37 protein-coding genes and 2 pseudogenes are annotated in these 43,740 nt (G+C 67.2%); 16 read left to right on the top strand and 23 right to left on the bottom strand.

The features are described 5' to 3' along the window. Together J0I42_RS21970 and rsmD are read left to right on the top strand one after the other, a co-directional pair. Nucleotides 1-910: pseudogene (locus J0I42_RS21970) on the top strand (hypothetical protein); the annotation flags it as partial. 3 nt (nucleotides 911-913) lie between these two features. Next, complete coding sequence (rsmD, locus tag J0I42_RS21975; RefSeq protein WP_291658069.1) at nucleotides 914-1,477, top strand: 16S rRNA (guanine(966)-N(2))-methyltransferase RsmD; 564 nt, start codon at nucleotides 914-916, stop codon at nucleotides 1,475-1,477. A 30-nt stretch (nucleotides 1,478-1,507) separates the two neighbouring features. Here the strand turns inward: rsmD and J0I42_RS21980 are convergent, their stop codons facing one another. From J0I42_RS21980 to J0I42_RS22025, 10 genes are all read right to left on the bottom strand, one after another. After that, nucleotides 1,508-1,933, bottom strand: a complete 426-nt coding sequence (locus J0I42_RS21980; protein WP_291658071.1) for a GFA family protein — start codon at nucleotides 1,931-1,933, stop codon at nucleotides 1,508-1,510. 40 nt (nucleotides 1,934-1,973) lie between these two features. Further along, entirely contained in the window at nucleotides 1,974-3,779 is a 1,806-nt protein-coding gene (mutL, locus tag J0I42_RS21985; RefSeq protein ID WP_291658072.1) for a DNA mismatch repair endonuclease MutL, read from the bottom strand. Between the two features lie 157 nt (nucleotides 3,780-3,936). After that, nucleotides 3,937-5,262: a glucose-6-phosphate isomerase gene (locus J0I42_RS21990; protein ID WP_291658074.1), complete on the bottom strand. Its 1,326-nt coding sequence runs from the start codon at nucleotides 5,260-5,262 to the stop codon at nucleotides 3,937-3,939. A gap of 37 nt (nucleotides 5,263-5,299) precedes the next feature. Then, the gene (locus J0I42_RS21995; protein WP_291658077.1) at nucleotides 5,300-6,595 is read right to left on the bottom strand and encodes a M16 family metallopeptidase; all 1,296 of its coding nucleotides are present in this window, start codon (nucleotides 6,593-6,595) and stop codon (nucleotides 5,300-5,302) included. 57 nt (nucleotides 6,596-6,652) lie between these two features. Further along, nucleotides 6,653-7,942, bottom strand: a complete 1,290-nt coding sequence (locus J0I42_RS22000; RefSeq protein ID WP_291658079.1) for a M16 family metallopeptidase — start codon at nucleotides 7,940-7,942, stop codon at nucleotides 6,653-6,655. Nucleotides 7,943-8,075: 133 nt separating this feature from the next. Further along, entirely contained in the window at nucleotides 8,076-8,720 is a 645-nt protein-coding gene (locus J0I42_RS22005) for a hypothetical protein (RefSeq protein ID WP_291658081.1), read from the bottom strand. Between the two features lie 73 nt (nucleotides 8,721-8,793). After that, nucleotides 8,794-9,276 (bottom strand): signal peptidase II, encoded by a 483-nt coding sequence (gene lspA, locus J0I42_RS22010; protein ID WP_291658083.1) that lies wholly within the window; start codon nucleotides 9,274-9,276, stop codon nucleotides 8,794-8,796. Beyond that, nucleotides 9,276-12,563, bottom strand: a complete 3,288-nt coding sequence (gene ileS, locus J0I42_RS22015) for an isoleucine--tRNA ligase (protein ID WP_291658085.1) — start codon at nucleotides 12,561-12,563, stop codon at nucleotides 9,276-9,278. The genes lspA and ileS overlap by 1 nt, the downstream gene beginning before the upstream one ends. Before the next feature lie 204 nt (nucleotides 12,564-12,767). Then, the gene (locus tag J0I42_RS22020; RefSeq protein ID WP_291658088.1) at nucleotides 12,768-13,751 is read right to left on the bottom strand and encodes a bifunctional riboflavin kinase/FAD synthetase; all 984 of its coding nucleotides are present in this window, start codon (nucleotides 13,749-13,751) and stop codon (nucleotides 12,768-12,770) included. 96 nt (nucleotides 13,752-13,847) lie between these two features. Then, nucleotides 13,848-14,303: a MaoC family dehydratase gene (locus tag J0I42_RS22025; protein ID WP_291658089.1), complete on the bottom strand. Its 456-nt coding sequence runs from the start codon at nucleotides 14,301-14,303 to the stop codon at nucleotides 13,848-13,850. A 228-nt stretch (nucleotides 14,304-14,531) separates the two neighbouring features. On the opposite strand from J0I42_RS22025, the gene J0I42_RS22030 reads away from it, so the two are divergent. After that, nucleotides 14,532-14,918 carry a response regulator gene (locus J0I42_RS22030; protein ID WP_291658091.1) on the top strand — a complete coding sequence of 129 codons (387 nt, stop codon included), beginning with the start codon at nucleotides 14,532-14,534 and terminating at the stop codon, nucleotides 14,916-14,918. 113 nt (nucleotides 14,919-15,031) lie between these two features. On the opposite strand, the gene J0I42_RS22035 is transcribed toward J0I42_RS22030, so the two are convergent. From J0I42_RS22035 to J0I42_RS22045, 3 genes are all read right to left on the bottom strand, one after another. Then, a complete protein-coding gene (locus tag J0I42_RS22035; protein ID WP_291658093.1) occupies nucleotides 15,032-15,901 on the bottom strand; it encodes a TIGR01459 family HAD-type hydrolase in 870 nt (289 codons plus the stop codon). Between the two features lie 176 nt (nucleotides 15,902-16,077). After that, nucleotides 16,078-17,559 carry an EAL domain-containing protein gene (locus J0I42_RS22040; protein ID WP_291658095.1) on the bottom strand — a complete coding sequence of 494 codons (1,482 nt, stop codon included), beginning with the start codon at nucleotides 17,557-17,559 and terminating at the stop codon, nucleotides 16,078-16,080. Between the two features lie 149 nt (nucleotides 17,560-17,708). After that, nucleotides 17,709-19,469 carry a tetratricopeptide repeat protein gene (locus tag J0I42_RS22045; protein WP_291658097.1) on the bottom strand — a complete coding sequence of 587 codons (1,761 nt, stop codon included), beginning with the start codon at nucleotides 19,467-19,469 and terminating at the stop codon, nucleotides 17,709-17,711. A 181-nt stretch (nucleotides 19,470-19,650) separates the two neighbouring features. On the opposite strand from J0I42_RS22045, the gene aptA reads away from it, so the two are divergent. Beyond that, the gene (gene aptA / locus J0I42_RS22050; RefSeq protein WP_291658099.1) at nucleotides 19,651-20,991 is read left to right on the top strand and encodes an omega-aminotransferase AptA; all 1,341 of its coding nucleotides are present in this window, start codon (nucleotides 19,651-19,653) and stop codon (nucleotides 20,989-20,991) included. A 135-nt stretch (nucleotides 20,992-21,126) separates the two neighbouring features. On the opposite strand, the gene J0I42_RS22055 is transcribed toward aptA, so the two are convergent. Together J0I42_RS22055 and J0I42_RS22060 are read right to left on the bottom strand one after the other, a co-directional pair. Continuing rightward, nucleotides 21,127-21,621, bottom strand: coding sequence for a peptide deformylase (locus J0I42_RS22055; protein ID WP_291658101.1), 495 nt, complete (start codon nucleotides 21,619-21,621; stop codon nucleotides 21,127-21,129). Nucleotides 21,622-21,700: 79 nt separating this feature from the next. Then, nucleotides 21,701-22,474, bottom strand: a complete 774-nt coding sequence (locus tag J0I42_RS22060) for an SDR family oxidoreductase (protein WP_291658102.1) — start codon at nucleotides 22,472-22,474, stop codon at nucleotides 21,701-21,703. 117 nt (nucleotides 22,475-22,591) lie between these two features. On the opposite strand from J0I42_RS22060, the gene J0I42_RS22065 reads away from it, so the two are divergent. Then, complete coding sequence (locus tag J0I42_RS22065) at nucleotides 22,592-23,494, top strand: LysR family transcriptional regulator (protein WP_291658104.1); 903 nt, start codon at nucleotides 22,592-22,594, stop codon at nucleotides 23,492-23,494. A gap of 10 nt (nucleotides 23,495-23,504) precedes the next feature. Here the strand turns inward: J0I42_RS22065 and J0I42_RS22070 are convergent, their stop codons facing one another. The 4 genes from J0I42_RS22070 to J0I42_RS22085 form a co-directional block, all read right to left on the bottom strand. Then, the gene (locus J0I42_RS22070) at nucleotides 23,505-25,706 is read right to left on the bottom strand and encodes an FAD-dependent oxidoreductase (protein ID WP_291658105.1); all 2,202 of its coding nucleotides are present in this window, start codon (nucleotides 25,704-25,706) and stop codon (nucleotides 23,505-23,507) included. A 23-nt stretch (nucleotides 25,707-25,729) separates the two neighbouring features. After that, a complete protein-coding gene (locus J0I42_RS22075; RefSeq protein WP_291658106.1) occupies nucleotides 25,730-26,938 on the bottom strand; it encodes an acetyl-CoA C-acetyltransferase in 1,209 nt (402 codons plus the stop codon). A gap of 140 nt (nucleotides 26,939-27,078) precedes the next feature. Beyond that, nucleotides 27,079-28,866, bottom strand: coding sequence for an acyl-CoA dehydrogenase C-terminal domain-containing protein (locus J0I42_RS22080; protein WP_291658108.1), 1,788 nt, complete (start codon nucleotides 28,864-28,866; stop codon nucleotides 27,079-27,081). Between the two features lie 224 nt (nucleotides 28,867-29,090). Beyond that, complete coding sequence (locus J0I42_RS22085; protein WP_291658109.1) at nucleotides 29,091-29,549, bottom strand: MerR family transcriptional regulator; 459 nt, start codon at nucleotides 29,547-29,549, stop codon at nucleotides 29,091-29,093. A 354-nt stretch (nucleotides 29,550-29,903) separates the two neighbouring features. On the opposite strand from J0I42_RS22085, the gene J0I42_RS22090 reads away from it, so the two are divergent. The 3 genes from J0I42_RS22090 to J0I42_RS22100 all read left to right on the top strand — a co-directional run bounded on the left by J0I42_RS22090 (nucleotide 29,904) and on the right by J0I42_RS22100 (nucleotide 35,176). Beyond that, nucleotides 29,904-33,245 (top strand): hypothetical protein, encoded by a 3,342-nt coding sequence (locus J0I42_RS22090; RefSeq protein WP_291658110.1) that lies wholly within the window; start codon nucleotides 29,904-29,906, stop codon nucleotides 33,243-33,245. Nucleotides 33,246-33,479: 234 nt separating this feature from the next. Continuing rightward, nucleotides 33,480-34,409 carry a sulfite exporter TauE/SafE family protein gene (locus J0I42_RS22095; protein WP_291658112.1) on the top strand — a complete coding sequence of 310 codons (930 nt, stop codon included), beginning with the start codon at nucleotides 33,480-33,482 and terminating at the stop codon, nucleotides 34,407-34,409. Beyond that, nucleotides 34,406-35,176 (top strand): TIGR02186 family protein, encoded by a 771-nt coding sequence (locus J0I42_RS22100; RefSeq protein WP_291658113.1) that lies wholly within the window; start codon nucleotides 34,406-34,408, stop codon nucleotides 35,174-35,176. The genes J0I42_RS22095 and J0I42_RS22100 overlap by 4 nt, the downstream gene beginning before the upstream one ends. Here the strand turns inward: J0I42_RS22100 and J0I42_RS22105 are convergent. Then, nucleotides 35,173-36,315, bottom strand: a complete 1,143-nt coding sequence (locus J0I42_RS22105) for a molybdopterin molybdotransferase MoeA (RefSeq protein ID WP_291658114.1) — start codon at nucleotides 36,313-36,315, stop codon at nucleotides 35,173-35,175. The genes J0I42_RS22100 and J0I42_RS22105 overlap by 4 nt on opposite strands. Here J0I42_RS22105 and J0I42_RS22110 point away from each other — a divergent pair. The 4 genes from J0I42_RS22110 (at nucleotide 36,283) to J0I42_RS22125 (ending at nucleotide 38,454) form a co-directional block, all read left to right on the top strand. Continuing rightward, nucleotides 36,283-36,570 (top strand): hypothetical protein, encoded by a 288-nt coding sequence (locus tag J0I42_RS22110; RefSeq protein ID WP_291658116.1) that lies wholly within the window; start codon nucleotides 36,283-36,285, stop codon nucleotides 36,568-36,570. The two genes, J0I42_RS22105 and J0I42_RS22110, sit on opposite strands and share 33 nt — an antisense overlap. Further along, the gene (locus tag J0I42_RS22115; RefSeq protein ID WP_291658118.1) at nucleotides 36,567-36,824 is read left to right on the top strand and encodes a sulfurtransferase TusA family protein; all 258 of its coding nucleotides are present in this window, start codon (nucleotides 36,567-36,569) and stop codon (nucleotides 36,822-36,824) included. Before J0I42_RS22110 ends, J0I42_RS22115 begins: the two co-directional genes overlap by 4 nt. Before the next feature lie 31 nt (nucleotides 36,825-36,855). Continuing rightward, on the top strand, nucleotides 36,856-37,971 hold the full coding sequence (locus tag J0I42_RS22120; RefSeq protein WP_291658120.1) for an Mrp/NBP35 family ATP-binding protein: 1,116 nt from the start codon (nucleotides 36,856-36,858) through the stop codon (nucleotides 37,969-37,971). Nucleotides 37,972-38,052: 81 nt separating this feature from the next. Continuing rightward, a complete protein-coding gene (locus tag J0I42_RS22125; RefSeq protein ID WP_291658121.1) occupies nucleotides 38,053-38,454 on the top strand; it encodes an SRPBCC family protein in 402 nt (133 codons plus the stop codon). A gap of 7 nt (nucleotides 38,455-38,461) precedes the next feature. On the opposite strand, the gene mobA is transcribed toward J0I42_RS22125, so the two are convergent. Together mobA and J0I42_RS22135 are read right to left on the bottom strand one after the other, a co-directional pair. Next, complete coding sequence (mobA, locus tag J0I42_RS22130; protein WP_291658123.1) at nucleotides 38,462-39,079, bottom strand: molybdenum cofactor guanylyltransferase MobA; 618 nt, start codon at nucleotides 39,077-39,079, stop codon at nucleotides 38,462-38,464. A gap of 9 nt (nucleotides 39,080-39,088) precedes the next feature. Then, nucleotides 39,089-39,604 (bottom strand): DUF2478 domain-containing protein, encoded by a 516-nt coding sequence (locus J0I42_RS22135; protein ID WP_291658125.1) that lies wholly within the window; start codon nucleotides 39,602-39,604, stop codon nucleotides 39,089-39,091. A 161-nt stretch (nucleotides 39,605-39,765) separates the two neighbouring features. Between J0I42_RS22135 and J0I42_RS22140 the strand changes: the two genes are divergently transcribed. The 3 genes from J0I42_RS22140 (at nucleotide 39,766) to J0I42_RS22150 (ending at nucleotide 42,650) form a co-directional block, all read left to right on the top strand. Further along, nucleotides 39,766-41,022, top strand: a complete 1,257-nt coding sequence (locus tag J0I42_RS22140) for a peptide ABC transporter permease (RefSeq protein WP_291658126.1) — start codon at nucleotides 39,766-39,768, stop codon at nucleotides 41,020-41,022. 92 nt (nucleotides 41,023-41,114) lie between these two features. Further along, a complete protein-coding gene (locus J0I42_RS22145; protein WP_291658127.1) occupies nucleotides 41,115-42,098 on the top strand; it encodes a threonine ammonia-lyase in 984 nt (327 codons plus the stop codon). Between the two features lie 30 nt (nucleotides 42,099-42,128). After that, complete coding sequence (locus tag J0I42_RS22150) at nucleotides 42,129-42,650, top strand: GNAT family N-acetyltransferase (RefSeq protein ID WP_291658128.1); 522 nt, start codon at nucleotides 42,129-42,131, stop codon at nucleotides 42,648-42,650. A gap of 17 nt (nucleotides 42,651-42,667) precedes the next feature. Here the strand turns inward: J0I42_RS22150 and J0I42_RS22155 are convergent, their stop codons facing one another. Then, on the bottom strand, nucleotides 42,668-42,979 hold the full coding sequence (locus J0I42_RS22155; protein WP_291658129.1) for a DUF882 domain-containing protein: 312 nt from the start codon (nucleotides 42,977-42,979) through the stop codon (nucleotides 42,668-42,670). Nucleotides 42,980-43,431: 452 nt separating this feature from the next. Between J0I42_RS22155 and J0I42_RS22160 the strand changes: the two are divergent. Next, nucleotides 43,432-43,740: pseudogene (locus tag J0I42_RS22160) on the top strand (amidohydrolase); the annotation flags it as partial.

A 43,740-nucleotide genomic window follows, 5' to 3' on the forward strand; every position in this document is an offset into this window, starting at 1 on the left:
CGAACTGGCCGCCAAGGCCGGCGCCGATTTCGAATCGCCGCGCCGCGATGCCATGCCCGCGGCGCCGCGCCCGGCGCCTGCCGGCGAGGATCGCCCGCGCCGCCGCCGCGACGAGGCGGCTCGTGATGGCGATCCGGCCCACGCACCGCTGCGTGGCGACAAGCCCTGGACCCGCACCGTCTGGCGCGATGCCGAAACCGAGCCACAGCGCGAGCGCAAGGCTCCGCCGCGTCGCGGCGCCGATCCGAAGCTGGAGCGGCAGGAGCGCGAGGCCACCGGCGACATCAAGCGCCGCCGCGACACGCCGATCGCCGACCCGAAGGGCCGGCGCGTACTGGTCGAGCGCGTCAGCGCCCCGGTGGCGGAAGAGCGCGACGCGCCCGCCCGCGAGGGCAAGCGCAGGCCTGACCGCATGCCGCGCCAGCAGCGCGGCGGCCAGGAGCGTGGCGGCGACGAGATGCGCACGTCACGTCCCCTTTCGCGCACCGGCGGCGACGAGCGGCCGGCGCGGCGCCCGCGCAGCGACGCCGGCGAACGCGACCGCGGCGGCGATCGCCCCTGGGAGGATCGCGCGCCACGCGACGGCGCCGAGCGCCCTGCCCGCGCCTTCCGCGAGCGTTCGCCCGAGGATCGGCCGCGTGGTCGCAGCTTCGGCGACAAGCCGGGCGGCCGGGATTTCGGGGCCAAGAGCTTCGGGCCACGCTCTTCGGAGCGCTCGGGCGACGATCGGCCGCGCGGCCGCAGCTTTGGTGACAAGCCCGGCGGCAAGGGCTTCGGCTCACGCTCCTCGGAGCGCCCGGTCGGCGGCGGCCGCCCCTTCGGCGGTAAGCCGGGTGGCGGGCGCCCGGGCGGAGGCGGCAAGGGTCCGCGCCCCGGCGGCGGCGGACCGCGCGGCGGCAAGCGCGACTAAGCGATGCGGATCGTCGGCGGACGCCTGGGCGGCCGGCCTCTGGCCGGCCCGAAACCGGGGATCGGCAGCATCCGGCCGACCTCGGACCGCCTGCGCGAATCCCTGTTCAACGTGCTCGTCCATGCCTATGGCGACGCAGTCGAGGACGCGCGCGTGCTCGATCTCTTCGCCGGCACGGGTGCGCTCGGCTTCGAGGCACTTTCGCGCGGGGCCGGCTTCGCGCTGCTTGTCGATGACGGCACGGAGGCGCGCGGCATCATCCGCGAGAACCAGATGGCGCTGGGTCTAGCCGGCTTCAGCCGCATCTTCCGCCGCGACGCGACCAAGCTCGGCCCGATCACCGGCATGGCGCCGTTCGGACTCGTCTTCTGCGACCCGCCCTATCGCAAGGGGCTGGGCGAGAAGGCGCTGGTCTCGGCGCGCGAAGGCGGCTGGCTCGCGCCGGACGCGCTGATCGTGCTGGAAGAGGCGGCGGATGCCGAGATCAGCCTGCCCGAGGGCTTCGAAGAGCTGGAGCGGCGGGGTTATGGCGAAGCGCAGGTGTTCGTGCTGCGGGTGACGTCCTAGGCACCCGGCGCTGCACCCGCCTTGCAGACCTCAGCCTTGGGTCGGCTCGTAGCGGAGGATGCCGGCTATCCCCGCTTTCGACCCAGCGGGCCTATCGCTGGGGTGGTTGATGCCATCATTGACCTGCAGCTCCCGAAAATCGAAGGGGCTGGCGCCAGCGATGCAGGCCACGTTCACCCCGAGCTGACCAGGATTCGAGCGGCGCTGGTGATGGGTGTAGATGCCGCACCCCAGGCAGAAATAGTGCTTCGCCGTCCGGGTGTTGAACTGGTACTCGCCGAGCTTGTCCTCGCCCGAGACGATGCGGACATCCCTTGCCGAAACGACGACCGCTCCCCGCATGCGGCAGAACGAGCAATCGCAGCGGCGCGCGGTGTTCATACCGTCGGTCAATGTCGCTTCGAAGCGGACGCCTTTGCAGTGACAGGCGGCCTGAACAATCGTGTCACCCGCCATCACCGTCTCCTCGCTCGCTATTCCGGCGCCGTATAGGCGCTTATCGCCGCCCGAACAGCTTCTCGATATCCGACAGCTTCAATTCGACATAGGTCGGCCGGCCGTGGTTGCACTGGCCTGAATTGGGCGTGATCTCCATCTCGCGCAGCAGCGCATCCATCTCCTCGGGACGCATGCGACGGCCGGCGCGGACCGAGTTGTGGCAAGCCATCGTCGCCAGAACATGATCGAGCCGGCGTTCCAGCGAGCCGGCCGTACCGTGCTCGGCGAGTGCATCGGCGACGTCGCGGACGAGGCGCTGGAGATTGCCGCCGGCGAGCTGGCCCGGCGCCTCGCGCACCAGCACCGCGCCGGGGCCGAAGGATTCGAGCACAAGCCCGAGGCTTTCGAGCTCGCTGCCTGCCGTGATCAGGCGGTCGGCATCGACCGGGTCGAGCTCGACCACTTCCGGGAGCAGCAGCGGCTGGCGGGCGATGCCGTTGCGGGCACGTTCGGCCTTAAGTCGCTCGTAGACCAGCCGCTCATGGGCGGCGTGCTGGTCGACGATGACGACGCCCTCGCGGGTCTGGGCGACGATATAGGTCTCGTGGACCTGAGCGCGGGCGGCGCCGAGCGGCCGGTCGAGCGCATCGGCCGAGGGCTCGGCGAGATGTGCGCGGGCGTCTGCGGAGGGCGCCGCGAAATCAGAGAAGCCGGCTTGCGGGGCGCTCATCGGGGCCGGAGCCGGCGCGGCCCAGCTCGGCGCTTGCGCGAAAGACGGACGCGGGATCGCGTTGCCGCTGCCCCCCATCGAGAGCACGGCGCGGAAAGCGTCGAGAGTGCGAGCGCCGCCCGCCGTGGTCGCGCGGTGACCGGCTGCGGCAAGCGCGGCCTTCAGGCCGGAGACGACGAGGCCGCGCACCAGAGCGGGATCACGGAAACGGACCTCGCTCTTGGCAGGGTGGACGTTGACGTCGACCGAGCGCGGATCGCAGCCGATATCGAGGAAGAGCACCGGATGCCGGTCGGAGGGCACCACATCGGCATAGGCGCCACGCACAGCCGATAAGAGCAATTTATCGCGCACCGGGCGGCCGTTGACGGCAAGATGCACGCCCGCCGAAGTGCCGCGATGGAAGGTCGGCAGGCCGGCGAAACCGGAGATGCGGAACCCCTCGCGCTCGGCCTCGATACGCAGCGCATTCTCCGGAAAATCACGGCCGAGCGCGCGGCCGAGGCGGCGCAACAGCCCCTCCTCGCCGATCGGCTCGGCTGGCCAGTCGAAGGCGCTGATATGCTCGCCTTCCAGTGAAAAGCGCACCTCGGGATGGGCGATGGCGAGACGCCGGAGCATCTCGGAGACGGCCTGCGCCTCGGCACGGTCGCTCTTCAGGAATTTGAGGCGGGCCGGGGTGAAGATGAAGAGGTCGCTGACCTCGATGCGCGTGCCAGGCGCGGCGGCAACGGGGCGGACCACACCCTTGTCGCCAGCTTCGACAACGAGACCCGAGCCCTGCGCGGCATCGCGCCGGCGCGTCGCGATCGAGAGCCGGGCGACCGAGCCGATCGAAGGCAAGGCCTCGCCGCGGAAGCCGAGCGTGTCGATGGCGAAGAGATCGCCGTCGGGGAGCTTCGAGGTGGCATGACGGTCGACGGCAAGTTCGAGGTCATCGGGCGTCATCCCGCCGCCGTCATCGACAACGCGGATCAGTTCGCGTCCGCCGCCCTGGATGGTGACGGCGATCGACCGCGCCCCGGCATCGATTGCGTTCTCGACGAGCTCCTTCACGGCCGCAGCCGGCCGCTCGATCACCTCGCCGGCGGCGATGCGGTCGACCAGGACGGGATCGAGACGGCGGACGGTCATGGGACTCTGATGGTCATCTGAAAGCGGAACAGATCATTCTGGAGCGTGGCGCACCGCAGACCCGGAAAGCTCTCTCCGAAAGAGGCTCCCGAGCCTTCGTGTCATACGAGATCGGGGCGGGTCCGAGCGTGACGCGCCTCTACCGGAAAACCGCGACTCAGGCCCGCCCTTCGGCAAGATAGCGCTTGGCGAGGAGCTTCGCCTCCTCCACCGCCGGCTGGTCGAACGGATCCACGCCCATGGCGTAACCGGTCAGGATCGTCTCCAGCATGAAATGCATCAGCATCTCGCCATGGCTGGTCTCGTCGATGCGCTCGACATGGAAGCGACGGACCGCGCAGCCGTTCTTGGCGAAGGTGTCGATCATGGCGATACCCTGCGCGGCCACCATGTCGCCGATCGTCTTGCCGGCGAAATCGGCCTGGCCGATCTTCTCGGCGAGAGAGGCATCGATATGTGGGCCCCTGCCCTTCACGCTGGTGGTGATGACCGTGAAGAACTTGTCCTTGGGACCGGCGAGATAGAGCTGCTGCTGCGAATGCTGGTCGACGGGGCCGAGCGCGCCGACGGGCTGCGTGCCCTGCCCGTCCTTGCCGAGGCTCTCGGCCCAGAGCTGCATCCACCAGCGGGTGAGCAGCGCGAGCTTGTCGGCATAGGGCATGAGCACGGCGATGTTCTTGCCCGAACGCATCGCGGCGAGATGAAGGGCCGCTCCAACCGCAGCAGGAGTCTCGCGGACATCCTTGCCGGCGAAGAGCGGCGCAACCGCCCGGCCGGCACCGAGCCGGAGCGCCTCGATATCGAGGCCGAGCACGGCAGCCGGCAGCAGGCCGCAATTGGTCAGGACGGAATAGCGGCCGCCGACATCGGTGTGGTGCTCGAGGAAGGGCGTGCCGAAAGGCTCGAGCAGCGCACGCAAAGGATGGAGCTTGCCGGATTTCGCAGGCTCGGACAGGCCCTCGAAATGCGTGCCGATCTGCTGATCGGTGAGATGCGCGCCACGCAAAGCCTCGATCGCCGCGATCGACTGCAGCAGGGTCTCGCCGGTGCCGCCCGATTTCGAGATGGCGACAAATTTGGTCGTCTTGAGCGGGAGCTTCGTGAGCAGCGCCGCATAGGTCGCGGGGTCGAGATTATCGATGAAATGGACGCGCGGGCCGGGTGTGAACTGCGACAGGCCGGCGATGCCGTACCCGGTGAGTTGCGCCAACGTCTGGCCCCCGAGGCTGGAGCCGCCGGTGCCGAGCACCAGAACGTCGGTGGTCCCGCCAGCCTTGAGACGCTCGGCAGCGGCCTTCACAGGGCCGAGATCGGCGGTATCGCTCGGCAGCTTCAGCAGCGGCAGCGAGCCGTCCTTCGCCTGCCCCTGCAATTTCGCCAGCGCGGGCTTGATATCGGCCAGCGCCGTCTCGAAGGCCGCGTCGGGAATGCCCCCCTTGCCGGCCTTGGATTCGAGCGCGAGATCGAAGCTTTGCTGGAGCATTAGACCTATCCGTATCGACGAGAAAACGAAGGCTATTTCAGACCAGCCCGACCGGCTTGCCAACCGCCTGCACGAGCAGGTCAGGGTTGCCGAAGAGACGCCGTGCGACGCGCTTGACGTCATCGAGCGTCACCGCAGCGAAGAGGCTATTGCGGCGAGCTAGGAAATCCGGCGTGTCGCCGCGCAGGGCCAGCGCCAGCAACTCGCCGGCGATCTTCGGCGAGGTGTCGAAGCGCAGCGGGTAGGAGCCGATGATATAGCGCTTGGCCTCCTCGACCTCGTGCTCGGTCGGGCCTTCTTCCGCGAGCTTCAGCATCTCCTCGCGGATGACCTTCATCGATTCGGCGGCGCGGTCGTTGCGGGTCGCGGTGCCGCCGACCAGCATGGCGCTCTCGCGCAGCGGCATCAGGCTGGAGGAGACGCCATAGGCGAGGCCGCGCTTCTCGCGCACCTCCATGAAGAGGCGCGAGGTGAAGGCAGAGCCGCCGAGAATATGGTTCAGCACGCTGGCAGTGATGAAATCCGGATCGTCCCACATCAGGCCCGGCCCGACGAAGCGCAACACGGTTTGCGGCACGTCGAGATCGATGACATGGGTCTGGCCGAGGCCCTGGATCGGCAGGGGCTCGGCCGGGCGCGGCCGAGCCCCGCCCTTCGGCAGAGCACCGAACAATGTATCCAGCCGCCCTGCGAGCTCGGCCGCGGTGATGTCACCAACGACGACGATGCTGAGGCCGGCGCGATCGAGCAGCGCAGGCCGCAACGCCTTCAGCACCGGGGCTTCCAGCTTGGAGACGCTGTCGATGTCGCCCTTCTCGGGCCGCCCATAGGCATGGCCGGCGAAGGCCGCGGCATAAAGAGCGTTACGGCACATCACCTCCGGGTTCTTCGCCTGGCGCTGCAAACCGGCGATAACCTGGGCGCGGACGCGGGCGACCGCATCAGCATCGAAGCGCGGTTTGTTGAGTGCCAGCTCCAGCAAGTCGAAAGCCGTCTCGCGATGCGTCGAGAGCGTCTGGAGATAGCCGTGGAAATCGTCGCGGCGGGCATCGAAGCCGAGGCTGATCGCGTGGTCGGCCATGCGGCCCTGAAAGGCTTCTGCGTCGAGATCGCCGGCGCCCTCGTCGAGCAGGCCGGAGATCAGATAGGCGCTGCCGGCGGCATTGTCCGGGTCGCGGCTGGCACCTCCATCGAAGGCGAAGTCCATTGCGATCAGCGGCAGGCTGTGTTCCTCGACCAGCCAGGCTTCCACGCCGCCGGGCGAGCGGACGGTCTGGACGGCGATGGCGGGGCCGGCCGTGTTGAGCTTGGGCGTCGGAATGGGGGCGTTCATGTCGCTTCCTGTCGGCGGAACGCGAAGGCCCGCCCGTTCGAACGAGAGACGGCGGCGTCAGGCCGGCAGCAGCAGGCCGGTGACACTGCGATCAGGCTTGAGATAGCGGCGGGCCGCCTCGACGACGGCATCGCGGCTGACGGTCTCGATGCGCTCGGGCCAAGCCAGCACGTCCTCGACCGTCTCGCCCACCGCCAGGGCCGAGCCGAAGATACGGGCGAGCGAGGACTGGTTGTCGCGGGCGAAGACGGTCTCCGCCACCAGCCGGGTGCGGGCACGGGCAAGTTCGAGCTCGCTCGGACCATCGGCCAGGAAGGCGGCGAGTGCAGCGTCGAGCCCGGCCTCCATCGCCGCCATCTCGACACCTGGGCGCGGGCTGGCGGAGATCTGGAAAGCGGCCCGATCGACCATCGAGCCCATGAAATAGGCACTGGCGCCGGCAGCCAGCTCGTCCTCGACGCAGAGCCGACGATAGAGCCGCGAGGTGGTGCCGCCGCCGAGGATCTCAGCGACGAGTTCGAGCGCCAGAACCTCGTCACGCTCGCCGGTCGTATAGGTCGGCGTCAGCCAGCCGCGACGCAGCGAGGGCTGCTGCACGCGCGGGTCGTTGAGCTGCACCCGGCGCGAGGCGCGCGGTTCAGGCTCGATCGGGCGCGAGCGGACGGGCGCCGCGCCGCGGGCCGCGATCCTGCCGTAAGTCTCTTCGGCGAGGCGGCGGACCTCGGCGGCGTCGGTGTCGCCGGCGACGACGAGGATCGCATTCTCGGGCGTGTAGAAACGCTGGTAATAGGCAAAGGCATCGTCCCGGCTCAGGCGCTCGATCTCATGCTCCCAGCCGATGATCGGCGTGCCGTAGGGGTGGTGGAAGAACAGCGTCGCGGAGAATTCTTCGCCGAGCTGGGCGGCGGGGTCGGAATCGACCCGCATGCGCCGCTCCTCCAGCACGACGTCGCGCTCGGGCGCGACCACGGCCTCGTCGAAGGAGAGGCCCGTCATCCGGTCGGCCTCGTAATCCATCATCGCGCGCAGATGCTCCTTCGGCACACGCTGGAAATAGGCAGTGTAGTCGAAGGAGGTGAAAGCGTTCTCCTGGCCACCGTAGCCGGCGACGATCTTGGAGAACTCGCCGGCCGGCCAGCGCTCGGTGCCCTTGAACATCAGGTGCTCGAGGAAATGCGCTATGCCGGACTTGGCCGCCGGATCGTCGGCAGAACCGTTGCGATACCAGACCATATGGGTAACGACCGGCGCACGCCGATCCTTCACCACGACGACGTCGAGGCCGTTGGTCAACCGGAAGGATTCGACCGGCTCCGCCTGATCGGTCCGGTGCGCATGGATGTTCACCTGTTACCGTCTCCTCGATCGAAAAAAGGGCGGGCGCGACGCGCCCGCCCTTCATGACAACTTGGTCGGGCGACCCTGCTTCGGCAAGGGGCGATCAGAGCGGGCGATCGCGCTCCAGCCGAAACCAGCCAGCTTACTGACGCATCACCGGTCCCTGGCCAGCCGCGAATTCGCGGATGCCCGGAGCCTGGGTATCTTCGACCGGGCCACGCGCGCCGGGGCCGACGGCCGCCGTCGCAGCCGGGCGGCGATAGCCGGCCGGCGGCTCGGTAAGCGTGCGGCGCGGCGGCTCGGAACCATAAGCTGCAGCATTCTCGTCGATCTGAGCCTGACGCGCGGCCATCTCACGCCCGACCACGATCGGCTTGATGATGTTGCTGTAGTTGTTGTCCTCTTCCGGGAGCTGGGGGCCCCTCGGGGCACGCGTCGTCCGGCCGCGGCGAATCTCCTCGGCCGACAGGCGGGCGTTGTTGCGCAGGCCGTGAGGCTCCTCGTAAGGAGCCGGATTGGCCGCATCCCTGCGGCGCTGGACATCCGGATCATTCGGCCAGGCGGCATTGCGCTCGCTGGCCGCCTGCTGCGGGCGCGGCAGCGTCGAATTCGGCGGCACCACCAGCGGCGCGCGCGCGCGATAGTCGATATCCGACCCCTCGCCCTTGCCGAAGACGCCCTGCATCATGTTGTAGATGAACGAGCCTTCCTGCGCGAAGGCCGGCGACGCCCCGAGCACAAGCCCGCCGGCGATGAGCAGATGAGCCACGCGGATGCGTTTGGCCATGTCAAATCTCCCTTCGGACAATCTCGCCCCGTCTGAAACCCAGACGAACGGCAAAACAATGGCGAAACCGTCGTTAAGCTGTTTTTTCCGTGCTCGGGCGGAAGGACTCATATAGCAGGCCGAGCACCCCGACAACGATCGCGACGTCGGCGATGTTGAAGATATACCAGCTAAAGCTGCCCCAGTGGAAATGGACGAAGTCGACGACCGCGCCATAGACGGCGCGATCGACCCCGTTGCCGAGCGCTCCGCCGATGATCAGCGCAAGGCTCAACACGGAAAAGCGCCGCGGCTCTCGCCACATCCAGCGCCAGAGCCAGACGGCCGCTACGAAGGAGATGACGACGAGGAACCAACGCCCCAGATCGGTGCCCTGCTGGAACAACCCATAGGAGATGCCGCGATTCCAGGCGAGGACGATCGTCAGGAAGGAGGCGAGATCGTATGGCCCGTTCTCGGCCAGCCCGACGCCGTAGAGCAGCCACGACTTCAGCACCTGATCGGCGATGAAGACGACCAGCACCGTTACCACGCCGAGGCGGGGAGCGGACGTCATCAGGCGCGCACTCCCAACTCCTTCAGGGCCTTTGCGTCACGCGGCGTCACCTGCGGATAGGCCTTGTCGGCCGTCGCCGGATCGAAATACTTCCAGGACCTGGCGCATTTGATGCCGGCGGCCCGGTGCGGCACGACGGCGACGCCGGGCACGTCGGCCAAGCGGAAGGCATCAACCGGCCCTTCCCCGCTCTCGACGCTGATGCCGGAGGTGATGCTGATCTCGGCGAGATCGGCCCCGGACAGCGCCGCATAGAGATCGCTATCGGAGACGAAGACCTGCGGCGCAGCCTCCAGCGAGGAGCCGAGGCGCTTGGCGGCGCGCTCCAGTTCCAGCGCGCCGGTGACGACGCGGCGCACGCGGCGGATCTTGGCCCAACGCTCTGCCAGCTCCGGATCGAGCCAATTCGCCTTCGCCTCCACGAAGCGTTCGAGATGGACTGAGCCCTCGCCCGCCTTCTGGTCGGGATAGCGGTCGAGCCAGGCCTCCTCCGCGGTGAAGACCAGGATCGGCGCGAGCCATGTCGTCAGGCAGCGGAAGAGATGGTCGACGACGGTCAGCGCGCTCTTGCGGACATGGCTGGAGAGCGGATCGCAATAGAGCGCGTCCTTGCGCACGTCGAAATAGAACGCCGACAGCTCGGTGTTCATGAACTGCGAGAGCAGGAACACGACCTTCTTGTAGTCGTAGCTGCGATAGGCTTCCTCGACCTGCGGTCCAAGCTCGGCCAGCCGGTGCAGCATCAACCGCTCCAGCTCGGGCATGGTCTGCGGATCGGTGACGCGGACATCCTCGCTGAAATGGGCGAGCGTGCCGAGCATCCAGCGCATGGTGTTGCGCAGCTTGCGATAGGTCTCGACGAAGGTCTTGAGGATCTCCTTGCCGATGCGCAGGTCGTCCGAATAGTCGGCCGCAGCGACCCAGAGGCGCAGGATGTCGGCGCCCGAGTCCTTGATGATGCCTTGCGGGGCGGTGACGTTGCCCTTCGACTTCGACATCTTCTCGCCCTTCTCGTCCAGGCAGAAGCCGTGGGTCAGGACGATATCGTAGGGCGCCCGGCCGCGCGTGCCGCAGCTTTCCAGCAGGCTCGAATGGAACCAGCCGCGATGCTGGTCCGAGCCTTCGAGATACATCACGCGATCGTTGCCGCCATCGCCGCGGCGGCGGGCGCGCAGATCGGCGCGCTTCTCCAGCGTGAAGGCATGGGTCGAGCCGGAATCGAACCAGACGTCGAGCACGTCGGTGACGCGCTCGTACTGCGCCGGGTCATAGCCGAAGGGCTTGAGGAAGCGGGCGCCGTCGAGATCGGTGAACCAGGCATCCGCGCCCTCTGCCTCGAAGGCCTCGGCAATCGCGGCGTTCACGCGGCCGTCGACGAGGATGTCCTTGGTCTCCTTCTCGACGAAGACGGTGATCGGCACGCCCCAGGCGCGCTGGCGCGAGACGACCCAGTCCGGCCGGTTGGCGATCATGCCGGTGATGCGGTTCTCGCCGGCGGCGGGCACCCACTCGGTTTCCTTGATCGCCTTCAGCGCGCGGTTGCGCAGCGTATCGGCATTGCCGCCCGCGACCGGCTGCGGATCGGCCGCATCCGGCGCGCCGGCCTCGCCGATCGGCTTGTCCATGGCGATGAACCATTGCGGCGTGTTGCGGAAGATCACCGGCTTCTTCGAGCGCCAGCTATGCGGATATTGATGCTTCAGGCGGCCGCGCGCGATGATGTTGCCGGCCTCGACCAGCGCCTTGATGACGACGTCGTTGGCGTTGCCCTTGTCGCCCTTGTCGGTGATGACCTGCGCACCCTCGAAGCCCGGTGCCTCCTTGGTGAAGCGGCCATCGGCATCGACGGTATAGGGGATGCGGGTCTCAATGCCGCGCTCGGTGAGCTGGCGGCCGTTGGCCATCCAGACGTCGAAGTCCTCGCGGCCATGGCTTGGCGCGGTGTGGACGAAGCCAGTACCGGCATCGTCCGTGACATGATCGCCATCGAGGAGGGGGACGTCGAATCCGTAAGCATCGACGTCAGCTCCCGCAAGCTGGAAACCTTCGGTCAGCTCTCCCGGATCGAAATCGCTTACCCGTTCGACGCGCTCATAACCTGCCTGCGCAAGGTCAACCTTTGCCTCTTCATCAGACATCGGCAATTCGAAGCTGTGGGGCCCTTGCGTGACGCGATACACCCCGTAGGAGCGGCCCTTGGCATACTTGGCCGGCCGGGCTCGGAGTGGATGCGCGCAGACCATCGTCGCCAGCTCACTGCTGGTGACAGACCTGATGCGGTGAAAGCGGGTGGCCTTGGCCGCCTTTAATACCGATTCAGCGAGCTTGTCGGCCAAAACGTACTTGGCTCCGGGCTTGGCCCAATTTCCATCGGGTGCCTCGTCAACGCGATAGACGCCATAGGACAGCTTGGAGGAGTAGGCGATCGCCCGGTTACCGGGAATGGTCCAGGGCGTCGTCGTCCAGATGACGACCGAGCAATCGATCAGCGCATTCACATCCTCAAGCTGCGCTTCTAGCACACTTGGGTCTTCCGGCGGCTCGCCGAACTCGTAAATCACGGGAGCCTGCTCGACATCGATGATCGGAAACGCCACGAAGATCGTGTCGCTCGCATGTTCCTCGTACTCGACCTCGGCCTCGGCCAGGGCGGTCTTCTCGACCACCGACCACATCACCGGCTTGGAGCCGCGATAGAGCTGGCCGGTCTCGGCGAATTTCATGATCTCGCGGGCGATCTGCGCCTCGGCCGGATAGGCCATGGTCAGGTAGGGATTGGCCCAGTCGCCCTCGACGCCGAGGCGCTTGAACTCCTCGCGCTGGACATCGACCCAGTGCTCGGCGAAGGCGCGGCATTCCCTACGGAACTCGACGACCGGGACGTCGTCCTTGTTCAGTCCCTTGGCGCGGTACTGCTCCTCGATCTTCCATTCGATCGGCAGGCCATGGCAGTCCCAGCCCGGCACGTAGTTGGAATCGTAGCCGAGCATCTGCTGCGAGCGCGTGACGAGGTCCTTGAGGACCTTGTTCAGCGCGTGGCCGATATGGATGTTGCCGTTGGCATAGGGAGGGCCGTCATGCAGGACGAACCTGTCCCGCCCCTGCCCGGCCTCGCGCAGCTTGCGGTAGAGATCCATCTTCGCCCAGCGCGCGAGCAGTTCCGGCTCGCGCTGCGGCAGGCCGGCGCGCATCGGGAATTCGGTCTGGGGCAGGAAGAGCGTCTGCGAATAATCGACGCCATCGGCAGCGGTTTCGGAAGCTTTGGCGGTATTGGTCTTGTCGGTCATCATCCGGCTCGGACAGTCGGGACGGCGGGCCGGTCAGGGGTCCCGGGCGTCCACGCGTAAAACGGGAAAAGCGGTCTTCAACCCGGACTGCGCAAGCGCCCGCGCTTGTCTAGCGCGAGGCGGCAGCCGGGCCCGTAATTCGCCGGGAAAGATCGATCAGCATGGCGCGTTCTGCGGGCATGAGGGGCTTCTAGCAGGCGCGGCTTACGGAAGGAAGGGCGGCGTTTCCGCCAGAATGTCGCGCGCACGGGCGCTGTCGGCATCCATCTGGACGATCAGGGCCTCCAGCGAGTCGAATTTTTCCTCGCCGCGCAGCCAGTCGACGAAGGCGACATCGACGCGCTGGCCATACAGATCGCCGGAGAAATCGAAGACGAAGGTTTCCAGGCGTGGCGCGCCGTCGTCGAAGGTCGGGCGGCGGCCGAAGCTCGCGACGCCGTCATGCCATGCGCCGTCGATCCGCATGCGGACCGCATAGATGCCATGACGCAGCCTGCAATCGCGGGCGAGCTGCATGTTGGCCGTCGGGTAACCGAGATCGCGTCCGCGCTTGTCGCCATGGGTGACCAGCCCGCGCACCAGCCAGGGACGGCCGAGGAAGATGGCGGCACGAGCCGCATCGCCGGCCTCCAGAGCGGTACGGATCAGCGTCGAGGAAACCGGCTCGCCCTGCCATGAATAGGGCGGCACAACCGCGACCGGAATGCCCGCTGCGAGACCGTGGGCCTGCAGCATCTCCGGAGATCCCGTCCGCCCTTTGCCGAAATGGAAATCGTAGCCGCAGACAAGACCAGCCGCACCGAGCCTGCCGATAAGCAGATCATCGACGAAGCTTGCGGCAGGGAGCGAAGCGATCTCGCGATCGAAGGGCAGAACGAGAACCTGAGCGAAGCCCGCCTCCGTCAATCCTTCGAGCTTGAGCTGCGGCGAGGTCAGCCGGAAGACCGGCTCTTCGGGGCGGAAGACGCTGCGCGGGTGCGGTTCGAAGGTGAAGGCCGCGGGGCGTGCACCACGCTCACTGGCGAGGGCGGCGGCGCGGCGCGCAAGTTCGAGATGGCCACGATGCACGCCGTCGAAATTGCCTAACGCCAGGACGGCACCACGCAAGGCATCGGGGGTCGGCTTGTCGAGGTCGAGGACCACGGCCGTCGGCTCGGGGCGCAGCGGCTCATCGGCTTGGGATGGCATGAATCGGAAACGTCCACCTGCCCCTGACAATGGAGCGATGTCCGTCTTTGCGGCGAAGGCCGGCGGGGCGTCAAGGCCGCGAGCGGCCCGAGAGCCTCAGGCTTGCGGATTCGGCGGCATGGCCACCCAGGCTTCGCCCTCCATCACCGCCTTGCCGTCAACAAGGCATTCGCAGAAGAAGCGCACGCGGCGGCGCTCCGCCACCAGCTCGACGATCTCGACGCGGGCCGTGACCACGTCGCCGATCTTGACCGGGGCAAGGAAGGTCAAGGTCTGGGATAGATAGACCGCGCCCGGCCCCGGCAGGCGCGTGCCGAGCAGGGCGGAGACGAGGCTCGCCGTCAGCATGCCATGGGCGATTCGCTGGCCGAACTTGGTATTGGCTGCGAAATGATCGCAAAGATGGATCGGGTTGGCATCGCCTGACAATTCGGCGAAGAGCGCGACATCCCGCTCCATCACCGTCCGCATCAGGCTTTCGCTCCGGCCGACGGCCAGATCCTCGAAGGCGTGGACGGTGTAGAGCCCGCCGGGCATCGGCTGAACGGTCATGGCTTCCGCATGGCCCGCAGGGACCCTGCCCTCCTGTCTGCGATCCGGTTAATCATCTCGCAACCGCAACATGAACGCAATTGGACTTTGGTGCGGCGCACCGCACTGCCCTAACGTCAGTCGACAATCGGATTAACCGGTTCGCAAGGCCGCGCGGCTATCAACTCAGACAAGCGGCACGGCGCTGGCATCTCCCAGCACCGCGACCGTCATGCCTGGAGCATCAGAATGGCTCTCGATCCGTCCATGCCGATCCTCGTCGTCGACGATTACCAGACGATGGTCCGCATCATCCGTAACCTGCTGAAGCAGCTCGGCTTCGAGAATGTCGACGACGCTTCGGACGGCACGACCGCCATCTCGAAGATGCGCGACAAGAAATACGGCCTCGTGATCTCCGACTGGAACATGGAACCGATGAGTGGCTTCGAACTGCTCCAGAAGGTCCGCGAGGAAACGGCGCTGTCGGAAACGCCGTTCATCATCGTCACCGCCGAATCGAAGACCGAGAACGTCGTCGCCGCCAAGAAAGCGGGCGTCAGCAACTATATCGTCAAGCCGTTCAACGCGCAGACGCTGAAGACGAAGATCGAATCGGTCTGCGCGGCAGCGTGACAGACCGCCTTGCCGAGGCGCGCCAAGCGCGGGCTAACCCCGAGCATCTCGTGAAGGCCTGAGATTCCCCGAGTCTGCGCTTCGCTTCGCCCGAAAATGACGGCGGCTTTTTCTCACCAGACCAGATGCGGCATGGCATAGGACGGGCGATGCGTCTGCCGGCCGAACCAGCCGTGACGCTCGTCCCATGACGCTTCCATCAGATCCTGGGCGTGGATGCCGGCCAGCACCATGATGCCGGCCGCGCCGAAGGCGTCGGCTCCGGCAATGTCGGTGCGGATCGCGTCGCCGACCGCGCAGATCCTGTCGCGGGCGACCGACGTGCCCCGGGCCTTTTCGGCGGCCGCCACCGCCGCCTCATAGATCGGCCGGTGCGGCTTGCCGGCATAGATCGTCCGGCCTCCGATCTCCTCATAAGCCAGCGCGACCGAACCGGCGCAGGGAATGATGCGCCCGCCGCGCTCGACCACGAGATCGGGATTGGCACAGATCAGTGGCAGCCCGCGCGTAGCGAAACCGGCGAGCAGGTCGGCATAGGTGGCGGCCGTGTCCTTCTCGTCGTCGAACAGGCCAGTGCAGAGCACATAGGCCGCCTCGTCGGGCGAGACCTCGCGCACGTCGAGCCCGGCGATCAGCGGCAGGTCGCGATCGGGACCGAGGCGGAACATTGGCTCGCCCGCCCGCTCGCGGATCAGCGACCGGCAGACATCGCCGGAGGTGACGATCGCATCCCAGGCCTCGCACGGCACAGCGAAGCCGTCGAGCTGGCCGACGATGACTTCGGCCGGGCGCGGCGCGTTGGTGACGAGGACGACGCTGATGCCGTGCTGGCGCATCCGCATCAGCGCCGCGACCGCGTCGCGATAGGCGGCGACGCCGTTATGGACGACGCCCCAGACGTCACACAGGCAGAGATCGAAGCGGTCCGCGACCTCCGAAAAACCCGAAAGCGGAAGGGTGGAAGCGATCCCCGATGGCGACACTGTTTCGATCTCCGGCGATTGGGTCGTTGTCTCGTTGCATTTTCCTGCGCGCCCCGAAGGTCGGTTCACTTGAAAACGCTCTCTGGCGCGAAAGGCGGACGCCACCCTTCGACCAGGCCTGATCTAGACGGGATTCGCCGGAAGCGGAACCGGAGCGCGCAGGAAGCAGCCGCGCGTCAGGCGCTGGCGCGGCGCAGAACGGCCCGGAAGGGCAGACGCTCCGGAGGCGCGTCCTGAACGGCCGGGGCGGGAATCGCGGCAGGAGGCCGCGCGACCCGTTCCTGGCCGATCAATCGATCGACGATGCTCTCAGCCGGCCGGGCGGCCGCGGCGGCGGGTTCCGGCTGAGCCGCGGGCATAGGCGTCGGCTCGGCGAAGACTTCGGGCTTGACCGGGCGCGGCGGCGAGAAGGCCTGCCCCTGCCCCATCGTGGCGCCGAGATCGATCATGTCGGCGGCAGCGGGATTATCCTCGACCTGGTCGGCCACCAGGGTGATCGAGACGCGCGCCAACAGGGTAGCGAGATCGCCGGCATCGATATCGCTCTGGATCCGGCCATCGAGATGAGCCTGCAACAGCGCGGCCGACGCCTTCACATAGCGGACACCACGATCGAAAAGAGCGCGCGGATCGAGGCGCAGATCGACAAGCTGATCGAGCGCGAAACGCACGCCGTTGGCCGACATCGCACCCAGGAGGCCGAGGCTGGTCGGGTCGAGCACGCGAAAGATCGTCTGCGGCATCTCGATGACCAGATGACCGGTGTGCTCCTGATACTTGTCGAGAATACGGGTCAAGGCGGCGAGCGCGCGCGACGACGTCCAGGTCGCATTGCTGAAATTGCAGGAGACGAAGATGCCGCCGTCCTTCGAGCCGAGATGGCGCGCGATCGCCAGCGCCCGCGTCAGCACGAGCGCATCCAGCGTCGGCCCGAAGCCACGGGCCTCGACGGTCTCGATGAACTCGTGCGGCAGCAGCAGCGTGTTCTCGTCCAGCCGCAGGCGCGCCAGCGCCTCGTAGCCGCAGGTCCGGCGCTGCGGCAGCGAGACGATCGGCTGGAGATGGACCTCGAGTCCGCCTTCACTGAGCGCCCTGCCGATCAGGGCCGCACGTGCGGCCTCGGCCTCCTCCTGCGCCGCCGCGGCGGCAGCGGCGCGTTCGGCCGCGAGCTTCCCGGCCCGTTCCCGGCGCACGGTTTCCGGATCGAGCACCACCTCCGGCGCGGGAAGCGTGGCCGCGGGCTCCGGCAAGCGGGCCAGGACCGTCTCGTGATCGGCGAGCGTCGTCGCGACCTGATGGATCAGGTCGCCGAGCAGGCCGACTTCGGCCGTCAGCTCATGGATTGCGGCGCGCGCGGGTGCGGCATCGGCATCGCGCATCGGCATCTGCTGAACGCGCTGCGACAGCGCGTCGAGGCGGATGGCGTTGGTCGCGAGACGGACCTTGACCTCGCCGAGCCCCGCCATGGCCTGTTCGTGCCGGGCAAGACCGCGGCGCTCGAAGGCCCGCAGCGCCAGCATCAGGCCGGCCCCGGATGCGAGAAGGCCGAGCCCTGCACCAAGCCCCCCCGGAAGCAGGATCGCCACCGCGGCGCCGGCCGACAGGCCGGTGACGGCGCCGGCGAGAGGGTGCAGGGCTTTCAGGCGGGCAGGTGCCACGGCAGCGCTCGCGCTACGTCAGGGAATCGGAATGGGGAACGAATCACGGTCCTAGGGCGCAGAGTACCCTTGCCGGCGCGGTTATGCGAGCGACACGCCCCAATTTCGCCACAGCCGGCCTGCGCGCCAGCCCCGTCATGCCGCTGGCACTATGGCTTGTTCAGCTCGAGCGCGGTGAGGACCTTGTCGATCACCGACGCGGAAAACGCTCTTCGCTGAAGGAAGGCACGGGGATCCTGCCGGAAGAGCGCGGATTTCTCGACGAGTTGCGCAATCGCCTGAGCCCGCTTCTCCCGGTCGTTATCGGTTGCGGCCTTCAGCGCCTGACCAAGCAGGCCGAACTCGCTCGTATCCGCGGCCAGCATTCCGGCATGGCTGTCCGACGCTTTTCCCGCCCCCACCAGATAGGCGCCGAGGAACGCATAGAAATCATAGCGTGGCGGGCGGGCAACGCTCAGCGAGATCGCCCGCTCGAGCAGTGGCAGCCCCTCGAGCGGGCGATCGAGCCGGACATAGAGCGCCCCGACATCCGCCATAATCTCTGGATCATAGGGATTACGGGTCTGGGCCTCGCGGCCCATCTGGATCGCCTCCTCGGTCGCACCGCGCAACAGCAGCACTTTCATCAGGGCCTGGTAGGCCCGCGCACCGGAGGGCGCGAGCCGGATCGCCGTCAAGGCCGCGGCGAGAGAACGGTCGAGGGGAGTCCGCACGGGGTCCGTGTCACCCTGCGGGCTATCGCCCTGAGAGGTCGCCGCCGCGCCGTGCTTGCCAAGCGTCATGATCGCGAGATGAGCCCAGGCCGGATAAAAGCCCGGATCCTGTTCGACCAGGTCCGCAAGGCAAAACCGCGCAGCCTGGTGCAGCTCCGGCAGCATCGCGCGGCGCGCATCGAAGGCCTTCAGGATGCAGCGGATCGCCGGGGAGGACGCGAACTGGCGCGCATCGGCGGGGATGATGCCAAAAGGCTCGGTCAGGCGCGTCGCCAGCCGTCGCGCCATCTCGGCGAGATCGCTTTCCTGGAGTGCGGCGAGCGAGGAGCGGCTCGACGAGGTCGTCCAGACGATACGGCCGTCCTTGACGGAGCGCAGGCGGGCAAGCCCCACCGCGCCGCTGTCCAGTCCTTGAGCGTCGATCTCGATGGCATAGTCGACATCATCTTCCAGGGTGGCGCCCGGGAGCGGCGTCTTGATCGTGACGAGATCGTCGAACCGCGCCATGGCATCGACGAGCAGTGCCGAAAAGCGACGCAGGACCGCGGCGAGCGCGGGGTCTGAGGGCGGGTTGGGAGTCGTGATCGCGACACGCACGAGGAGAGAGGCTGCCGAGGCCTCGGGCCGCATGCCGGCAGCCTGCTCGGTCGCGGCAGGCTTCACCGCGACAGATGGCGGCGGTTCGCGCAACGGCCTCAGATACCACCAACAGAGTGTGAGCAGCCCCAGTGCCAGCGCTGCGAGAGTCAGGCCGGCCCAGCGGCGGGCCGTACGCCGATCCGGCTCCGGCGCATCGTAGGCGGCGTCTTCCGGAATCCGGCTCCCCTCACTGCCGAACCAGGTGAAGACCGGGACGTAGCCGCCGACCGGCATCGAAATCTGCACGGGATCGCCGCGGCCGTCACCAGCATAGTATTGCGCCAGCGCCCGCCGCAGCCGGCCTGCCTCGACGCGAACGATGGGATCGAGCTGGGGATTGAAGTCAGCAGGGCGACCGAGGCCTTCCACCGCGATCGTATAGCCTTTCAGTTCGGCCGCACGCCCCTCGATCGTGCGTTCGACGACGAAGCTCAGGAAGGCCGAGAGCTGCGGAGCGGCCCGAAAGGCGTCCGAGACGAGGACGCGATCGAGGCCCGCGCGAATGATCGCCGCGGCTCGGACATCCAGCCGTCCAGGATCATCTGCGTCTTCCGTCATCGGGGTCCGTTCAGTTCGCCGCCCCCATCAATGGGGACGTTAAGCCATTGACGACCTAACGTCATCCACAGGCGGGTTCGAGCCGCCATCCGCCGGACGCAGCCTTGAGCCGCCATGATGGCGATTTACAGGCCGCTGGCTCCTGCTAGCTTTAACCAAGGTTAATCCACAGGGGTTTCGAATGACGTCCGCATCCTCCGCCATCGCCACGCCGAATGATCTCGAAGCCTACTGGATGCCGTTCACGGCCAACCGCTCCTTCAAGAAGGACCCGCGCATGGTCTCCCGCGCGGAGGGCATGTTCTACTATACGCCGGACAACAAGCCCGTCATGGACGGTACCGCGGGTCTGTGGTGCTGCAATGCCGGCCATGCCCGCGAGCCGATCATCCAGGCGATCCAGGCGCAGGCGCGTGACCTCGACTACGCCCCCTCCTTCCAGTACGGCCACCCGAAGGTCTTCGCAGCAGCGGCGCGGATCGCGGCGCTGGCGCCGGGGGATCTCGACCATGTCTTCTTCGCCGGCTCGGGCTCCGAGGCAGGCGACTCAGCACTCAAGATCGCACTGGCCTACTGGAACGTCACCGGCAAGGCCGCCAAGACCCGCCTGATCGGCCGTGAGCGCGGCTATCACGGTGTCGGCTTCGGCGGCATCTCGGTCGGCGGCATGTCGAACAACCGCAAGTTCTTCGGATCGCTCCTCACCGGCGTCGACCATCTCGCCCATACCTACGATCGGGAGAAGCAGGCCTTCAGCAAGGGCGAGCCGGACTACGGCGCCCATTTCGCCGACGATCTCGAACGCATCGTCGCGCTGCACGACGCTTCGACCATCGCGGCGGTCATCGTCGAGCCGATGGCCGGCTCGACCGGCGCCCTGCCACCGCCGAAGGGCTATCTCAAGCGCCTGCGCGAGATCTGCGACAAGCATAACATCCTGCTGATCTTCGACGAGGTGATCACCGGCTTCGGGCGTCTCGGCTTCGCCTTCGCGGCCGAGCGCTATGGCGTGATCCCCGACATGATCACCTTCGCCAAGGGCGTGACCTCCGGCACCGTGCCGATGGGTGGCGTGATCGTGCGCAAGCACATCTACGACGCCTTCATGGGCGGGCCCGACAACGTCATCGAGCTGTTCCACGGCTACACCTATTCGGGCCATCCGCTGGCCGCGGCCGCCTGCCTGGCGTCGCTCGACATCTACCGCGACGAAGGCCTGTTCGAGCGGGCCCGCGCCATGGAAGGCGCCTGGGCCGACGCGGTGATGAGCCTGAAGGGCGAGCCGAACGTCGTCGACATCCGCACGCTGGGGATCGTCGGGGCCGTCGATCTCGCCCCCCGTGCCGACGGTATCGGCAAGCGCGGGTTCGAGGCGATGGACCGCCTTTTCCGCGAGGAAGGCCTGATGGTGCGGACGGCCGCCGACACCATCGCCTTCTCGCCGCCGCTGATCATCACGGAGTCGCAGATCGACGAACTGATCGGCAAGCTGCGCCGGGGGATCCGTTCGGTCGCGAACTGATCGACGATCTGCCAGCGTCATTCTCGGGCACCGCGCAGCGGTGACCCGAGAATCTCTTCCCGGAAGGCGCTCTTTTCTGCATGAGATGCTCGGGTCAAGCCCGGGCATGACGCCCTACGCCCGAAGGGCGTCTCCCTATCCCCGCCGCAGCTTATTGTATCGCGCGATCAGCCGGTCGCGCTTGAGACGCGACAAGCGGTCGATCCAGAAGATGCCGTCGAGCTGGTCGATCTCATGCTGATGGCAGACGGCGAGCAAGCCATCCGCCTCTTCGATCTGCTCCGTCCCGTCGAGATCATGATAGCGCACGCGGATTTTGGCGTGGCGCTCCAGCTCGTCCGTCACACCCGGCATCGAGACGCTACCTTCCAGATGACGGATGGTCTCACGCGAGACGCCGTCCAGCACCGGATTGGCATAGGTCCGGACATCGCCGGGCGTCAGCTCCAGAACGACCAGCCGCAGCGACACGCCGATATGCAGCGCGGTGATGCCGATGCCGGGCGCCGCCCGCATCGTATCCAGCAGATCGGCCGCAAGCTCGCGCAGATCGGCATCGAAGCGCGTGACGGGCGCTGCCGCCACGCGCAGACGCGGATCGGGAAAGCTCAGGATTGGACGTGGAGGCATGCGTAGGCTCGGTCTTCGCTATCCCTGTTCGGTTCCCGCTTCCTAACGGATCGCGGGTCCCGCCCCCAGTGGGGCATTCTCACTTCGTCGTGTAGCCGCCATTCACAAGGATCGTCTGGCCGGTCATCCACCAGCCATCCGAGACGAGGAAGCGGATCCAGGGCACGATATCCTCGATATCGGTCAGGCCTGTCTTGGAGAAAGGCGAGAGAGCGGCGGCCGTCTTGTGATAGGCGACCGCGTCGGCGCCTTCGGCGGGATAGAAGAACGGCGTGTCCATCGGCCCCGGCCCGATCGCCGTCACCGAGATGCCTCGGGTGCCGAACTCCTTGGAGGCGGCACGGGTGTAGTGCTCGACCGGCGCCTTGGTGCCGGCATAGCTCGCATAAAAGGGCGTGAAGGCGCCGAGCAGCGAGGTCACCAGCGTGCAGACCTTGCCATTGTCGCTGACATGCTTGCCGGCCTCCTTGAGGAAGAAGAATGCTGTCTTCGAATTGACCGCGCTCATGTCGTCGAACTCGGCTTCGCTGATCTCGACCATCGGCTTCTTCAACACTTTGCCGACCGTGTTCACGGCGATATCGATCGAGCCCATCGCCGCTCTGGCATCGGCGAAAAGCTTCTCCATCGCAGCCGCGGAGGTCAGGTCGGCCCGGAAGGCATAGGCGTCCGCGCCGGCCGCCTTGATCTCGGCAAGTGTCTTCTCGGCTTCGGCCTTGGCCGGCGCGCTGTTGTAGTGGATGGCGACGGCCTTCGCGCCCTGCGCGGCCAGGTCTTTCGCCAGCAGGCCTCCCAGATTCTTGGCGCCCCCGGCGATCAGAACCGTCTTACCCTTGATGCCGTGATCGGCCATCGCATGCTCCCGTCAGCCCGCAATCGATGACCACAAGATATCGTTCCGAAATCGGCTATAAAGATTTTGATCAGGACATCACTGATCAGACAATCCGAACAATCAGGGAGCGCCGATTTGGATCGCATCGACCTCTTCCGCATCTTTGCCCGCGTGGTCGAATGCGAAAGCTTCACCCAGGCCGCCAAGGCGCTCGGCCTGCCGCGTTCCTCGGTCTCGGCCGCGGTGGCGGCACTTGAACAGAGGATCGGCACCAGGCTGCTCCAGCGTACGACGCGGCGCGTATCGGCGACGCAGGACGGCTCAGCCTTCTACGAGCACTGCGCCCGGCTCGTCGCCGATGTCGAGGAAACCGAGGCGCTGTTCCGCCACAGCACCTCAAGCCCTGTCGGGCGGCTCAGGATCGACGTACCGGGCCGGATCGGGCGCCTGATCATCGCGCCGGCCCTGCCGGACTTCCTCGCCCGCTATCCCGAGATCGACATTGATCTCAGCGTCACCGACCGGGCAAGCAACCTGATCGAGGACGGTATCGACTGCGTGTTGCGCGTCGGTCCCTTGAACGATTCCGGGCTGATCGCGCGCTCCGTCGGAGAATTGCCACTGATCAATGTTGCGAGCCCCGGCTATCTCGCCTCGCATGGAACGCCGACTGACCCCGACGAACTCGATGGGCACAGGGCCGTCAACTACGCCTCGCCGACGACGGGGCGGATCGAGCCCTGGGAATGGCTGGAGGGTGGCGCGCTGCATACCCGCGCCCTGCCCGGGCGTGTCACCGTCAACAGCGCGGAAGCCTATATCGCCTGCTGCCTCTCCGGGCTCGGCCTGATCCAGATCCCCGCCTATGACGTGGCTGAGCATCTCGCCGCTGGCGAACTCGTCGAGGTGATGCCCCGGCACCGGGCCGCGCCGATGCCGATGACATTGCTCTATCCCCACCGCCGGCACCTGTCGCGCCGGCTGCAGGTCTTCGCGGACTGGCTCGTGGCGCTGCTGCGCACGCGGCTGGCGACATGAGCCGGAAGGCTCAGGCCGCCTTCTTCTCGACCGTGCCGTAGAAGCTCTCGCCGGTCTTGGCCATGCGCTTCAGGAGGCGGTTCGGCTTGAACCGCTCGCCGTGGCTCTTGGCCAGCTTCTCGCAGAGCCTCACGAAGGCAGCCGCGCCCATATTGTCGATATAGGAGAGCGTGCCGCCCGAGTACGGCGCGAAGCCGAAACCGATGATCGAGCCGACATCGGCCTCGCGAGGGTCGGTGACGACGCCTTCCTCATAGGTCTTCGCGGCTTCCAGCGCCTGCGTGACCAGAAGACGATGCTTCAGTTCCTCCATGTCGACGCTTTCGGGATCGAGCCGCTTGCCGACGAGTTCGGCGAGGCCCGGCCAGAGCCGCTTCGGCCCGGCTTCCGGATAATCGTAGAAGCCCTTGCGGTTCTTGCGGCCAAGGCGGCCGTGCTTCTCGACCATGTCGGCGAGCAGCTTCTCCTGCGCCGGATCGACCGCGCCGTCGCCGAGCTGGGCCTTGGTCGCCTTCAGCACCTTGTAGGCGAGATCGACGGCGACCTCGTCATTGAGCGAGAGCGGACCGACCGGCATGCCGGCCTGCTTGCCGGCAGCCTCGATCATCGCCGGCGGCACGCCTTCCATCAGCATGAGATGGCCTTCGCGGATGTAGTTGCCGACGCAGCGATTGGCATAGAAGCCGCGGGTGTCGTTGACGACGATCGGCGTCTTCTTGATGGCGCGGACGAAGTCCAGCGCCATGGCGAGCGCCTTCTTGCCGGTCTTCTTGGCCATGATGACCTCGACCAGCAGCATCTTCTCGACCGGCGAGAAGAAATGGATGCCGATGAAGTTCTTCGGCCGCTGGCTGGTCTCGGCGAGGCCGGTGATCGGCAGCGTCGAGGTGTTGGAGCCGAAGATCGTTCGCGGGCCGACCACGGCCTCGACCTTGGCGATGACCTCGGCCTTGACCCTCGGGTCCTCGAACACGGCTTCGACGATCAGGTCGCAGCCCTTGAGATCGGCATAGTCGGCAGAGGCCTTGATACGGCCCAGCAGCGCGTCGCGATCGGCGGTCTTGGCGCGGCCCTTCATGATCTGGTCGGAGACCAGCTTGTGCGAATGAGCCTTGCCCTTCTCGGCTGCCTCGATGTCCTTGTCGACCAGCACGACCTCGAGGCCGGCATTGGCTGTGACATAGGCGATGCCGGCGCCCATGAAGCCCGCGCCGATGACGCCGACCTTCTTGAGCTTGGACGGCGGCACGTCGGCCGGGCGGCGGGCGCCCTTGTTCAGCTCCTGCATCGAGACGAAGAGCGAGCGGATCATCGAAGCCGCCTCCTTCGTCCGCAGGATCTTGGCGAAGTAGCGGCTCTCGACCTTGAGGCCGAGGTCGATCGGGAGCTGCAGGCCCTCATAGACCGCGCAGAGGATCGCGCGGGCGGCCGGATAGTTGTCGTTGGTCTCGCGGCGATAGATTGCGTTGGCCGGCGGCCAGATCTGCATACCGGCCGGCGAATGCACCTTGTTGGAGGGCAGCTTGAAGCCCTTCTGATCCCAGGGTTGCGTCGCCTGCGGGTTGGCCTTGAGCCAGTCCTTGGCGTTCTGGATGATGTCGGCGCGCGGGGTGACCGCATGGACGAGGCCGGAATTGCGGGCCGGCAGCGCCTTCACCTGCTCGCCCTTGAACATCATCTGGAGCGCGTCGCCGGTCTGCATCAGGCGGGCGACACGCTGGGTGCCGCCGGCGCCCGGAAACAGCCCGACCTTGATCTCGGGCAGGCCGACGCGGGTCGAGGCATCGTCCGAGACGACCCGGTACTGGCAGGAGAGCGAGAGTTCGAAAGCGCCACCGAGGCAGACGCCGTGAATGGCCGCGGCAAAGGGCTTCCCGCAGGTTTCGAGCTTGCGATAGAGCAGCGAGAGCTTGCGGCTCTCGTCGAAGAAGCTCTGCATCGCGACTGCCTCGCCCTTCTCCCTGACGAGCTTCACATAGAGGTCGCGCAAGCCCTGGAGCATGGTGAGGTCGGCGCCGCCGGAGAAGCTCTCCTTGCCGGAGGTGATGACGCAGCCCTTGATGGCCTCATCGCCCGCGACCTTGTCGACGATCTGGTTCAGCTCTTCCATCACCTCGGGGGTGATGACGTTCATCGAGCGGCCCGGCATGTCCCAGGTCGCGACAGCGATGCCGTCGGCGTCGGTCTCGAAGCGGAAATTGGTGAGGTTCATGATCTCTCTCCCTGCCCTTCCGCTCAGACGCGCTCGATGATGGTGGCGACGCCCATGCCGACGGCGACGCAGAGCGTCACCAACGCGGTCTGCTTGTCCTGCCGCTCCAGCTCGTCGAGCACGGTGCCGAGCACCATCGCGCCGGTCGCGCCGAGCGGATGGCCCATGGCGATGGCGCCGCCGTTGACGTTCAGGATGGCGTCGTCGATGTCGAGCGCCTGCTGGTAGCGCAGCACGACCGAGGAGAAGGCCTCGTTCAACTCGAAGAGGTCGATGTCCTTGATGGACATGCCCGCCTTCTTCAGCACGCGCTCGGTGACGTCGATCGGGCCGGTGAGCATCAGCGCGAGATCGGAGCCGACCGTGGCGAAGGCCTTGATGCGGGCACGCGGCTTCAGGCCCGCAGCCTTGCCGGCCTTCTTCGAGCCGACGAGCACGGCAGCCGCGCCATCGACGATGCCCGAGGAATTGCCGGCATGGTGGACGTGGTTGACGAACTCGACATCCGGGTGCGCCGAGGTCGCGACCGCGTCGAAGCCACCCATCTCGCCCATCTGGACGAAGGAGGCCTTGAGCGCGGCCAGCGCCTGCATGTCGGTGCCCGGCCGGATCGTCTCGTCGCGGTCGAGGATGATGAGGCCGTTGACGTCGGTGACGGGGATCACCGAGTTCTTGAAGCGGCCTTCGGCCCAGGCCTTTGCAGCGCGCTGGTGCGAGCGCACGGCGAAGGCGTCGACATCGTCGCGCGAGAAGCCGTATTTGGTCGCGATCAGGTCGGCCGCGACGCCCTGCGGCATGAAATAGGTGTCGATGGCGACTGATGGATCGACCGCAATGCCGAAGCCGGAAGCGCCCATGCCGACGCGCGACATCGACTCGACGCCGCCGCCGATCGCCATCTCCTTCTGGCCGGACATGACCTGCGCCGCGGCGAGGTTTACCGCATCGAGGCCCGAGGCGCAGAAGCGGTTAATCTGCACGCCCGGCACTTCCTTGCCGTAGCCGGCCTTGAGCGCGACGGTGCGGGCGATATCGGCGCCGGCCTCGCCGACCGGGTCGACGCAACCCATCACCACGTCCTCGACGAGGAGCGGATCGAGATCGTTGCGGTCCTTGATCGCGCGCAGAGCCTGGGTGCCGAGCTCGATCGCGGTAACTTCATGAAGCGAGCCGTCGGCCTTGCCCTTGCCGCGCGGCGTCCGGACGTGATCGTAAATGAATGCGTCTGCCATCGAGGGATCTCCCTGGGCTGCCGCGACCCGGCGGCTTGTTTTCCTGCCGGACGTCGTGGTCGGCTTGAGCCGACCATCTTCCTATCCGGCGAACTCATCAAGATATGCCCGGGTCGAGCCCGAGCATGATCGCAGTTCGATCAGAACTGCTCGACGCTCAGCGCCATCGTCGTATCCGCACCGGAGGTGATGCGCGCCAGATGGGCGGCGGTTTCCGGCAAGGTGCGCTCCATGAAGAAGCGGGCCGTGACCAGCTTGGCGCTCATGCGCTCATCGGCACCGGCCTTGAGCTTTTCCTGCGCGGCCTTGGCCATCTTCACCCACATGTAGCCGAGCGAGACCAGACCAAGCAGATGCATGAAGTCGCTGGCGCCGGCACCGGCATTGTCCGGCTTGGCGAGGGCGTTGTTCATGAACCACATCGCCGCTTGCTGCAGATGGCCCAAGGAGACCTGGAGCGGCCCGAGCAACGGCTTCAGCGCCTCGTCCTCGGCATTCTCCTTCAGGAAAGTCCCGACCTCGTTGAAGAAGGCCATGATGCCGCGGCCGCCGTCGCGGCCGAGCTTGCGGCCGACGAGGTCCATCGCCTGCACGCCGTTGGCGCCCTCGTAGATCATGGCGATGCGGGCATCGCGGACGAACTGCTCGACGCCGGTCTCGGCGATATAGCCATGGCCGCCGAACATCTGCTGTGCCTTCACCGCGTTGTCGAAGCCGATATCGGTTAGCACGCCCTTGAGAACCGGAGTCATCAGGCCGAGCTGGTCGTCGGCCGCCTGGCGCTCGGCCGCATCGCCGGAGCGATGGGCAATGTCCGACTTCAGCGCGTTCCAGAGCACGAAGGCGCGGGCCGCTTCATTGAAGGCCTTGATCGACATCAGCGTGCGGCGCACGTCCGGGTGGACGATGATCGGGTCGGCCGGCTTGGCCGGCTCCTTGGCGCCGGTCAGCGCGCGGCCCTGCAAGCGCTCCTTGGCATAGGCGACGGCATTCTGGTAGGCGACCTCGGACTGGGCGAGGCCCTGGATCGCGACGCCGAGGCGGGCCTCATTCATCATCACGAACATGGCGTTGAGGCCCTTGTTCTCGGCCCCGACCAACCAGCCCTGCGCGCCGTCATAGTTCATGACGCAGGTCGCGTTGCCGTGGATGCCCATCTTGTGCTCGATCGAACCGCAGGACACGCCGTTATTGGCGCCGACCGAGCCGTCGCTATCCAGCTTGTTGCGCGGCACGACGAAGAGCGAGATGCCCTTCACGCCGGCCGGCGCACCCTCGATGCGGGCGAGCACGAGGTGGACGATGTTCTCGGTGATATCCTGCTCGCCGGCCGAGATGAAGATCTTGGTGCCGGAGATGGCATAGGAGCCGTCGCCGTTCGGCACGGCCTTGGTCTTGAGCAGGCCGAGATCGGTGCCGCAATGCGGCTCGGTCAGGTTCATGGTGCCCGACCAGGTGCCGTCGATCATCTTCGGCAGATAGGTCCGCTTGATCTCGTCGGAGCCATGGACGTAGAGCGCCGCGATCGCGCCCATGGTCAGACCCGGATACATGGCGAAGGCCATGTTCGCGGCGGAGGCGTATTCGTTCATCACGGCGCCGAGCGTATAGGGCAGGCCCTGGCCGCCATATTCCGGATCCATGGCGAGGCCGATCCAGCCGCCGCCGGCATAGGCCTGATAGGCCTCCTTGAAGCCCTTCGGCGTGGTGACGCGGCCGTCGGGATGGCGCGTGCAGCCTTCCTGGTCGCCGGAATAATTGATCGGCTGGAGGACTTCCTCGCAGAGCTTGGCGCCCTCGCCGAGCACGGCCTCGATCACGTCGGAGGACGCGTCGGCGAAGCCCGGCAGGTTGTTGTAGCGCTCGATGTTGAAGACGTCGTTGAGCAGGAAAAGCGTGTCCTCGACGGGCGCCTTGTAGACCGGCATCGAATCCTCCCTCTCGTCGCAAGGCGGCGCCTGATCGCTGTCGCCGCATCAATATAGTTCATATATAAACAATATCGGCCAAATTGCAACTCCGACGATGCGATGTTGTGATCCTCGGAATGGCGTAAGCGTGACGCGACAATAAAAAAACCCCGGCGAAGCCGGGGTTTTGGGGAGGCCGATGTCAACCCGAACGCGCTGGAACCCGCGCCGGGAAGCGCCGTTCAGGCCTTGCCGAAACGGGAGAGGGACGCCTCAAGTTCGGCGATCGCGCCTTCGATCTCGGCGCGCTGGCTGCGGAGCAGGTCGAGTTGCTCCACGATCTGCTCGCGGCTGAGCTGAAGGCCCCCGACGGAAGCCGCCGCTTCGCCAGCTCCACCCTTCTTGTCTTCGTTGGCGAGCATGGCGCGGATCTCGACGAGCGTGAAGCCGAGCTGCTTGCCCTTGAGGATCAGGGCGAGGCGCGCCCGGTCGCGCGCCGAATAGATGCGCGTCATGCCGGAACGGCTCGGTGAGATCAGGCCGCGTGCTTCATAGAAGCGTAGCGTGCGCAACGTCACCCCGAAATCGCGGGCGAGGTCGCTGATGGTGAAATCGCCGGCTTGTTCGGCGTCGGCAGAGGCGGCGGCGGAGCGGGTTTCATGAATCGGAGAACCCGCCATAGCCAAGCTTTGGCGTGACATGAAAGCTGCAATCCTTGCGATTGGATCGAATCGCCGACCTTCTGGCGGCATCGATCGATGGCTCAGTGATACGGAACACGCTCTCGCTGCGTCAGGTAATACGTCGCCGGCACGGGGTAAGTTACCGTTACATGCTCGTGAAAGACGCCTTCCCATGGGGCATTCGTAGAAAATTAACGATCGAGCCCCCGGCTATTAACCCGCTGTTTACCATACCGGCCAAATGTCGGGAACGCGCATCGGCGTCGTGGCTTCGGCAACGGCCCTTCACGATCAGCCCAGATTCGCGCGGAAGGCGACGGCACCAGGGGGCCTCGCCCGCTGCAGACAACGTCCCCTTAGGCGAGCGAGATCATGGCCAACAGCTTGCCCTGGAGCGTGAAGGGCGTCGACCCCCGGACACGCGATGCGGCAAAGGCGGCAGCCCGCCGGGCGGGCATGACGCTGGGCGAATGGCTCGACCACAAGATTCGCGACGAGAGCGAAGAGGCACCTGCCTCGGCCGCCCCGGAACAACTCGACATCGCCGCCCTGTCGGAGCGGCTGGCGAGCCTGTCGCAGGGTCGGACGGACACGGCGCCGCGACAGCCCGTTTCCAACCCGTCACGCGGCGCGATCGAGAGCCTCGTCGGCCAGGCGGCTGCCCTCGAAAGCATGACCCGCGAAGCCAATGCCCGGACTGCCGGCGCGCTGGATTCCATCACCCGCTGGATCGAAAAGACCGAAGACCGCCTGTCGTCGAGCGAGCGCGGCGCCGCCGAGCGGCAGGAACGCGCCACCAACGTCATCGCCGACGCGATCAAGACGATGGGCGAGCGCATCGCTGAGATCGAGCGCCGCGGCATCGAGGCACAGCAGACGCGCGCGGAACAGACTCCCCGCCTCGCCTTCAGCCGCGAAGGTCTTGCCGCCGCCGTCACCGACATCCGCACGCGCCAGCGTTTTCTCGACACCGACGCGACCGTGACCGCCCGGCCGGCGGCCGTCGCGCCCGAGCGCGTTTCGGCGCTGAGAGAAGACCTGCGCGAGATCGGCTCGCGGCTCTCCTGCGAAGGCCGTCCGGCACAGCCGCAACGGCCTGCTGCCCCCGCCCGCGTGGACACCGGCGCGATCGAGGCCAGGATCGGCCTGCTGGCCGAGCGCCTCGACAGGCTCGACCGGCGCGACCAGTTCGAGCCCCTTCTTAAGCCGCTTACCCGCATCGAGGCGGAGGTCTCGCGACTGTCGCAGGACCGGGCCGGCGAAAGTTATCAGCGCTTCCAGCTCGAGATCGCGCATCTGGCCGCGAAGGTCGATGCGCTCGCCACCCGCGGCGGCCAGATCGCCAATCTCGACCCCGTGCGGCGCGACATCGCGGAACTCCGGGATCTCCTCGGCGCCGGCGGGCAGGACCGCAAGCTGGAAGACCTGTCCCAGCAGGTCGCAACGCTCGGCTTCGAGATCGGCCGGCTGCGCGACGCCCGCCCCGACATGGGCGAGCTGCGCAGCCTGGCCAGCGCCATCGACGACGTGCGCAGCGTGGTATTGTCGCAGCGCGACGAGATTCCCGGTACGAGCCTGCTGAGTTCCCTGGCGACGCAAGTCGACGCCCTCTCGTGCAAGTTCGACGAGATCGCCACCCAGAAGCTGAGCGAGAGCGGCTCCTCGCAGCAGAGCGACTACCTCGCCAGCCGCATCGACTCGCTGCAGCAGCGGATCGAGTTCCTGGTCGAGCACGGGCCATCCAACGTGACCCGGCAGATCGAAGCCCTTTCGGGCCGGATCGAAAGCCTCGCCGCCTCGACCCAACTGACGCAGATGATCGGCGACGGCGTGGCTTCTGTCGACCTCAACCCGATCGAGCAGATGTTGCGCCATCTCGCCGAGAAGATCGACGAGGCCGGCGCGCCCGGCGCGAACGCCGAAGCCTTCGATGCGCTCGAGCGGCAGATTTCCGGCATCGCCAGCCGCCTCGACGAGGCATCCGCGACCCGCTCGGCCGAGAACGGCATGGAGCGCACGCTACAGGACCTCGTCGTTCACCTGCGTTCGATGCGCGAGGAAACGGCCGCCGAACGGGCCGCGCTCGCCCAAGCAGCCAGTACAGCGGCCTCAGGCCCGGGCATCGCCGAACTCTCGAACCTTGTGACGGGTCTGCGCGACACCCACGTCTCCTCCGACAGCCAGACGCGGGACGCGCTCGGCGCCGTCCATGGCTCGCTCGAGACGATCATGTCGCGGCTCGCCAGCCTCGAAGCCGAGCTGCAGGGCGAACGCCGTCCGCCCGAGAACGGGCTGGCAGCAGCGATGCGGGCCGGGGATGCCGCTGTGCGGAGCAGTGCCGCACCCGCCCGCGACAATCCCGGCCTTTCGGTCGGCGTAGCCGCGCAGGATCGCTTCGCCATGCCGGTCGGCGACCCCGCCCGCAGCGAACCCACCCTGCCGGGGAGTGCCGCCTTCGACATTCCGCTGGAGCCCGGCTCCGGACGTCCGCGTCCCGAGGCTACGATCGGTACCGGCCAGGACCCGCAATCGGTCCGTCAGAGCCTGATCGCCGCCGCACGGCGCTCAGCCAAGGCCGCGAGCGAAGCGGCCGCCACCGCCCCTGCGCCGGCCGCGGAGCCGTCGGCCAAGAGCTCGGGCCGGCTCAAGGACATCCTGGAAAAGCGCAAGCGCCCGCTGCTGCTCGGCCTCGCCGCGCTGATCCTCGCCATGGGGACGGCGCATCTCGTCACGTCGTCACTGCGCGGCAACGGCGGCAAGACCGTCAATACCGAAGCGCGCAGTCTGATCGCGCCGCCGTCCGCCCAGCCCGAGGCTACTCCCGCTGCGCCGGCACAGGCCGCTCCCACCAAGGACCAATCCTCGGCTCTGCCCTCCACTCCGCAGGGAGTGCAGGACCAGCCCGCCGCCAGCAACGCCGTGCCAGAGCGCTCCGTCACCGCCTCGGCCGTGCCGGCCTCGGCTGAAACCGTACCGGCGGCACCTGCCGCATCGACCGAACCGGCACAGCTCGTGACCGGAATCGGCGAGCTGCCGGCCGGGTTCGGCAGTGCCGGCCTGCGGAAGGCGGCCCAGGAGGGCGATGCGCGCGCGGTCTACGAGCTGGCAACCAGGGCCGCCGACGGGCCGGCCCACCAGCGGGACACCAAGCTGGCGCTGCGGCTGTTCGAGCGCGCGGCCGTCGCAGGCCTCGCCCCGGCCCAGTTCCGTGTCGGCAACATGTTCGAGAAGGGCATCGGAACCCAGCGCGACCTGTCGCTTGCCCGGATCTGGTATCAGCGCGCCGCTGAGCGCGGCAACGCCAAGGCGATGCACAACCTCGCCGTGCTCCATGCCGAAGGCGTCGCCGGCAAGCCGGATTACGCCATGGCGACGGAGTGGTTCCGCCGCGCCGCCGAGCTTGGCGTCCGCGACAGCCAGTACAATCTTGCCGTGCTGCTCGGACGCGGCCTCGGCGCGCCGACAGACCTCGCCCAGTCCTTCATCTGGTTCTCGGTCGCGGCCAGCCAGGGCGACGAGGATGCCGGGCGCAAGCGCGACGAGGTAGCACAGCGCCTGAAGCCTGAAGACCTCGCTACGGCCAAAGCGACAGCGGCGAGCTGGAAGCCCAGGACGCTCGATGCCGCCTCGAACGAAGTGACTCCGCCCGCCAAGGGCTGGGATCCCCAGCCGACCGCGGCGGCACCCAAGCCGGCCAAGCAATCCCGGACCTGAGTCTCATTGCGGAACGTCATGCTTTCGACGTGTTGACGCGCGAGGAAGAACAATCGTTTCCTAGGGCGGGCCGGAAGCGGCCCGCCTTTTTCCTTTTCGAACCCAGCCCAAAAACTCCGGCAAGGCCCGCAAGGTTGGCCGTGAGCTTTGTCAGGGGCTCTTAACCCAGACCGTCTAGTCTGGGGCTCATCAGGCGCATGCAGACGTCCATGCGCCGCCTTGCGAGGGGTAAGCGTGCAGATCTACCTGCCGATCGCCGAGCTGCCGATCAGCGTCCTGATGGTTCTCGGCCTGAGTGGTGCGGTGGGTTTCATCTCCGGCCTGTTCGGCGTCGGCGGCGGCTTCCTGTTGACGCCGCTCCTGATCTTCCTAGACATCCCGCCGGCTGTGGCGGTCGCGACCGTCGCGGCGCAAGTCGCGGGGTCCTCGATGACCGGCGTCCTCACCTATCTCCGGCGCAAGGCGCTCGACCTCAAGCTCGGCGGCGTGCTGGTCAGCGGCGGCATCCTCGGCACCGTCCTCGGCGTGCTGTTCTTCAATGCCATGCGCCGGCTCGGCCAGCTCGAACTCGTCATCACGCTGTCCTATGTCACGCTGTTTTCGATCATCGGCGGTCTGATGCTCTACGACGCGCTGCGTGCGATGCTGCGCGTCCGGGCCGGCAGGCCGGCGCGGCTGAAACGGCGCGGCGGGATGCATCCCTGGTGGATGGGCCTGCCCTTCCGCCAGCGCTTCTATCGCTCCGGCCTCTATTGCAGCGTGCTGCCGATCGCCTTGCTCGCCATCGTCATCGGCTTCATCGGCGCCGTGCTCGGCGTCGGCGGCGGCTTCATCCTCGTCCCCGGCCTGATCTATTTCTTCCGGATTCCACCGGCCGTGGTGGTGGGCACCTCGCTGTTCCAGATCCTAGTAACGATGACCGGCGCGACAGTGCTGCATGCGGTCACCAATCAATCGGTCGACATCGTACTCGCCGTGCTGCTGCTGGTCGGCGGCGTGATCGGCGCGCAGTTCGGCGGACGGGCGGCGCGCAATCTCAACGTCGAATCCTTCCGCCTTCTGCTGGCCTTGCTGATCCTGTCGGTAGGCTTGCGCTTCGCGATCGAGCTCTTCATTCCACCGAGCGAGCCCTTCTCCGTCGTCGTGCCGGAGAGCGGACGATGAGGTGGCTCGCTGCAATCCTCGCCGCTTTCACGATCGGGGTTACGGCCGGGACAGCCCATGCCGAGACGCTGATCGCGGCAATGTCGAGTCACCAGATCCAGATCACCTCCAACTATACCGGCAGCCAACTCACAGTGTTCGGGCTGGTCGAGCGCGACGGCCGGACGGTCGCGCGCGGTGACCCTTACGATATCATCGTCACGGTGCGCGGCCCCCGGCGCATGCTGCTGGTGCGCGAGAAGGAGCGGCTCGGCCCGATCTGGATCAACCGGACGCAGCGGCGCTTCCCGGACAATCCGGTCTTCCTGCATGTCGCCAGCAATCGGCCGATCATGGAAATGATGAGCAGCGAAACCGCGCAGCGCGACCGCATCGGCCTCATCAATGCCGAACGCCCCTCCGGCAGTTGGGTCGATCTCGACCCCGGCTCGCGGCGCTTCCGCGAAAGCCTTGTCCGGATCATGCAGGGCAAGGACCTCTACAGCTACGTGGAGCGGGGCGTCACCTTCCTGTCGAGCGCGCTGTTCAGTGCGCCGGTCGATATCCCCGCGACGGCGCCGACCGGATCTTATACCGTCGACATCGTGCTTTATTCCGGCGGTGTGCCGCTGGCGCGGCAACAGACACATTTCGAGGTGATCAAGACCGGCATCGAGCAACGTCTGGCACTCGGCGCCTATGACTGGGCGCCACTTTACGGGCTCGCCACTGTACTACTGGCGCTCTTTCTCGGCTGGGGCGCGAGCGTGATCTTCCGGCGCGACTAGAACAGTTCCGCGTAGGGCAGGAAGGACGCGGCCTCTCCCGCCTCGACCTGCGCCACATCCTCCGCCAGCACCACGAGCCCGTCAGACTGCGCGAGCGAGGCGAGCGAACCTGCCCCCTCGCCCCGGTGCTTGCGCGCGATGACATCACCATCGGCCCCGTATTCCAGCGACACGCGCAGAAACTCTCGCCGGCCCGGCTTCCTGGCATGCGCGAAGCCCAACCTGACGGGCCGGGCGATGGGGGGGGCATAGCTCTCCCCGGCCAGCCGGGCGATCAGTGGGCGGGCAACGAAGGCGAAACCGACGAAGACCGCGACCGGATTGCCGGGCAGGCCGATGAAGGGCGTGCCGGCGACACTGCCGATCGCGATGGGCTTGCCCGGCTTGATCGCAACACGCCAGAGATCAAGCGTACCGCAAGTCAGAACCGCATCCCTGACATGATCGGCCTCGCCGACCGAAACCCCGCCGGAGGTGAGGACAAGATCGCAATCGCACGCCGCCTCGCGCAGCCGCTGCCCAAGGCCTTTTGCCTCGTCCCGTAGGATGCCGAGATCGACGACCTCGGCACCGGCCCGCACCAGCATGGCCAGCAACATCGCCCGGTTGGCGTCGTAGATCGCCGCCGGACCGAGGAGCCCTCCCGGTTCCGTCAGTTCATCGCCGGTCGAGAACAGCGCGACACGCGGACACCGGCGCACAGTGACATGGGCCAGCCCAAGCGCCGCGAGCAGCCCTAGATCCGGCGGGCGCAGACGCCGGCCGGCTGACAGAACCTCCTGCCCGCATGCGACATCTTCGCCGGCCCGACGCAGATTGGCGCCGAGGACGATGCCCGCCGGCAAAACGACCGCGCCGTCGCTCGCGACGACATCTTCCTGCATCACGATGGTATCGGCGCCCTCGGGAACCGGAGCGCCGGTGAAGATGCGCCAGGCACCATACTCCAGCGCCGCTCGCGCCTCGCCGGCCATCGTCCGGCCGCGGACAGGCAAGCTCGTCGCCGCACCGGCCGCGAGATCGGCGAAGCGGATGGCATAGCCATCGACGGCGGAATTCGCGAAAGGGGGCAGGTCGCGCGGCGCGATCAGCGCTCGCGCCAGCACATGACCGTCGGCTTCGGCGAGCGGAAGTTCCACCGTGCCGGCGACCGGATGTACACGCGACACCGCATCGGCCGCCGCTTCATCGAGTGTGACGAGTCCGGAATCGGTCCGGCCGCCGCCCAATCGCGCCATCACGGCCCCCGTCTGCTTCGGCCGTTCGACCGCATCGTCACCCGGTTTCTCCTGATCGATCGCCTCTTCATCGGCGGCGCCGCCGCCGGGGTCAAGCGCCCTGCGGCAAGGCGACGGTTGCTGCCGCCCGCCCGGCCGTCCTATGAAGCAGCATGACGACAACGGCCCCGGCGGGCGCGACCATCGATACCATTCCGCTCGACCTGCGCGGCCTGAAATGCCCGCTCCCGGTGCTGCGCGTCCGCAAGGCGCTCATCGCCGCGCGGGCCGGCAGCATCATCATCGTGCACTGCACCGATCCGATGGCGGCGATCGACCTACCGAACCTCGCGCGCGAGACCGGGAGTGCCATCGAGCGCCAGGGAGATATGGATGGGGCGCTCGTCTTCCATATCCGCAAGGCAGCCTAGCCGCCCGGACCAGCCAACGGAGTGCAACGAAGTGACCGTCTCCCAAGCCGATGTCCTGCGGGCACTTGAACTGGTGAAGCTACCGGCAAGCGGGCAGTCGCTCGCCGCCTCCGGTCGCATCGGCGACATCCTCGTCGATGGTGGCAAGGTGATCTTCGCGATCGGCATCGACGCGACGGAAGCCGCAGCGATGGAGCCGGTACGCAAGGCGGCCGAAAGCGCCGTCGGCGGCCTGCCTGGGGTAACGCAGGTACTGGTCGGGCTCACCGCCGACAAGGCCGGCCCCTCGGCCGGGATGCAGGCCCGCCAGCAGGCGCAGCGCCCCGGACCGGGCGGCGCGCCGAGACCTGCCGGCGTGCCGGGCGTGAAGCAGATCATCGCAGTGGCCAGCGGCAAGGGCGGCGTCGGCAAGTCGACCACCGCCGCCAATCTCGCGGTGGCACTCTCGACGCTCGGCCTCAAGGTCGGCGTGCTCGATTCCGACATCTACGGGCCGTCCATGCCGAAGATCTTCGGCATCAAGGGCAAGCCGCAGATCGTCTCGGGCCGGACACTCGCGCCGATGGAGGCATACGGGCTCAAGGTGATGTCGATCGGTTTCCTCGTCGATGAGGAGACGCCGATGATCTGGCGCGGGCCGATGGTGATCTCGGCGATCACCCAGATGCTGCGCGAGGTCGCCTGGGGCGATCTCGACGTGCTCGTCGTCGATATGCCGCCCGGCACCGGCGATGCCCAGCTCACCATGGCGCAGCAGGTGCCGCTCGCCGGCGCCGTCATCGTCTCGACGCCGCAGGACCTTGCCCTGCTCGACGCGCGCCGCGGCGTCGCGATGTTCAGGAAGGTCGCCGTGCCGATCCTCGGCCTCGTCGAGAACATGAGCTATTTCACCTGCCCGGCCTGCGGACACCGCTCCGACATCTTCGCCCATGGCGGCGCTCGGCACGAGGCCGAGCGGCTCGGCATTCCCTTCCTCGGCGAAATCCCGCTGGCCATGCCGATCCGCGAGACCTCCGATGGCGGACGGCCGATCGTCGCCAGCGATCCCGCAAGCGCCCATGCCAAAGCCTATGTCGCCCTTGCCCGACAGGTCCAGGCAGGTCTCGGCGGCGCTGTCCGTGCGGCGCCGCGGATCGTCATCGAGTAGCATTCGGCAGGCGCCGCGGCTGACGACTTGACATACAAGCTCTTTTGTTCTTCTTTTGTTCGCTGATCGGAAGGACAGAGCATGGCTATCCATCGCGCCCGCCATATCGGGATCGGCATCAAGCGCCCGGTGGAGGAGGTCTACGCCTTCCTTGCCGACCCCGCGAATTTCCCGCGCTGGGCGGAAGGCCTCGGCCATAGCTTCGTGCAGGTCGAGGGCATGAGCTGGCGGACCGAGACCCCGATGGGGCCGATGCGCGTCCTGTTCAGCGAACCGAACAATCGCGGCGTGCTCGACCATGTCGTCATTCCCGAACATGGTCCGGCGATGCACAACCCGATGAGGGTCGTCGCCAATGGCGACGGGGCCGAGGTCGTGTTCACGCTGTTCCAGCGCGACGGCATGTCCGACGACGAGATGGCCCGGGATGCGGCCATGGTCAGCCGCGACCTCGCGGCGCTGAAGACGCTGCTGGAAGGGTAAGGCGCAGTCAGGCCATGCCCGCCAACAGCCGCTCGGCCTCGTCGAGGTCCTCAGGCGTGTTCACGTTGAAGAAGGGATCGATGGGCTCGGCCGGCCACTCGGCGACGGCGACGCCTTGAGCTTGCGTCCAGCGCCCGAGCCTGCGTTCCCCTGCCGCCAATGCCCGGCGCAGATCCTCCCGCAACGCAGCTGGCCAGAGGCCAATCGCGTGGTGCTGCCGCCCGCCCGAGGCAGCGCACGCGAGCGACATGCCGGCGGCAGTCCTCGCTTGATGCAGGCGCACCGTCAGATCACCGGGAATGAAAGGCGTATCGGCTGCAACGCTCAGCAGCCAATCGGTTTGCGGCCGATGCGCGGTGAGCCAGTCGAGGCCGGCGAGGATGCCGGCGAGAGGCCCGGCGAAATCCGGCAGGCCATCGGCGACAACCGGCAGGCCGAATGCAGCCAGACGCGCTGGATCGCCATTGGCGTTGAGCAGGAGATCGTCGCACTGGCCGCGCAGGCGATCGACGACATGGGCCAGAATCGGCCGGCCAGCGAGCGGTTTCAGCGTCTTGTCGCCACCACCCATGCGCCGGGCGAGGCCACCCGCGAGGATCAGGCCGATCGTGCGCGCTTCCGCCATGCCGATCGATCAGGCCGCGACGGAGGTCGCAGCCAATGCCCAGCGCTCCACCGCCTCCGCGTCCGGCGCCAACTCGAGCCAGTCGTCGCCGGCGAACTCGCGCCAGGCCGGCAGGAAATCGCTGCGCACGGCGATCAGCAACGGCAGCCCCGCAAGCAGCGTGCCGGCGATCTCCTGGCGCAGGCCCTCGCCCAGGGCCTCCTGCTTGCCGAAGCGGTTGACGATCACGAGATCGACGCGCCCGGCCAGCGCATCGGAGAAAGCGACCGCCGCAGCCGCAAGACCGGTCGCATCGAGATGGCAGCCCGCAGCGCCCGATCCGAGATCCTGACTGATCGGAAAGCGCCGCCCGCTCGCCACATCCTCCAGCGACATCGCCATGCAGCGATCGTCGCAGATCGCATCATTGTGCTGGACCACGCCGCCGAGGCGCAGACCCTGCCGCTTCAACCGGCCGACAAGGCCGTGCATCAAGGCATCGATCGCGAAGCCGCTCGCAAAGGGGATGGCTGCCAGCATGGTCATGCCGATTTCTCTCACGAACGACGCCGCCCCACCAGAGGCGATAGCGCCGCGCCCCCGATCCCGCCGAAGAGATGCTGCGACAGTGTTGCGCCGCACCTACAGCCGGGGACGCCCGTGCCCGCTAGGGTGAAGGCCGAGGCCCGTGACTCCCGCCGGAACGCATGATCCGAAACAACGCCCAAGCCCCACTCGATCCGGCGACCGACGCCGCGCTGCTGCTGCGGCGCATCGGCTTCGGCACGCTGGCGCTCGTCCTGCCACTGGCCGCGCTGGTGTCGCGCCGGGCCGCCGTCGTGCTGGTGCCGATCGGCATCGCCCTGCTGATCATTGCGGCCTTGATCGAGGACCCTCGCAAATTCGCCGGCACGCTCCGGGCTCTTCTGGTCAGCCGCCCGGGCCTGATCCTGATCGGGCTGATCGCGTGGGCCTTCCTGTCGCTGGTCTGGAGTCCATTTCCGGCCGCGGCCGTCGAGAAGGCCAGCAATCTGATGCTCGCGGCTGTGCTCGGCTTCGTGGGCCTCTCCGCCCTGCCCGAGCGGATGCGCTCCTCGAACCTCAATCTCGTCGCGCTCGGCACCGGCAGCGCCGGCATCTTCGCGCTGGGGCTGATCGCGGTCGCAGCGCTGCGCCATGCCGAAACGCCGCCCGGCGCCGTCGAGCGCGGCGTCTCGATCATCCTGATCATGGCTTGGCCGGCGCTGGCCTGGCTGCTCTCGCGCGAGCGCGGACTGAGCGCGCTCGGGCTGGCGCTCGTCGTGACGCTGCTGGCCCTGACGCGTTTCGAGGATGGCGAGACGGTGGCGATGATTTTCGGCGCCGTCGCCTTCGGCGCCGTTACCGCCAGTCCCGAGCGTGCGGCGCAGATCATCGCCACCATCGTCGCCGGCTTGATGCTGTTCGCGCCGATCCTGCCCTTCCTGATGGCGCCGCTGGTCTCGATCCTGCCCGACAGTGCCGATGATTTCGCGCAGATGCTCTCGATCTGGGCCGACGTGATCCGGCAATCGCCGATCGAAGTGATAACCGGACATGGCCTCGACACGGTCCTGCGCGGGCAGATGAACGGCACGCTGCCACAGCCGGCTCCCGCGACGCTGCTGTTCGAGACCTGGTACGAGCTCGGGCTCGTCGGGGCCGCGGCCGGGGCAGCCTGCCTCTATTTCGCGATCCGCGCCGCTGGGCGCATGACCGGGGCTCTGGCGGCCGGTGGCGTCGCCGCCTTCACCACCGCCTTCGCGCTCAGCGTCTTCGGGTTCGCGCCGCTGCTGCCCTGGTGGCTCATGACCCTGACCGCCGTGATGTTGCTCTTCGGCGCCATCGCGCGAGGCCAGTACCGGACCGACCGCCCCGCCGTGCCGCTATCGGCGCGGGCGCCCAACCATATGCGCCCGAAGGCCGGTCAGCCGCCGGCCCCCTAGCGCCTGCCCGAATGGCCTGAGCTTGACGGCCCGGCCTCCGGCGCGCTCTCGTTCCGCCGGACCGGAATCGCCCGGCGGAGGACCTGAGCGCCATGCCAATCGACGTCACCGCATTCGACGTCACCCTTGCCGACGTCCAGGCTGCCGCAGCGCGCATCGCCGGCAAGGTCCGCCGCACGCCGACCTATTACAGCGCCGGGCTTTCCGCGCGGCTCGGCGTCGAGACCTGGGTGAAGATCGAGAGCCTGCAGCTCGGCGGCTCGTTCAAGGTTCGCGGCTGCTACAACAAGCTGATGGGGCTGAGCGAGGCGGAGCTCACGCGCGGTGTCGTCACGGTATCGGGCGGCAATCATGCGATCGCCGTCTCCCTCGTCGCACGCGCGGTCGGTACGCGGGCGCTCGTGCTGATGCCGAAGGCGACGCCGGCGCTCAATATCCGCCTGACAGAGGAGGCCGGCGGACAGGTCGAGCTCTGTGAGGATTCCGTCGCCGCCTTCGCCAGGGCCGAAGATTATGCGGCGCGAGGCATGACCCATGTCCATTCCTATGACGACCCGGCCATCATCGCCGGCCACGGAACGCTCGGCCTCGAACTGGCAGCCGATGCCGGCGGGCGGCTCGACCATGTCTTCGTCTCGGTCGGCGGCGGGGGCTTCGCGGCGGGGGTCGGAGCGGCTTTGAAAGGCCTCGACCCCGCCGTGCGCCTGCATGGTGTCGAGACCGAAGGCGCGACCACGATGACGCAGGCGCTGGCGGCCGGCGAACCGGTGGCGATCCGCCCGACCTCGATCGCCCGCACGCTCGGCGCCCCCTTCGCGACGAAGCGCACCATGGCGGCGGCGCGCCAATTCCTCGAGGAGATCATCGTGGTGCCCGACGCCGAAGCCGTTCGCGAGCTCGTCTGGGTCCTCCAGAACGGGCGGGTGCTTCTGGAGCCGGCGGCGGCCTGCGTGGTTGCAGCCGCATTGGCGCGCAAGGCCAGCTTCCGATCCGACGAGAGGATCTGCCTCGTGCTTTGCGGCTCGAATGTCGCCCTCGACGATATCGAAGGCTGGCGCAAGAACTTTGGCATCTGAGCCGACCCCGCCGCCAATCGACAACCTGCCGTGACCGCCCGATCGATCCCGACGCTGCAGACGCACCGCCTCGTACTGCGACCGATGGTCGAGGCGGATTTTCCGACCTATGCTGCCCTCATGACGTCGCCGCGCGCGGCAGGGTTCGGCGGGCCCCTGTCAAAACGACAGGCTTGGGGGCTGTTCTGCCACGACATCGCCTGCTGGAGCCTATACGGCCATGGCGGACTGATGATCGACCGGCGCGCGGACGGCCTCTGCATCGGCCAGGTCGGCATCAGCCACGGTCCGCTTTTCCCGGAGAAGGAGCTGGGCTGGCTGCTCTATGAAAGCCATGAGGGGCGAGGTTACGCCACCGAAGCCGCCGCGGCGCTGCGCGACTGGGCTGCGGCAGCGCTCGAGGTCTCCGAACTGGTCAGCTATATCGCGCCGAACAATGCAGGTTCGATCGCCGTGGCGGAACGGCTCGGCGCCGTTCGCGACCTCGTAGCCGATAGGCCCGATCCGAAAGATCTGGTCTATCGGCACGACCTCACGACCGCGCGTCGCTAGGAGCGCGCAAGGATGCATCAATTGTTGTTGCGGGCAAGCCGCGCATAGCGGCTGCGCTTGCTGGCGGAAGCGTAACGGGTGCGCTTGTGGCCGTACCAGGAAGCCTCGCGCGCACCGACATCGGCGTGAACAAGGCCGTTTGAATAAGTCCCGACACCGCCGACGCTCTCGATCGCACGTGCCGCAGCCGCTGCCTTGCGCGCCGACGTCGCCATCGGCCGGAAATCGACCGCCCTGCCGCTGTAGTGCTGCGAGTGACGGGCATGCCGGCCGCCGCAGGTCGAAGTGATCTGAATCGGACCGATCTTCGCGACGAGTTCGGCGATCATCGCCTTCGTTTCGGATTTGAGGCAACCGAGGCCTTTGACCTGCGGCTGGAAGGAGATTTTTTCAGGCGTGACATCAGCTAGAGCGGCAGCAGGCAAAAAGCCGCACAGTAACGCAAGCAACGACAAGCGACGCATCATCTACCAAACATGTAAGGGGGATTTGGAAAGGATCAGGCCAGATAATCTCGATGGCCCGAGCGGATGCCGCCTCCGCTAATCGTCAAGCAAGGCCAAATCATGGCTACAGCGTTCTCAGATTATTTCACAATCGCGACCCAGTTCCATCCGTTCGTTCAGGAACCGGCCCACTGACCTTCCGAGATGCGCCCGCCATTCCTCCAAGGCCCATCCCCTGCGCGCCACCGGCTTGGACAGCCGGCCCGCGGCTGGGCTAGCCTGCGGGACGGCACCCGTTTTCTGCGCGGTCGCCCCATACCATCTCAGAGGTTACGATGCCCAAGACCGACATCATCGCGGCGCTCACCCCGGAAATCACCGCGATCCGCCGCGACATCCATCGCCACCCCGAGCTGATGTACGACGTTCACCGGACCGCGGGCCTCGTCGCCGACAAGCTCAGGGAATGGGGCGTCGATGAAGTGGCCACAGGCGTCGGCCAGACCGGCGTCGTCGGCGTCATCAAGGGCAAGGGCCAGAATTCCGGCCGGGTCATCGCCATGCGCGCCGACATGGACGCGCTGCCGATCCATGAGGAGACCAATCTCCCGCATCGCTCGACCGTGCCCGGCAAAATGCATGCC

The organism is Allobosea sp. (assembly GCF_017308015.1).
Classification (GTDB): Bacteria; Pseudomonadota; Alphaproteobacteria; order Rhizobiales; family Beijerinckiaceae; genus Allobosea.

Coding starts and splice junctions, on each gene's coding strand:
- mutL (WP_291658072.1), bottom strand. CDS start 3,779: ATGACCGTCCGCCGTCTCGATCCCGTCCTGGTCGACCGCATCGCCGCC.
- J0I42_RS22100 (WP_291658113.1), top strand. CDS start 34,406: ATGAGGTGGCTCGCTGCAATCCTCGCCGCTTTCACGATCGGGGTTACG.
- aptA (WP_291658099.1), top strand. CDS start 19,651: ATGACGTCCGCATCCTCCGCCATCGCCACGCCGAATGATCTCGAAGCC.
- J0I42_RS22090 (WP_291658110.1), top strand. CDS start 29,904: ATGGCCAACAGCTTGCCCTGGAGCGTGAAGGGCGTCGACCCCCGGACA.
- J0I42_RS21995 (WP_291658077.1), bottom strand. CDS start 6,595: ATGAACGCCCCCATTCCGACGCCCAAGCTCAACACGGCCGGCCCCGCC.
- J0I42_RS22060 (WP_291658102.1), bottom strand. CDS start 22,474: ATGGCCGATCACGGCATCAAGGGTAAGACGGTTCTGATCGCCGGGGGC.
- J0I42_RS22045 (WP_291658097.1), bottom strand. CDS start 19,469: ATGACGGAAGACGCAGATGATCCTGGACGGCTGGATGTCCGAGCCGCG.
- J0I42_RS22055 (WP_291658101.1), bottom strand. CDS start 21,621: ATGCCTCCACGTCCAATCCTGAGCTTTCCCGATCCGCGTCTGCGCGTG.
- J0I42_RS22005 (WP_291658081.1), bottom strand. CDS start 8,720: ATGGCCAAACGCATCCGCGTGGCTCATCTGCTCATCGCCGGCGGGCTT.
- rsmD (WP_291658069.1), top strand. CDS start 914: ATGCGGATCGTCGGCGGACGCCTGGGCGGCCGGCCTCTGGCCGGCCCG.
- J0I42_RS22145 (WP_291658127.1), top strand. CDS start 41,115: ATGCCAATCGACGTCACCGCATTCGACGTCACCCTTGCCGACGTCCAG.
- J0I42_RS22085 (WP_291658109.1), bottom strand. CDS start 29,549: ATGTCACGCCAAAGCTTGGCTATGGCGGGTTCTCCGATTCATGAAACC.
- J0I42_RS22140 (WP_291658126.1), top strand. CDS start 39,766: ATGATCCGAAACAACGCCCAAGCCCCACTCGATCCGGCGACCGACGCC.
- J0I42_RS21980 (WP_291658071.1), bottom strand. CDS start 1,933: ATGGCGGGTGACACGATTGTTCAGGCCGCCTGTCACTGCAAAGGCGTC.
- J0I42_RS22025 (WP_291658089.1), bottom strand. CDS start 14,303: ATGACCGTTCAGCCGATGCCCGGCGGGCTCTACACCGTCCACGCCTTC.
- J0I42_RS22020 (WP_291658088.1), bottom strand. CDS start 13,751: ATGCCATCCCAAGCCGATGAGCCGCTGCGCCCCGAGCCGACGGCCGTG.
- J0I42_RS22155 (WP_291658129.1), bottom strand. CDS start 42,979: ATGATCGCCGAACTCGTCGCGAAGATCGGTCCGATTCAGATCACTTCG.
- J0I42_RS22075 (WP_291658106.1), bottom strand. CDS start 26,938: ATGGCAGACGCATTCATTTACGATCACGTCCGGACGCCGCGCGGCAAG.
- J0I42_RS22110 (WP_291658116.1), top strand. CDS start 36,283: ATGACCGTCGGCTTCGGCGAGCGGAAGTTCCACCGTGCCGGCGACCGG.
- mobA (WP_291658123.1), bottom strand. CDS start 39,079: ATGGCGGAAGCGCGCACGATCGGCCTGATCCTCGCGGGTGGCCTCGCC.
- ileS (WP_291658085.1), bottom strand. CDS start 12,563: ATGACCGACAAGACCAATACCGCCAAAGCTTCCGAAACCGCTGCCGAT.
- lspA (WP_291658083.1), bottom strand. CDS start 9,276: ATGACGTCCGCTCCCCGCCTCGGCGTGGTAACGGTGCTGGTCGTCTTC.
- J0I42_RS22125 (WP_291658121.1), top strand. CDS start 38,053: ATGGCTATCCATCGCGCCCGCCATATCGGGATCGGCATCAAGCGCCCG.
- J0I42_RS21990 (WP_291658074.1), bottom strand. CDS start 5,262: ATGCTCCAGCAAAGCTTCGATCTCGCGCTCGAATCCAAGGCCGGCAAG.
- J0I42_RS22135 (WP_291658125.1), bottom strand. CDS start 39,604: ATGACCATGCTGGCAGCCATCCCCTTTGCGAGCGGCTTCGCGATCGAT.
- J0I42_RS22115 (WP_291658118.1), top strand. CDS start 36,567: ATGACGACAACGGCCCCGGCGGGCGCGACCATCGATACCATTCCGCTC.
- J0I42_RS22030 (WP_291658091.1), top strand. CDS start 14,532: ATGGCTCTCGATCCGTCCATGCCGATCCTCGTCGTCGACGATTACCAG.
- J0I42_RS22080 (WP_291658108.1), bottom strand. CDS start 28,866: ATGCCGGTCTACAAGGCGCCCGTCGAGGACACGCTTTTCCTGCTCAAC.
- J0I42_RS22070 (WP_291658105.1), bottom strand. CDS start 25,706: ATGAACCTCACCAATTTCCGCTTCGAGACCGACGCCGACGGCATCGCT.